This window comes from Manganibacter manganicus, from assembly GCF_002075885.1.
In the GTDB taxonomy this organism is placed as follows: domain Bacteria; phylum Pseudomonadota; class Alphaproteobacteria; order Rhizobiales; family Rhizobiaceae; genus Mesorhizobium; species Mesorhizobium manganicum.
Genome location: NZ_MDET01000058.1, coordinates 112,490 through 163,324, shown reverse-complemented (window position 1 = coordinate 163,324; position 50,835 = coordinate 112,490). Strand labels below are relative to the sequence as shown.

At 62.1% G+C, this 50,835-nt stretch carries 44 protein-coding genes and 1 tRNA gene (1 of these 45 running past the window's edge); 29 read left to right on the top strand and 16 right to left on the bottom strand.

Features of this window, described 5'->3' with window-relative positions:
* The 16 genes from BFN67_RS22150 to BFN67_RS22075 all read left to right on the top strand — a co-directional run.
* A protein-coding gene (locus BFN67_RS22150) for an IS5 family transposase (protein WP_139789220.1) occupies positions 1 to 707 on the top strand; the annotation gives its coding sequence in 2 pieces (ribosomal slippage) (positions 1 to 286 and positions 286 to 707; 708 coding nt annotated over the 2 pieces). This gene is flagged as partial in the annotation.
* Positions 708 to 710: 3 nt separating this feature from the next.
* Positions 711 to 1,895, top strand: coding sequence for a baseplate megatron protein TIM-barrel domain-containing protein (locus BFN67_RS22145; protein WP_080921620.1), 1,185 nt, complete (start codon positions 711 to 713; stop codon positions 1,893 to 1,895).
* 18 nt (positions 1,896 to 1,913) lie between these two features.
* Positions 1,914 to 2,738 (top strand): GTA baseplate fiber-binding domain-containing protein, encoded by an 825-nt coding sequence (locus BFN67_RS22140; RefSeq protein ID WP_080921619.1) that lies wholly within the window; start codon positions 1,914 to 1,916, stop codon positions 2,736 to 2,738.
* Between the two features lie 29 nt (positions 2,739 to 2,767).
* Positions 2,768 to 2,974, top strand: a complete 207-nt coding sequence (locus BFN67_RS22135) for a hypothetical protein (protein WP_080921618.1) — start codon at positions 2,768 to 2,770, stop codon at positions 2,972 to 2,974.
* Positions 2,975 to 3,093: 119 nt separating this feature from the next.
* The gene (locus BFN67_RS22130) at positions 3,094 to 3,345 is read left to right on the top strand and encodes a hypothetical protein (RefSeq protein WP_080921617.1); all 252 of its coding nucleotides are present in this window, start codon (positions 3,094 to 3,096) and stop codon (positions 3,343 to 3,345) included.
* Positions 3,346 to 3,420: 75 nt separating this feature from the next.
* The gene (locus BFN67_RS22125) at positions 3,421 to 4,089 is read left to right on the top strand and encodes a response regulator transcription factor (protein WP_080921616.1); all 669 of its coding nucleotides are present in this window, start codon (positions 3,421 to 3,423) and stop codon (positions 4,087 to 4,089) included.
* 43 nt (positions 4,090 to 4,132) lie between these two features.
* The gene (locus BFN67_RS22120) at positions 4,133 to 5,536 is read left to right on the top strand and encodes a sensor histidine kinase (protein WP_139789294.1); all 1,404 of its coding nucleotides are present in this window, start codon (positions 4,133 to 4,135) and stop codon (positions 5,534 to 5,536) included.
* A gap of 100 nt (positions 5,537 to 5,636) precedes the next feature.
* Positions 5,637 to 6,074: a hypothetical protein gene (locus BFN67_RS22115; protein ID WP_080921615.1), complete on the top strand. Its 438-nt coding sequence runs from the start codon at positions 5,637 to 5,639 to the stop codon at positions 6,072 to 6,074.
* A gap of 95 nt (positions 6,075 to 6,169) precedes the next feature.
* Positions 6,170 to 7,306: a c-type cytochrome biogenesis protein CcmI gene (gene ccmI / locus BFN67_RS22110; RefSeq protein WP_080921614.1), complete on the top strand. Its 1,137-nt coding sequence runs from the start codon at positions 6,170 to 6,172 to the stop codon at positions 7,304 to 7,306.
* Positions 7,303 to 7,746 carry a cytochrome c maturation protein CcmE gene (gene ccmE / locus BFN67_RS22105; RefSeq protein WP_080921613.1) on the top strand — a complete coding sequence of 148 codons (444 nt, stop codon included), beginning with the start codon at positions 7,303 to 7,305 and terminating at the stop codon, positions 7,744 to 7,746. The genes ccmI and ccmE overlap by 4 nt, the downstream gene beginning before the upstream one ends.
* A gap of 5 nt (positions 7,747 to 7,751) precedes the next feature.
* Positions 7,752 to 9,740, top strand: coding sequence for a heme lyase CcmF/NrfE family subunit (locus tag BFN67_RS22100; protein WP_080921612.1), 1,989 nt, complete (start codon positions 7,752 to 7,754; stop codon positions 9,738 to 9,740).
* Positions 9,737 to 10,207: a cytochrome c-type biogenesis protein gene (locus BFN67_RS22095; protein ID WP_139789292.1), complete on the top strand. Its 471-nt coding sequence runs from the start codon at positions 9,737 to 9,739 to the stop codon at positions 10,205 to 10,207. The genes BFN67_RS22100 and BFN67_RS22095 overlap by 4 nt, the downstream gene beginning before the upstream one ends.
* A gap of 186 nt (positions 10,208 to 10,393) precedes the next feature.
* Entirely contained in the window at positions 10,394 to 11,920 is a 1,527-nt protein-coding gene (locus BFN67_RS22090) for a Do family serine endopeptidase (RefSeq protein WP_080921610.1), read from the top strand.
* Between the two features lie 204 nt (positions 11,921 to 12,124).
* A complete protein-coding gene (locus tag BFN67_RS22085) occupies positions 12,125 to 12,796 on the top strand; it encodes a response regulator transcription factor (RefSeq protein WP_080921609.1) in 672 nt (223 codons plus the stop codon).
* 5 nt (positions 12,797 to 12,801) lie between these two features.
* The gene (locus BFN67_RS22080; protein WP_080921608.1) at positions 12,802 to 14,271 is read left to right on the top strand and encodes a sensor histidine kinase; all 1,470 of its coding nucleotides are present in this window, start codon (positions 12,802 to 12,804) and stop codon (positions 14,269 to 14,271) included.
* Complete coding sequence (locus BFN67_RS22075; RefSeq protein WP_080921607.1) at positions 14,271 to 17,237, top strand: bifunctional [glutamine synthetase] adenylyltransferase/[glutamine synthetase]-adenylyl-L-tyrosine phosphorylase; 2,967 nt, start codon at positions 14,271 to 14,273, stop codon at positions 17,235 to 17,237. Before BFN67_RS22080 ends, BFN67_RS22075 begins: the two co-directional genes overlap by 1 nt.
* 100 nt (positions 17,238 to 17,337) lie before the next feature.
* Here BFN67_RS22075 and BFN67_RS22070 read toward each other — a convergent pair whose 3' ends face one another.
* Both BFN67_RS22070 and pepN read right to left on the bottom strand, forming a co-directional pair.
* Complete coding sequence (locus BFN67_RS22070) at positions 17,338 to 19,656, bottom strand: PAS domain-containing sensor histidine kinase (protein WP_080921606.1); 2,319 nt, start codon at positions 19,654 to 19,656, stop codon at positions 17,338 to 17,340.
* A gap of 204 nt (positions 19,657 to 19,860) precedes the next feature.
* On the bottom strand, positions 19,861 to 22,506 hold the full coding sequence (pepN, locus tag BFN67_RS22065; RefSeq protein WP_080921605.1) for an aminopeptidase N: 2,646 nt from the start codon (positions 22,504 to 22,506) through the stop codon (positions 19,861 to 19,863).
* Positions 22,507 to 22,665: 159 nt separating this feature from the next.
* Here pepN and BFN67_RS22060 point away from each other — a divergent pair, with 159 nt between their 5' ends.
* Together BFN67_RS22060 and BFN67_RS22055 are read left to right on the top strand one after the other, a co-directional pair.
* Positions 22,666 to 24,972 carry a xanthine dehydrogenase family protein molybdopterin-binding subunit gene (locus BFN67_RS22060; RefSeq protein WP_080921604.1) on the top strand — a complete coding sequence of 769 codons (2,307 nt, stop codon included), beginning with the start codon at positions 22,666 to 22,668 and terminating at the stop codon, positions 24,970 to 24,972.
* On the top strand, positions 24,969 to 25,919 hold the full coding sequence (locus BFN67_RS22055; RefSeq protein WP_425349816.1) for a DMT family transporter: 951 nt from the start codon (positions 24,969 to 24,971) through the stop codon (positions 25,917 to 25,919). Before BFN67_RS22060 ends, BFN67_RS22055 begins: the two co-directional genes overlap by 4 nt.
* Here BFN67_RS22055 and BFN67_RS22050 read toward each other — a convergent pair.
* The 3 genes from BFN67_RS22050 to BFN67_RS22040 all read right to left on the bottom strand — a co-directional run bounded on the left by BFN67_RS22050 (position 25,916) and on the right by BFN67_RS22040 (position 28,275).
* Entirely contained in the window at positions 25,916 to 26,719 is an 804-nt protein-coding gene (locus BFN67_RS22050) for a helix-turn-helix domain-containing protein (RefSeq protein WP_080921602.1), read from the bottom strand. The two genes, BFN67_RS22055 and BFN67_RS22050, sit on opposite strands and share 4 nt — an antisense overlap.
* 100 nt (positions 26,720 to 26,819) lie before the next feature.
* Positions 26,820 to 27,674, bottom strand: a complete 855-nt coding sequence (locus tag BFN67_RS22045) for a uracil-DNA glycosylase (RefSeq protein ID WP_080921601.1) — start codon at positions 27,672 to 27,674, stop codon at positions 26,820 to 26,822.
* Positions 27,675 to 27,711: 37 nt separating this feature from the next.
* Positions 27,712 to 28,275 carry a hypothetical protein gene (locus tag BFN67_RS22040; protein WP_080921640.1) on the bottom strand — a complete coding sequence of 188 codons (564 nt, stop codon included), beginning with the start codon at positions 28,273 to 28,275 and terminating at the stop codon, positions 27,712 to 27,714.
* 283 nt (positions 28,276 to 28,558) lie between these two features.
* Between BFN67_RS22040 and BFN67_RS22035 the strand changes: the two genes are divergently transcribed.
* Both BFN67_RS22035 and BFN67_RS22030 read left to right on the top strand, forming a co-directional pair.
* On the top strand, positions 28,559 to 30,238 hold the full coding sequence (locus BFN67_RS22035; protein ID WP_080921600.1) for an electron transfer flavoprotein-ubiquinone oxidoreductase: 1,680 nt from the start codon (positions 28,559 to 28,561) through the stop codon (positions 30,236 to 30,238).
* A gap of 275 nt (positions 30,239 to 30,513) precedes the next feature.
* Positions 30,514 to 31,116, top strand: coding sequence for a DUF922 domain-containing protein (locus BFN67_RS22030; protein ID WP_080921599.1), 603 nt, complete (start codon positions 30,514 to 30,516; stop codon positions 31,114 to 31,116).
* A gap of 9 nt (positions 31,117 to 31,125) precedes the next feature.
* Here BFN67_RS22030 and BFN67_RS22025 read toward each other — a convergent pair whose 3' ends face one another.
* Complete coding sequence (locus BFN67_RS22025; RefSeq protein WP_080921598.1) at positions 31,126 to 32,139, bottom strand: endonuclease/exonuclease/phosphatase family protein; 1,014 nt, start codon at positions 32,137 to 32,139, stop codon at positions 31,126 to 31,128.
* A gap of 31 nt (positions 32,140 to 32,170) precedes the next feature.
* On the opposite strand from BFN67_RS22025, the gene BFN67_RS22020 reads away from it, so the two are divergent.
* Entirely contained in the window at positions 32,171 to 32,827 is a 657-nt protein-coding gene (locus BFN67_RS22020; RefSeq protein ID WP_080921597.1) for a DUF922 domain-containing Zn-dependent protease, read from the top strand.
* A 29-nt stretch (positions 32,828 to 32,856) separates the two neighbouring features.
* Here BFN67_RS22020 and BFN67_RS22015 read toward each other — a convergent pair whose 3' ends face one another.
* From BFN67_RS22015 to BFN67_RS24415, 3 genes are all read right to left on the bottom strand, one after another.
* Entirely contained in the window at positions 32,857 to 34,317 is a 1,461-nt protein-coding gene (locus BFN67_RS22015) for an AMP nucleosidase (RefSeq protein WP_425349817.1), read from the bottom strand.
* Between the two features lie 84 nt (positions 34,318 to 34,401).
* Positions 34,402 to 34,590, bottom strand: coding sequence for a hypothetical protein (locus BFN67_RS22010; RefSeq protein ID WP_080921595.1), 189 nt, complete (start codon positions 34,588 to 34,590; stop codon positions 34,402 to 34,404).
* A gap of 16 nt (positions 34,591 to 34,606) precedes the next feature.
* Positions 34,607 to 34,765, bottom strand: a complete 159-nt coding sequence (locus BFN67_RS24415) for a hypothetical protein (RefSeq protein WP_158083551.1) — start codon at positions 34,763 to 34,765, stop codon at positions 34,607 to 34,609.
* A gap of 174 nt (positions 34,766 to 34,939) precedes the next feature.
* Here BFN67_RS24415 and BFN67_RS22005 point away from each other — a divergent pair, with 174 nt between their 5' ends.
* The 3 genes from BFN67_RS22005 (at position 34,940) to BFN67_RS21995 (ending at position 37,753) form a co-directional block, all read left to right on the top strand.
* Entirely contained in the window at positions 34,940 to 35,644 is a 705-nt protein-coding gene (locus tag BFN67_RS22005; RefSeq protein WP_080921594.1) for a glutathione S-transferase family protein, read from the top strand.
* A gap of 345 nt (positions 35,645 to 35,989) precedes the next feature.
* Complete coding sequence (locus tag BFN67_RS22000) at positions 35,990 to 36,256, top strand: SEL1-like repeat protein (RefSeq protein ID WP_080921593.1); 267 nt, start codon at positions 35,990 to 35,992, stop codon at positions 36,254 to 36,256.
* Between the two features lie 372 nt (positions 36,257 to 36,628).
* A complete protein-coding gene (locus tag BFN67_RS21995; protein WP_080921592.1) occupies positions 36,629 to 37,753 on the top strand; it encodes an ABC transporter substrate-binding protein in 1,125 nt (374 codons plus the stop codon).
* Between the two features lie 169 nt (positions 37,754 to 37,922).
* On the opposite strand, the gene BFN67_RS21990 is transcribed toward BFN67_RS21995, so the two are convergent.
* Genes BFN67_RS21990 through BFN67_RS21980 form a run of 3 tightly spaced genes read right to left on the bottom strand, consistent with a single transcriptional unit; the run spans position 37,923 to position 42,191 of the window.
* On the bottom strand, positions 37,923 to 38,576 hold the full coding sequence (locus BFN67_RS21990; protein ID WP_139789291.1) for an alpha/beta fold hydrolase: 654 nt from the start codon (positions 38,574 to 38,576) through the stop codon (positions 37,923 to 37,925).
* 50 nt (positions 38,577 to 38,626) lie between these two features.
* Positions 38,627 to 40,573 carry an acetyl/propionyl/methylcrotonyl-CoA carboxylase subunit alpha gene (locus tag BFN67_RS21985; RefSeq protein ID WP_080921590.1) on the bottom strand — a complete coding sequence of 649 codons (1,947 nt, stop codon included), beginning with the start codon at positions 40,571 to 40,573 and terminating at the stop codon, positions 38,627 to 38,629.
* A 10-nt stretch (positions 40,574 to 40,583) separates the two neighbouring features.
* Positions 40,584 to 42,191 carry a carboxyl transferase domain-containing protein gene (locus BFN67_RS21980; protein ID WP_080921589.1) on the bottom strand — a complete coding sequence of 536 codons (1,608 nt, stop codon included), beginning with the start codon at positions 42,189 to 42,191 and terminating at the stop codon, positions 40,584 to 40,586.
* Positions 42,192 to 42,303: 112 nt separating this feature from the next.
* On the opposite strand from BFN67_RS21980, the gene BFN67_RS21975 reads away from it, so the two are divergent.
* Together BFN67_RS21975 and BFN67_RS21970 are read left to right on the top strand one after the other, a co-directional pair.
* Entirely contained in the window at positions 42,304 to 42,558 is a 255-nt protein-coding gene (locus BFN67_RS21975) for a type II toxin-antitoxin system HicA family toxin (RefSeq protein ID WP_080921588.1), read from the top strand.
* On the top strand, positions 42,555 to 42,923 hold the full coding sequence (locus BFN67_RS21970) for a type II toxin-antitoxin system HicB family antitoxin (RefSeq protein ID WP_080921587.1): 369 nt from the start codon (positions 42,555 to 42,557) through the stop codon (positions 42,921 to 42,923). Before BFN67_RS21975 ends, BFN67_RS21970 begins: the two co-directional genes overlap by 4 nt.
* Here the strand turns inward: BFN67_RS21970 and BFN67_RS21965 are convergent.
* The 4 genes from BFN67_RS21965 to BFN67_RS21950 form a co-directional block, all read right to left on the bottom strand.
* Positions 42,920 to 44,083, bottom strand: coding sequence for an isovaleryl-CoA dehydrogenase (locus BFN67_RS21965; RefSeq protein ID WP_080921586.1), 1,164 nt, complete (start codon positions 44,081 to 44,083; stop codon positions 42,920 to 42,922). The genes BFN67_RS21970 and BFN67_RS21965 overlap by 4 nt on opposite strands.
* Positions 44,052 to 45,419 carry a glucoamylase family protein gene (locus BFN67_RS21960; RefSeq protein ID WP_245295370.1) on the bottom strand — a complete coding sequence of 456 codons (1,368 nt, stop codon included), beginning with the start codon at positions 45,417 to 45,419 and terminating at the stop codon, positions 44,052 to 44,054. Before BFN67_RS21960 ends, BFN67_RS21965 begins: the two co-directional genes overlap by 32 nt.
* A 9-nt stretch (positions 45,420 to 45,428) precedes the next feature.
* The gene (locus BFN67_RS21955; protein WP_080921584.1) at positions 45,429 to 46,541 is read right to left on the bottom strand and encodes a pyridoxal phosphate-dependent aminotransferase; all 1,113 of its coding nucleotides are present in this window, start codon (positions 46,539 to 46,541) and stop codon (positions 45,429 to 45,431) included.
* Positions 46,542 to 46,698: 157 nt separating this feature from the next.
* Positions 46,699 to 47,847, bottom strand: a complete 1,149-nt coding sequence (locus tag BFN67_RS21950; RefSeq protein WP_080921583.1) for a porin — start codon at positions 47,845 to 47,847, stop codon at positions 46,699 to 46,701.
* A 480-nt stretch (positions 47,848 to 48,327) separates the two neighbouring features.
* Between BFN67_RS21950 and BFN67_RS21945 the strand changes: the two genes are divergently transcribed.
* The 3 genes from BFN67_RS21945 to BFN67_RS21935 form a co-directional block, all read left to right on the top strand.
* Positions 48,328 to 48,418 (top strand) — tRNA-Ser (locus BFN67_RS21945).
* A gap of 333 nt (positions 48,419 to 48,751) precedes the next feature.
* Positions 48,752 to 49,870 (top strand): porin, encoded by a 1,119-nt coding sequence (locus BFN67_RS21940; protein ID WP_080921582.1) that lies wholly within the window; start codon positions 48,752 to 48,754, stop codon positions 49,868 to 49,870.
* Between the two features lie 234 nt (positions 49,871 to 50,104).
* On the top strand, positions 50,105 to 50,835 hold the 5' portion of the coding sequence (locus tag BFN67_RS21935) for a tyrosine-type recombinase/integrase (protein ID WP_192856898.1). Its footprint extends 310 nt past the window's final position; the window shows 731 of its 1,041 coding nt (coding positions 1–731); its start codon is at positions 50,105 to 50,107; its stop codon lies off the right edge, out of view.

The following is a 50,835-nucleotide window of genomic DNA, read 5'->3' as shown; positions in this document are numbered from 1 at the left end:
CCATTCTTCCCGCTGTCGCACGGGGTGCCGAGGGTTGACGACCGGCGGGTGGTGAGCGGCATCGTCTACGTGATCCGCAACGGGCTGCAGTGGAAGGATGCGCCGGCTGGCTACGGCCCGCACAAGACGCTCTACAACCGTTTCATCCGCTGGAGTCTGATGGGCGTGTTCGACCGTATCTTCGCAGGGCTTGCCGGAGAAGGACCGAAACCCGAGCGCATCATGATCGACGCGACGCATCTGAAGGCTCATCGCACGGCGGCGAGCCTGCTCAAAAGGGGGATGTTCCCCGTCGTATCGGGCGAACCAAGGGTGGGCTGAACTCCAAGCTCCACACCGTCTGCGACGGTGAAGGCCGGCCGATCATCCTGCTTTTGTCGGAAGGCCAGATGAGCGACCACAAGGGCGCCCGCATGGTGCTCGACGCCTTGCCGAGCGCTTCACACCTGATCGCCGATCGCGGCTACGACAGCGCCTGGTTCCGGACCGAACTCGAAGCACGCGGCATCAAACCCTGCATTCCGTCGAGCCGCAGCCGCAAGGTCCCATACGCCTACGACAAGGCACTCTATCGCCAGCGCCACAAGGTTGAGAACCTGTTCGCCAAGCTCAAGGACTGGCGCCGCATCGCAACCCGATACGACCGGTGCGCACACACCTTCTTCTCGGCAATCTGCATCGCAGCAGCCGTCATCTTCTGGATATAATCAATGAGTCCTGAGCCTAGCCCGACGGCATGGGTGCCGGCCGGCAAGCCTATCTGGTTCACCGAATTCGGCTGCCCGGCGGTGGACAAGGGGCCGAACCAGCCGAATGTCTTTCCCGATCCGAAGTCTGTGGAAAGCGCCTTGCCGTATTTCTCGCATGGCGGGCGTTCCGACATCGCGCAGCGCCGCTACATCGAGGCGCATCTGGATCATTGGCAGTCCGGAAGCTCCGGTAATCCGGCCTCGCCCGTCTATGGCGGGCCGATGGTCGACCCGGATCGGCTTTATCTCTGGGCCTGGGATGCGCGACCGTTTCCGGCTTTTCCCATGCGCAGCGATCTTTGGTCCGATAGCGCCAACTGGAGCCATGGCCATTGGCTGAACGGCCGGCTGGCCAATCCCGATCTCGGTTCGCTCATCAACGCCATATTGGCCGATCACGGCCAGCCGCCGGCACGCGTGGAAGCGGTCGAGGGCACGGTTTGCGGCTATGCGGTCTCCGACCCGACCTCGGCGCGCGCCGCGCTTGAGCCGCTGATGGATATTTTCGATCTGATCGTCAGCGAGGAGGGTGGCGAACTGGTCTTCCGGCATGGCCGCACAAGGCGTGCGCCGGCGCTGGAGGTTACGGAACTCGTTCTCGGCGACAGCGGGCCGATGGTCGAAAGCGTGCGTGCGCCCGACCATGATCTGCCGGCCGAGGCGCTGCTCGGCTTCACCGATCCCTTCCGCGACTATCAGGCGGGAACGGCGCGACGATACCGATTGGGCGCAAAGGGCAGCCGCCAGAAAAACCTCTCTTTCCCCGGCGTGCTTGAAAAGGGCCAGGCGTCAGCACTTCTGGAGGATTGGCTCGACCGCATCTGGGTTCGGCGCGAGACGCTCACCTTCTCGGTGCCGCAGCCGAACGCCGACATCGCGCCCGGCGCGATTGTCCGCCTGCCTTCCTCCGGCAGTCCGTCCGATTTTCTGGTGACGGAGATCGAGGACGGCCTGGCACGAAAGGTCTCGGCCCGGCAGGCCGGCGTTTGCCTGCCCGCACCCTGGCGGGATGTTTCCCGACCGGTCATGCCGGTGCCGGCAATCGTCACCGGGCAGCCTCATGCCCTGTTCCTCGACCTGCCGATGGGCATCGGTGAAGGCGAGGCGCAACAGCAGTTTCGCGTCGCCGCCTGGCAGAAGCCATAGCGCAGCCAATCGCTCTATGTGTCGCCGCAGGATACCGGCTTTGCCCCGCGCGGGGTGGTCGCCAGACCGGCGCGGCTCGGCCGGCTGATCGAGCCGCTGCCGCCGGGTTCCATGGGACGGGTCGACCGGTCGAGCACGATCGGCGTCGAACTGTTCGATGCTGAAGTGGTCAGCGTCGCCATGGCGCAATTGCTGAATGGCGCCAATGCGGCGGCGATCCGTTCGGCTTCGGGCGCATGGGAGATCGTCCAGTTCCAGACCGCCGAGGAAGTGACGCCGCAGGCATGGCGTCTTTCCGGCCTCGTCCGCGGGCAACTGGGCACGGACGATGCCATGCTGGCAGGCGCACTAACTGGCGCGGACTTCGTTGTGCTGGACGATGCGGTCGTGCCGGCGGGATTGCAGGCCAGCGAAATCGGGCTCCTGCTCAATTGGCGCATCGGCCCGTCAGCTTCCGACCTGTCCGACGACAATTTCCTGACCGTGGCGGAAACCGGCGGCCTACGTGCCTTGCTGCCGTTTTCGCCGGTCCATCTCAAGGCGCGATGGATGGGCGCCGATCTTGCGTTTTCATGGATCAGGCGCAGCCGTATCGGCGGAGACAGTTGGCAGGGCAGCGAAATCCCGCTCGGCGAGGCCGTCGAACAATACCGGCTGGAGATCGCCGCGCCTGGCGGTCCCGTGCTGCGAACCGAAATGGTCGACGCACCGCGCTGGCTCTATCCGCAGGCCGCGATCCTGAACGACTTCGCGGCTTTGCCACCTGAAATCGAGATCACCGTGCGCCAGTTCAGCACAGCCGTCGGCTGGGGTCTGCCGGCGCACCGCAGCTTCACGTTTTAAAACTCAACCAAGCAGAAGGAGAAGCAAGAATGACGGCAGTAAAACCCTGGTATCTTTCCAGAACCATCTGGGCCTCGATCGTTACCATCATCACCGGAGCCGCTGGTCTCACCGGCATTCCGCTCGACGGATTCGACGGCTCGGCCTTTACCGACACGATGTTGCAGGCCGTCAGCGCCGTTTCCGGACTGATCGCGGTCTTTGGTCGGTTGTCGGCCAAGCATAGGATCGGCTAGGCTTCCCGCCGAGCGGATTGGACATTCAGTCCCGATCCATGAGTTGATCTTCGGGAGGGAGCAAGCTGATGAAGCCGACATTCATATCGTGTTCAGCACGGATGCGGTAGGAAGGCAGCATGAAACGGCCTGGTCCCCTCATTCGTTCGGCTATTTTGGCCTTGTGCGCGCTTGGTTTTGCCACGCCGCCGACCTTGGCTGCGAGTTGCTATGCCATTGGCCAGCAGGTGGCCGCGCAGAAGGGCGGCACGCTGGCCAAGGCCTCGCAAGGCAGTCGCGGCGGGCAGCAGGTCTGCGTCATTGTCGTTCTGGTTCCGGGTAAGGACGGGCAGCGTCCGCGCCGTACGGAGATCGTGGTGCCGCAGGGCTGATGCCGCCGCTGTTTCCAGCATTTCGGGAATCGGCTTATATCGGCCTTCCTTTCAGCTACCGGGTATAGGGGTTGCATGCGCATACTGGTCGTTGAAGATGACAAGGATCTGAACAGGCAGATTTCCGATGCGCTGGCCGATGCCGGCTATGTGGTGGATCGTGCCTTCGACGGCGAGGAAGGGCATTTTCTCGGCGACACCGAGCCTTACGACGCCGTTGTCCTCGATATCGGCTTGCCGCAGATGGACGGCATTTCAGTGGTCGAGCGGTGGCGGCGCGACGGCCGCAAGATGCCGGTCCTGATATTGACGGCGCGCGACCGCTGGAGCGACAAGGTGTCCGGCATCGACGCCGGCGCCGACGATTACGTCACCAAGCCGTTTCACATCGAGGAAGTGCTGGCGAGGGTAAGGGCGCTCATACGCCGCGCTGCCGGCCATGCGTCTTCCGAACTGATGTGTGGGCCGCTGCGGCTCGACACAAAGGCCTCCAAGGCCGATGTCGACGGCGTGCCACTCAAGCTGACGTCACATGAGTTCCGGCTGCTTGCCTATCTGATGCACCATATGGGCGAGGTGGTTTCGCGTACTGAGTTGGTCGAACATCTCTACGATCAGGATTTCGACCGCGATTCCAACACGATCGAGGTCTTTGTCGGCCGCCTGCGCAAGAAGATGGGTGTCGATATGATCGAAACGGTGCGCGGCATGGGATACCGCATGCGTGAACCAGAGCAGGGCTGAACCGCAACGCGTGCGCAGCGAATCTGATAAATCGCGGCGCGCTTTGACGCGACCGGGACGAAAATCCGCCTGGTGGCGCTTCTGGCCGCGTTCGCTGACATTTCGGGTGATTGCCTTCTCGACGATCTGGGCCGTGTTGGCGCTGGTCGTGATCTTCACCCTTATCAACACGCTTTACCGCCAGGCGAGCGAGCGCGGCTTCGACAGCCTGCTTTCGGCGCATTTGTTCAATCTTATCGGTTCTGTCGGCATCTCCGAAACCGGACGTCTGACGGGTTCGCCGGACCTCGGGGATCTACGCTTTTCCGAGCCGAATTCGGGTTGGTACTGGTCGGTCGAGCCGGCTTCGCCCGGTGTCAGCGGAGAACTCCACTCCCCTTCGATGATACAGCCGATCCCATCGCCCACCGCGGCGGAAGTGCCATTCAATTCAGAGTTCCAGCGCAGCTATATCACTGAAGGAATCGACGGCGAGGAGGTCGAGGTGTTCGAGAGCGAATTCGTTCTCGATGCCAAGAACCATGCCGCGCGCTTTCGCGTGATGGGCAACGAAACCGAATTGGAAAGTGAGATCAGCAGGTTCCAGGGGCGCCTGCTGACCTATCTGTCGCTATTCGGCGTCGGCATGATTGCCATTAACGCCATTGCCATCCTTGTCGGCCTGCAACCGCTGCGGCGGGTGCGCAATGCGCTGGCGATGATTCGCGAAGGCACCGCGCATCGGCTGGACGGGCGCTTTCCTGCCGAGATCGAGCCGCTGGCCAATGAAACCAATGCCTTGATCGAAAATAATAAACGCATTGTCGAACGCTCACGCACGCAGGTGGGCAACCTCGCACATTCCTTGAAGACACCGCTTGCCGTGCTCCTCAATGAGGGCCGCGCGCTGGGCGGCGCCAAGGGAAAGCTGATCGCCGATCAAGCGGTATCGATGCAGGGCCAGGTCGAGCATTATCTGCAACGCGCGCGTGTCGCCGCGCAACGTGACAGCGTCGTTTACCGCACCGCGGTCAAGCCGTTGGCGCAGCGCATGGCGCGCGTCATGCAAAAGCTCAATCCGAATATCCGTTTTTCGCTTTCCCTGCCCGCGCAGGAGGTGCTGTTTGCCGGCGAGCGCGCGGATCTGGAGGAAATGCTCGGCAATCTTCTGGAAAATGCGGTGAAATGGGCGAAGGCGTCGGTGTCCCTGTCGGTCCGGCAGATCGAAGGCGATGAGGCCGACATGTGGGTCGAGTTCGCTATAGAAGACGATGGTCCAGGTATTCCCGAGGACAAGGCGCGCGAGGCGATGAAGCGGGGCAGGCGCCTCGACGAGACGAAACCCGGCACCGGATTGGGGCTTGCCATTGTGACAGATCTTGTCAACGAATATGGAGGAAGCTTGGCGCTGGAACGGTCCGCTTCGGGCGGATTGCGGGCGGTCGTGCGGTTGCGAAGCATTGCATGATGCGGCGAAGGGATGGAAGCAGGTCAAACTTCGACCAAATATCAGCCCTATGCGCCCCGCATCGCATGGAAGATGTTGAAGGACGGGGAACGATATTCGCATGAAATTTCATCTGACACTTCTCGCCGGCGCTTTGGCGCTTTCCGGTTGCGGCACGACAGGCGGGGCTAATCGCGAAACAGGTGGAGTTTTGGCAAGTCTTGGCGTCGGCGGCGGCGATACGGTTGGGGCCTCGATCATTTCGGCCATGCATGGCGGACTGGTCGGCGGATCGGTCGGTGCCGGCCTGACCGGCGCCGAGAAGCGGACGGCCCTGGAAGCCGAATACAAGGCGCTTGAATATACGCCGAGCGGCAAGGTCGTGGCCTGGACGGGGAAACAGAACCGTCGCGGAGAGGTGGTCGCGGCCCAGCCCTATCAGGTCGGCTCGCAGAATTGCCGGCAATATAAGCAGACTGTCTTTACCGGCAGCGCCAGCGCGATCGCGCGCGGCACGGCATGCCGCAACCCTGACGGAAGCTGGACGCCGCTGACCTGACCCCCGGCTGGATCAGCGCCGATCTCTCCCGACTCGTCAAAGCGTCGCACCGTCGCGATGTTGGCATAGCTTGGCGCTGCGTTTATTGAAGGCGCATGGTGTTCTGGGTCATAGCCGCTCTTCTGACGCTGGGCGCGAGCCTGGCGGTCCTGTTGCCGTTGACGCGCCGTCCAAAAACCGCGCCGGCGGGTGCGGAGCATGACCTCGAAGTCTATCGCGACCAGCTTGCCGAACTCGACAAGGATACGGAACGCGGGCTGATCCCGCCCTCGGATGCCCAGGAAGCGCGCGCCGAGGTCGCCCGCCGCATCATCCGCGTCGCGAGTGCGGAAAAACAGGCGAACAAGGCTGAAGCGAGCGCGCCGAGAGACGTGCGGCTCATTGCTGCGGCGGCCGTGCTTGCCGTGCCGCTGATAAGCTGGGGCCTCTATGGCGCGTTGGGCTCACCCGATCTTCCGTCGCAGCCTCTGGCCGACCGCCTGACCAAGAACCCGGCCGACAGTTCCGTCGATGAACTCATTGCGCGCGCCGAGTCCCATCTGGCCGAAAATCCGAATGACGGCCGTGGGTGGGATGTGCTGGCGCCGGTCTATCTGCGCATGCAACGCTTTTCCGATTCGGCCACCGCCTATCGCAATGCCATCCGCCTCGAGGGCTCCACCGCCGGCAGGCAGGCCGGATTGGGCGAGGCGCTTGCCAACCAGCAGGGCGGCATGATCTCGGCCGAGGCTCAAAGCGCGTTCCAGGCGGCCTTGAAGCTCGACCCGAAAAACGCCAAAGCGCAGTTTTTCCTGGCTGTCGGGCTGGCGCAGGAGGGCCGCAAGCAGGACGCCGTTGCGGCATTGCGCAAGATGCTCGCCGACCTGCCGCAAAACTCGTCCTGGCGTAACGCGGTCGAACAGGCGCTGGCCGAGTCCGGCGACAAGGTGGCCGATGCGGACCGCCCGGCAGGGCCCGACCAGAATCAAATTGACGCAGCCGCTTCGATGTCGCCGCAGGATCGTCAGGCGATGATCGAGACGATGGTGGCGAGCCTCGACGATCGGCTCAGGCATAATCCGGACGACGCCGAAGGCTGGCAGAAGCTCATCCGCTCCTATGCGGTGCTCGACAGGAAAGCCGAGGCGCTCGATGCGCTCGATCGTGCCGTCGCCGCCTTTGGCAAGGATAGCGAAGAGGCGAAGAAACTCGTCGCCTTTGCCGCTTCCGTCGGGATTGCGAGGAAACAATGACCCGCAAGCAGAAACGATTGTCGGTTATCCTCGGCGGCCTGCTGTTTCTCGCCGCGGCCACCGGCCTGACCTTCTACGCGATCGGCCAGAAGGCATCCTATTTTTATATGCCGGTCGATCTCGAAACCGCGCATCTGCAACCGGGGCAGCGCATCCGCCTCGGCGGCATCGTCGAGAAGGGCAGCATCGTGCGCGACAAAGGTGCTACGGTAACCTTTGCCGTGACTGACCACGAAAAATCCGTCAAGGTGACTTACACTGGTATCCTGCCCGACCTTTTTCGCGAGGATCAGGGCGTGATTACCGAGGGCACGCTCGGGCCGAACGGCGTCTTTGTCGCCGATAGCGTTCTTGCCAAGCATGACGAGCGCTACATGCCCAAGGACGTGGCCGACCGCCTCAAGGCCAAGGGGCTTTGGCAGGAAGATCAGGGTGGATAGACGGCATGGTTGAGATCGGACATTTCGCGCTCGTTCTGGCCTTCGTACTGGCCTTGGTTCAGATGAGCCTGCCCATGATCGGCGCGCGCATCAGGAACGAGCGGATGATGGCCGTGGCCGCACCCGTCGCGCTCACCGGCTTCGCGATGACCGCACTATCCTTCGTCGCGCTGGCGAGCGCCTATGCGCGTTCCGATTTCTCGGTGCTCAGCGTGTGGGAGAACTCGCATTCCTTGCAGCCGCTGCTTTACAAGATTACCGGCACCTGGGGCAATCACGAAGGCTCGATGCTGCTCTGGGTGTTGATCCTCACCTTTTTCGGCGCGCTCGTCGCGCTGTTCGGCAACAATCTGCCGCCGACGCTGAAAGCCAATGTGCTGGCCGTTCAAGGCTGGATCGGCGCGGCGTTCTTCCTGTTCATCCTCACCACGTCCAACCCGTTCACGCGTATCTCGCCGGCACCCATCGAGGGCCGCGACCTCAACCCGATCCTTCAGGATATCGGCCTCGCCGTGCATCCGCCGCTGCTTTATCTCGGTTATGTCGGCTTTTCGATCTGCTTCGCCTTTTCCGTCGCCGCGCTGATCGAGGGGCGCATCGATGCCTCATGGGCGCGCTGGGTGCGCCCGTGGACGCTGCTTGCATGGATGTTCCTGACCGGCGGCATCGCCATGGGCTCCTACTGGGCCTATTACGAGCTTGGCTGGGGCGGCTTCTGGTTCTGGGACCCGGTCGAAAACGCTTCCTTCATGCCGTGGCTGGCGGGCACCGCGCTGCTCCATTCGGCCATCGTCATGGAAAAGCGCTCGGCACTGAAGATCTGGACGCTGCTTCTGTCGATCCTGACCTTCTCGCTGTCGCTGCTCGGCACCTTCCTGGTGCGCTCCGGCGTGCTGACCTCGGTGCATGCTTTCGCCACCGACCCGACGCGCGGTGTCTTCATCCTGGCGATCCTGACATTCTTCATCGGCGGTTCGCTGGCGCTGTTCGCGCTGCGCGCTTCCACCTTGTCGGCGGGCGGCCTGTTCCAGCCGATCTCGCGCGAAGGCGCGCTGGTCCTCAACAATCTGTTCCTGACCACGGCGACGGCAACCGTTCTGGTCGGCACCCTCTATCCGCTGGCGCTCGAAGCCATTTCCGGCGACAAGATTTCGGTCGGTCCGCCCTTCTTCAACCTGACATTCGCGCCGCTGATGGTGCCGCTGCTTCTGCTGGTGCCATTCGGCCCGCTGCTTGCATGGAAACGCGGCGACGTCCTTGCCGCCGGCCAGCGCCTGATGACGGCCTTCGCCATCGCGCTGGTGGCGGCGCTGGTGACGGGCCTGTTCATCGATGGCGGTTCGGTGCTGGCGGCGATTGGCTCTGGCATCGCCTTCTGGCTGATCTGCGGCGCGCTGACCGATCTTGCGGTCAAGTCGGGGGCGGGCAGTGCGGCACCCGACGTCATGGTCCGGCGTTTCCTCGGCCTGCCGCGCTCGGTGTTCGGCACCGCCCTGGCGCATATGGGGCTGGGCGTCACCGTGTTGGGCATGGTCGGCACGCTCAATTTCGGCGCGGAGCGGATTCTCACCATGCATTCCGGCCAGAGCGTCGAAATTGCCGGCCGCACGCTGACTTTCGACGGGTTGGTTCCTGGCCGGGGGCCGAATTACACCGAATTGCGCGGTCATTTCAGCCTTGCCGACGCCAAGGGGCGCGAAATTGGCGAGCTTTGGTCGGCCAAGCGCCTTTATCAAGCTCGGCAGACGACCACCACCGAAGCCGGCATCATGACGGTGGGGTTCAGCCAGCTTTACGTCTCGATGGGCGATGAGGCCAAGGACGGATCGGTGGTCGTGCGTGCCTGGTGGAAACCGCTGGTGACGCTGATCTGGCTCGGCGGCCTGGTGATGATGGCAGGGGCGGCGATGTCACTGCTGGATCGGAGATTGCGCGTCGGCGCACCGGCTCGCCGCAAGCGTGCGGCGACCGCCAAGGCAGCGGGACAGGCGTGATGTCGCGTCTGTCGCTGGGGCTTGCCGCCTTCCTGCTGACGCTGCTTTTTGCCGGCGTGGCCCAGGCCGTTCAGCCCGATGAGATGCTGAAGGATCCGGCACTTGAAGCCCGCGCCCGCGAACTCTCCGGGCAGGTGCGCTGCATGGTGTGCCAGAACCAGTCGATCGACGAATCCGATGCCGATCTGGCGCGGGATTTGCGCATTCTGGTGCGCCAGCGGTTGAAAGCCGGCGATACCGACGAGCAGGTTCTCGATTATCTCGTCTCGCGCTATGGCGAATTCGTGCTTTTGAAGCCGCGCTTCGATCTTCAGAACGCCTTGCTGTGGGGAACGCCTGTTCTGCTGTTGCTTGCCGGCGGCGTGTTCATGCTGTGGTCGGCGCGCGGCAAGCGCCGCTCGCCGCTGCCGCAGCCCCTGTCGTCGGAGGAGCAGGCCGCGCTCGATACGGCTCTGAAGCGCGAGTGACGTTTCCGTCCGCGCATAATTTCCAAAGCGAGCATCGGAACAATGCGGAAAACCGGAGCAAGCTTTTCGCCCGATCCTCGAACATTAACAAAGTTTCATGTGCCGGAAATGAGCCGGTAATGTGGGCTGCCATATCCCTCTGACAGAGGATGCAGTTGCAGCATCCCGGATCAAGAGGATTCCCCCATGAAAACTGCTCCACATTTCCTGTCCCGTACCCGCAAAAGCCTGATGGCCGCTGCTGCATCGCTCGCGATTGCCGGCGCCATCGGTTTCGGTATCACCACCACCGGCACGATGCCCGTCCTGGCGGATGCCGTTCATGTCCAGGCGCCGCAAGTTCCTTCCTTTGCCGATCTTGTCGAACAGGTTTCCCCCGCCGTCGTCAGTGTTCGCGTCAAATCGGATGTCCAGCCGGCGGATGACAATAGCTTCCAGATGTTCCAGGGGCCGGATGGCCTGCCGGACAATCCGCAACTGCGGCGCTTCTTCAAGCAGTTTCGTGAGTTTGGCCCACAAAACGACCATCGCCAGCATAAGCGCCGCGATGGCAAATTGCGGCCGGTGGCCCAGGGCTCGGGCTTCTTCATCTCCGAAGATGGCTATCTGGTCACCAACAACCATGTCGTCAAGGAAGGCTCTGCCTATACGGTCGTCCTTAATGACGGCAAGGAACTCGATGCCAAGCTGGTCGGCACCGATCCCCGCACCGATCTTGCCGTGCTCAAGGTCGAGGGTGAAGGCCGCAAGTTCACCTATGTCCAGTTCGCCGACGATGCCAAGGTTCGCGTCGGCGACTGGGTGGTTGCCGTGGGCAATCCGTTCGGTCTCGGCGGTACGGTCACCGCGGGTATCGTCTCGGCCCGCGGACGTGATATCGGCGCCGGCCCTTACGACGACTTCATCCAGATCGATGCTCCGGTGAACCGCGGCAATTCGGGTGGCCCGACCTTCAATCTCAGTGGCCAGGTCGTCGGTATCAATACCGCCATCTTCTCACCGTCCGGCGGCAGCGTCGGCATCGCCTTCGATATCCCGGCTTCGACCGCCAAGGGCGTGGTCGAAGATCTCATCAAGAACGGCTCGGTGTCGCGCGGTTGGCTGGGTGTCGAGATACAGCCCGTGACCAAGGACATCGCCGAATCTCTGGGCCTGCCGGATGCCAAGGGTGCGCTGGTCGCCAGCACGCAGGATGACAGCCCGGCCAAGGCGGCCGGTATCGTGCCCGGCGATGTCATTACCCAGGTGGCTGGCAAGGACGTTCCTTCCACCAAGGAACTGGCCCGCATGATTGCCGCCTATTCACCAGGTAAGTCGGTCGATGTCACGATCTGGCATGACGGCGAGTCGAAGCAGGTTTCCGTCGATCTCGGAAAGATGCCCAGTCAGGCCAAGCTCGCCTCGAACGATCAGCAGTCTGCGCCGCAATCCGAGACGTCCGGTTCGTTGGCCGATCTCGGCCTGACGGTCACCCAATCGGATGACGGCCATGGCCTTGTCGTGGCCGATGTCGATCCCGACAGTGCCGCGGCCGATCGCGGCATCCGGGCCGGTGACGTCATTACCGCCGTCAATTCGGAAGAAGTTAATGGCACGGCAGATGTCAAGCAGGCCATGGAAGACGCAGCCAAGGCCGGACGCAAGTCGGTGCTCGTGCAGATCACCCGCAATGACAGCAACCGCTTCGTGGCGCTCCCCATCGACAAGGGCTGAGCGCGCGATCCGCTCCCCGTGGCCGGTCTGGACGTTTCCATAGCGGTCACGGGGAAAACGGGGCCTGGTCATGTCAGTCAGTCGTCGCAGCCGGCCCCGGCGGCAGCGGACGTGCAGTCCGCTGCCGTTTGGTCTTGCCTCCGCAGTTCGAGGTGATCGAAGATGTCTTCCATCCAATCAGGCGAAATTGCGTATAATCGCTTCATGAAGATTCTTATCATAGAAGACGACCGCGAGACCGCCGAGTATCTGCAGAAGGCTTTTGCCGAGGCTGGCCATACCGTGCATATCGCTGGTGACGGTGAAACCGGCTTTGCCCTGGCCGATGCCGGCGAGTACGACGTGATGGTCGTCGATCGCATGATGCCGCGCCGCGACGGGCTTTCCGTGATCGCTGAATTGCGTTCGCGCGGAAACACCACGCCCGCGCTGATCCTTTCCGCACTTGGCCAGGTGGACGATCGCGTCACGGGCTTGCGCGCCGGCGGTGATGACTATTTGACCAAGCCCTACGCCTTTTCAGAGCTTCTGGCGCGTGTCGAGGTGCTTGACCGGCGCGCGGGCGCCAAGGAAAGCGAGACGGTCTACCATGTCGGCGACCTGGAACTTGACCGGCTGTCGCATTCGGTCAGGCGCGCCACGGTCGAGATCATTCTCCAGCCGCGTGAATTTCGCCTGCTCGAATATCTGATGCGCCATGCCGGGCAGGTGGTGACGCGCACGATGTTGCTCGAAAATGTCTGGGACTATCATTTCGACCCTCAGACCAATGTCATCGACGTTCATGTATCGCGCTTGCGCGGCAAGATCGAAAAGGGCTTCGACAAGCCGATCCTGCACACCGTTCGCGGTGCGGGATATATGTTGAAGGCCTGATCGGCATGGCGCTGTCGCTGCCCGCCATCATGAAGACGACGGCGGCGCGGCTTTCCGCGCTGTATCTGCTTCTGTTCGCCCTGTGCGCGATGCTCCTGGTCTTTTACATGACCTCGTTGTCCGTGCGCATGCTGATGACGCAGACGCAGGAAACCATCAACGATGAAGTTCTTGGCCTCGCCCATGCCTATCAGCGTGGCGGCTTGCCGATGCTGGTGCGGGTGGTCGAGCAGCGCTCGCATCAGCCGGGCGCCAATCTCTACCTGATTGCCGGCGTCAATGGCGAGATCCTGACCGGCAACGTCCAGAGCCTCGAACCGGGCGTGCTCGAGACCGACGGTTGGACAAAGCGCCCGTTCACCTATCGCCGCTTCGGCGAAGGCGAATTGGAGCGTTTGCGCAGCGAGGGAACCGGACCGGGCCAGGCGGAGCAGGAAAATGCCGTCCAGGATGACGATAAGCGCCACAACGCGATCGCCGTGGTGCTGCGCCTGCCCAACAGGATGATCATGCTGGTCGGGCGCGACCTTGGCGAGCCGGAACGCTTTCGCGACATCGTGCGGCGCGCGCTGGTTCTGGCGCTCGGCATGATGGCGATCGGCGGGCTTTTGATCTGGTTTCTGGTCGGCCGCGCCGCCTTGCGGCGGATCGACAACGTCTCGCAGGCGAGCCGGCGCATCATGGGCGGCGATCTTTCCGGCCGGCTGCCGGTAACCGGCGCGGGCGACGAGTTCGACCGGTTGGCTGAAAACCTCAACGCCATGCTGGCGCGGATCGCCACTCTCAACGAGGGCTTGAAGCAGGTTTCCGACAATATCGCCCACGATCTCAAGACTCCGCTGACGCGGTTGAGAAACCGGGCGGAGGCGACGCTCGCGGGCAAGCATAAGGTCGCGGATTACCGCGAGGCGCTGGAGGCGACGATCGGTGAATCGGATCAGCTTATCAAGACCTTCAACGCCATCCTGATGATCTCGCGGATGGAAGCCGGTCATTCATCCGAAAGCATGGTGTTGGTCGATCTGGCGGCGACGGTGCACGATGTCGTCGAGCTTTACGAACCCGCAGCGGAGGAGGCGGGGGTGACGCTGGAAGCGTCGGCCGACGAGAGCCTTTCGGTGAACGGAAACCGCGAACTGATTGGCCAGGCGCTGACCAACATCGTTGATAACGCCATCAAATATTCCACTGATTCGACGCAGAATCCGAGCGTGCGGGTCGTTCTGGAAAAGACCGCCGGTGAGATCCGGCTGACGGTTTCCGATAATGGCCATGGCATACCCGACGAGGCCGATCGCGCACGCGCCACCGAACGTTTCGTGCGGCTGGAGAAAAGCCGCTCTCAGCCGGGATCGGGCCTTGGTCTCAGTCTAGCCAAGGCGATCATGAAATTTCACAACGGACGGCTTGATCTTTTGCCGGGTGATCCCGGATTATCCGTTGTCATGAGCTTTCCCGAACGGCAGGACGATTGATGGCGACCAGCAAGGCCGCAAACCGAACCGGGACGGATTTTCAGTTGCGGCCCGTGCTTGCGCTGAAACCGCTCGACTTTGAAGCGGCACATGAAGAACTTGACGAAATCGCATTGGCTGCCACCGAGGCGGACCTGTCGCGGCTGGTGCGATTTCTAAAGAAAAAGGGGACGATTCAGGACTTTCTGGCCGCCGTTTTCGATCTCTCGCCCTTTCTGCGCGATCTTGCGCGCCGCTGCCCGCAATTCCTGGACAGACTGTTCGAGCAGACGGTTGCGCAGCGGCTCGATGCCGTGACAGCCCGGATCGGGCGATTGGCTGATGCCCAAGATGTGACGGAATCCGGATTGATGAAGGATTTGCGTCACCTCAAGGCCGAGGCGCATTTCCTGATCGCGCTTGCCGATCTGGCCGGAGAAGCCGAGGCACCCGAAACGGTGAAGCGGCTTAGCGTGCTGGCGGATGCCTGTGTCGGCTGTGCCGTCGATTTCCTGCTGCGCGACGCCCATCGCCAAGGCAAGCTCAAGCTGCCCGATGCGCAAAACCCGGCTGAAGGTTCGGGCTGGATCGTGCTTGGCATGGGCAAGCTTGGCGCCCACGAACTCAATTTCTCCTCCGATATCGATCTGATCGTGTTCTTCGAGCCGTCGGCGCCGGCCATCCTGGATCGGCTCGACGCCACTGACCTGTTTTCGCGCCTCACGCGCCGGCTGGTGCGCATCCTGCAAGACCGTACGGAGAATGGTTATGTATTCCGTACCGACCTTCGCCTGCGTCCCGACCCTGGATCGACGCCGCTGGCAATCCCGGTCGAAGCGGCGCTGACCTATTATGAAGGGCGCGGCCAGAACTGGGAGCGTGCCGCCATGATCAAGGCCCGCCCGGTTGCCGGTGATCTCGCCGCCGGCGAAGCCTTCCTCAAGGAACTCACCCCCTATATCTGGCGCAAATATATGGATTATGCGGCGATTGCCGATGTCCACTCCATCAAGCGCCAGATCCATACCCACAAGGGGCACGGAGAAATCGCGGTCAAGGGCCACAATGTCAAGCTCGGTCGGGGCGGCATCCGCGAGATCGAGTTCTTCGTGCAGACGCAGCAACTGATCGCCGGCGGTCGGTTCCCTGAACTGCGCGGGCGCGGCACGGTGCCGATGCTGGGACGATTGGCCGAGCGCGGCTGGATCACCGCCGAAGCGCGCGACGCGCTTGTGCGCGATTACTGGTTCTTGCGCCGTGTCGAGCACGCCATCCAGATGGTCGCCGACGAGCAGACCCACACTCTGCCGGATCACGACGAGGAACTGGAGCGCATTGCGCTTATGCTGGCCTTTGATGATGCCGATGCCTTTTCCACGGCGTTCCGTGAGACGCTGGGTGATGTCGAGCGGCATTATGCGGCCCTGTTCGAAACCGCGCCGCAGCTTTCTGCGGGCGTCGGCAATCTGGTCTTCACCGGTGACGTGGACGACCCCGACACGCTGCATACCCTCAATGAACTCGGCTTCCAGAGGCCGAGCGATATCTGCCGGGTCATTCGCGGCTGGCATTTCGGGCGCTACCGCGTCACCCGCTCGGCCGAGGCGCGGGAACGCCTGACGGAACTGACGCCTGCGCTGCTCAAGGCGTTCGGCGAAACCCGGCGCGCCGACGAGGCGCTGATGCGCTTCGATGAATTGCTGGCCGGCCTGCCGGCTGGCATCCAGCTTTTTTCGCTGTTGCAGTCGAAACCGGCTCTGCTGCGCCTGTTGGCGACGATCATGGGTGCGGCGCCTCGGCTTGCCGCCGCCATCACCCGCCAGCCGCACGTTTTCGACGGTCTGCTCGATCCGGCCCTGCTCAGCGAACTTCCCGATCGCGCCTATCTTTCGGCGCGGCTTGCCGCCTTTCTGGGCAGCGACCGGTCTTACGAAGAAATTCTCGATCGCCTGCGCATCTTTGCCCTCGAACAGAAATTCCTGATCGGCGTGCGGCTTTTGGCCGGCTCCATCGATCCGGCAAGGGCGGGCAGGGCGTTCTCGCATCTGGCGGATCTGACCATCGGCGCCGCCTTGCAGGCTGTTGTGGAAGAGTTCGCAATGCGTCATGGCCGTGTTTCGGGCGGCCGCCTGGCGTTGCTCGGCATGGGAAAGCTCGGCAGCCGTGAACTGACGGCGGGCTCGGACGTCGATCTCATCCTGCTTTACGACCATGATGCCGAAGCGGAAGAATCGGACGGCGAAAAGCCGCTTGCTCCCTCGCATTATTTTGCTCGCCTGACTCAACGCCTGATCGCTGCCGTGTCGGCCCCGACCGCCGAGGGCATTCTTTACGAGCTTGACCTGCGCTTGCGCCCCTCCGGCAACAAGGGGCCGGTCGCCACGCATATCGACGCCTTCCGTAAATATCAGCGCAGCGAAGCCTGGACCTGGGAGCAGATGGCGCTGACGCGCGCCCGCGCGATTGCCGGCGACGACGCCTTGTGCACAGAGGTCGAGTCCGAGATTTCAGCGCTTCTCGCCCTGCCGCACGACAGGAAGAAAGTGCTGCGCGATGCCGCCGAAATGCGCGCGCTGATCGAAGAGGAAAAGCCGCCGCGCGATTTGTGGGACATCAAGCTCGTTCCCGGCGGGCTGATCGATCTGGAATTCATCGCCCAGACGGCCGTTCTGATCGGCGCCATCGAGGGCGAGGTCCGCAGCACCAACACTGCCGAGATCATCGCTCGGCTGACGCCGGATTTCGCGCCGGCGCAGATGCGGCAGGACCTTAGTGACGCGGCAGCCCTTTACATGGCACTCACCCAGATGATCCGGCTATGCCTGGTGAGTGGCTTCGACCGCAACGACGTGCCGCCCGGCCTTGCCGACCTTCTGCTGGCCGCGACCGATCTGCCGGATTTTTCCGTGCTCGAAGCGCATCTCAATGAAACCGCCATCACGGTGCGCAGGCATTTTGACACGCTGATTCGTGGCAAGCGGAAGTAGTTCGAGCCTGATTCCGAAAAATTGCAGACTTTTCGGATAAGATCATGCGTCAAAACAAGAGCTTAGAGCAGCCCGCGATTCAACTGGACGTCATTCTGCTCTAAGCGGCGGCCTTGAGCGGTGTGCGTCCCTTGCGGACAGGGATGCGCACGGAAACGATCGTGCCGGTGCCTTCCGTCGAGCGGATTTTCAGCGCGCCGCCATGCAGTTCGGCCAGTGAGCGCGAAATCGCGAGGCCCAGACCCGATCCGGCATGGTTCTTGGAAAACTGGTTCTGCACCTGCTCGAACGGCCGCCCGAGCTTGGCCAATGCCGGTTTGGGGATGCCGCAGCCATTGTCTTCGATACTCAGGATCAGCGCGCCCGAGGCTTTGCGCGCCCTGACCGAGATGCGCCCGCCCTGACCGGTGAATTTCACCGCGTTGGACAAAAGATTGATGGCGATCTGCTTGATCGCCCGGCGGTCGGCGAACAACGTCATGGAATCGGCGATGCGGGTTTCCACGGTGATCGCCTTCTGCGCCGCCTGTAGCGAGACGACGCGCACCGTCTCGCGGATAAGCGGGCAAAGATCGATCTCCTCGCGCTCCATCGAGAACTGGCCGGCTTCGATCTTCGACATGTCGAGAATATCATTGATGACGCCGAGCAGGTATTTGCCGCTGGAATTGATGTCGCCGGAATATTCCTCATAGCGGCTTGAGCCGAGGGGGCCGAACAGCTTCTGCTGCATCAGTTCCGAAAAGCCGATGATGGCGTTGAGCGGCGTACGCAATTCATGCGACATGTTGGCCAGAAATTCGGATTTGGCCTGGTTGGCAGCCTCGGCGCGGTCCTTCTCGCGCATGTATTTACGGTTCAGGTCGACCAGTTCGCGCGTGCGCTCCTCCTCGGCGCGTCGCGCCAGGCTGAGGTCGTGAATCGTCGCCATCAGGCGACGTTCGCTATCGACCAGTTTTTCCTGATGCTGCTTGATCTGTGTGATGTCGGAGCCGACCGACACGGTGCCGCCGTCGCGGGTACGCAATTCGTTGACCTGCAGCCAGCGGCCGTCCCGCAATTGCCGCTCGAAGGTCACACCGCCTCCCGCGCCGTTTGAATTCACCAGCCGCCGCTCCGAGGCGAAGGCCAGCATGCGCTCCTCGAGCGTGGTGCGCGGGGTGCCGGGCATCACATCGCGATCCGACAGGCCGTTGTCCTGCTGATATTTGGTGTTGCACATGATGAGGCGCTGCGCCGAGTCCCACAGCACGAAGGATTCGGTGATGTTCTCGATGGCCGTCCGCAATCTGAGGTCCGCCGCTTCCGAACGCTGCGCCAGATGGCGCTGTTCGGTGATATCGACGGCGATGCCGATAAGCTGGATCTCCGCCGCATCGGGGTCCATCACCTCGGCGCGCACACGCATCCACACCCATTGGCCGTCGGCATGCCGCATGCGAAAGATCTGATCGACCTGATCGATCTCGCGCGCCATGATGCGGTTGGCGATCTCGAAGAGATTGCCGTCCTCGGGATGGATGATCTCATCGACCTCACCGAAGGAAAGCATGGTTTCGCACGGTTCGTAGCCGAGCATCTCATACATCGAGTGGGACCAGTACATCTTGCCGCGCACCATGTCCCAGTCCCACAGGCCGCAGCGGCCGCGCACCAGCGCCATGTCCACCCGCTGATGGCCTTCCATATAGAGCCGGTCCGCCGCCTGCGCGCGCGCCACCTGGCTGAAATAGGCGTAGAGCACGATGATGAGCACGCCGGCGGTCAGCACGAAAAGCGTAACATTGAGCGAAACGGTTTTGCGCCATTCGGCAAAGACGTCATCCTGCGGCACCAGTGCGGCCGCAGCCCCCTTCCTGTCGTCACGAAGATGAACCGCAGCATACCAGTCCCGACCGCCGATGCTGACGGTCATCACTCCGGCCTTGTCGCCGAACAGGAACAGCGGTTGGCCGCCGGTGATGATCTCGTCCAACGCCCGTCCGTGCCAGCGTGACGAGCGTGGCTTTACCGCGCCGATCCTGAGCGCGCTGTCGGTCAGGGCCAGAACATAGGCCGGGCCAAGCGCACCACGGGCGTCGATCGTCTCGATCAGGTCGTAAGCGGTCGGGTCGCCTGCCTGAACGCCGGCACGCACCAGTTCGCCGGCCGAAAGGGCCAGCAACGCCTTGGCGTTGCGTTCGATCTCGTCATGCCAGTTGAGCAGCGAAAGCAAGCGAAGCGTGGCAACCACGACGAGAAAGACGACGATCAGGGCCGGAATCATGCGGCGCAGAAGGGGCTCGGCCGCCACAAGCTTCTGATAGGCAGGTTTGGCGATAAGGCGCGTGTTTCCCGTCGGGCCGCACCGGCGTCGCGCCGCCTTGTGCCGCTCAAAAACGATCCCACCGGGCGCGCCCCACGCGTCCGCCTTAGCCATGAAATGGCTCCCCGATTTGTCACATGATGATTCGGCTACACCGCACTTCCGAATCATCCATAAAGAATCAAAGGTGATTCGCCTTGTCCAGAGGCGCGGGCAAAAAAGATTGAAAATCGGCTAAAGCATGATCCGGAAAAGTGGTCCCCGGTTTTCCGACAAGATCATGCTTGAAGGGAGCATGATCCGGAAAAGTGGTCCCGGTTATGCGAGCGTGCGTTCGACGATATCGCGCAAATCGGTCGAAAGATTGCCGGCATTGGCGATGGATACCAGAGCCTCGCGCGCTTTCATCTGCCGGCCGGGCTCCAGCGAGCGCCACGAGCGCAGCGCGGTGGCAAGCCGCGCCGCCAATTGCGGGTTGTTCCTGTCCGTCCGGGTCACAATGTCGGCAAACAGGCGATAGCCCTCGCCATCTGCGCGGTTGAAGCCGGTCTGGTTGGCATTGGCGAATGTGCCGATCAATGCGCGCAGCCGGTTTGGATTGGTCATCGAAAAGGCCGGATGGGCGATCAGCGCGCGCACGGTGTCGACCGACTGGCTGCCGGGCGTGGTGGCCTGGATCTGGAACCATTTGTCCATGGCCAGCGGCGCCGCGCGAAAGCGCGCCTCGAAAGCCGCAAGTGCTTCGCTAGCTTCCGGTGAGGCTGTGTGACGGTGAACCAGTGTCGCGAGGGCCGCCGCCCGGTCCGTCATGTTCGTGGCCGCGTCGAAATGGCTGGAAGCCAGCGCCGCGCCTTCCGGTTGAGTGGCAAGGTAGTCAAGCAGCACATTGCGCAATGCCCGCTGCCCGGCGCTTGCCGCATCGGGGCTGAACGGACCATTGTCGGCGAACGACGCGTAAAGATCACCGAACAAAGCCTTGTTCGCATTGGCGATTGCGCCGACGAGCGCCTCACGTCCGGCGAAAATGGCATCGGGATCGATTGCTTTGCCGATCTCGCGGGCAATGTCGGCCTCGCCGGGCAGGGACAGCGCCAGCGCGCGGTAGGCCGGCTCCAGGCTTTCGTCTGCCGCGATCGCGCCGGCGAGCGCCAGAAGCCTGGTCGAAAACTGCACCTTCTTGCCGCCCAATGTTTGTCGGAATGCCGCCACCAGGGCATCCGTCAAAAGCCCGTTGAAAGCCTGCCAACGTGAAAAGGCGTCGCTGTCTTTGGCGGCAAGAAAAAAGCGGTCGTCCGCCTTTTGTTGCAGCGACAGCGTTATGGGGGCGGAAAAGCCGCGGTTGAGCGACAGGACCGGCCGTTCCGCCATGCCCGAAAAGCGAATGGTGTGCCGACGCTTGCGCACATGAATGACGCCGTTTTCGACGGCGGCGCCCTCGATCGCCCCGGGCACGATGTCCCTGCCGTCTTTGCCGACCAACCCGAAGGCGAGCGGAATGTGCGTCAGGCGCTTGCGGTTTTCCGAAGGCGTCGGCGGCACCGATTGCTCGATGTCGAGCACGAACTCTTTGGCCGCCGGATGATAGGCGGTTCGCGCGGTAATCGACGGCGTACCAGCCTGATGATACCAGAGCGCGAACTGCGCGAGGTCGCGGCCCGAGGCATCCTCGAAAACCTTGAGGAAATCCTCGATCGTCACCGCCTGGCCGTCATGGCGTTCGAAATAGAGATCCATGCCGGCGCGGAACGCCTCGGCCCCAAGGATGGTACGGATCATGCGCACCACTTCCGAACCTTTTTCGTAGACGGTCGCCGTGTAGAAATTGTTGATCTCGCGATAGCGGCGCGGCCTGACCGGATGCGCCAGCGGCCCCTGGTCTTCGGGGAACTGCTGCGCGCGCAACGTGCGCACTTCGGCGATGCGCTTGACGGCACGCGAGCGCTGGTCGGCGGAGAATTCATGGTCGCGGTAAACGGTCAGCCCTTCCTTCAGGCAGAGCTGGAACCAGTCGCGGCAAGTGATTCTGTTGCCTGTCCAATTGTGGAAATATTCATGCGCGATTACCGCCTCGATATTGGCGAAATCGGCATCGGTGGCGGTTTCCTGGTCGGCCAGCACATATTTGTCGTTGAAGATGTTGAGGCCCTTGTTCTCCATCGCGCCCATGTTGAAATCCGACACGGCGACGATGTTGAACACATCGAGATCATATTCGCGGCCGAATGTCACCTCGTCCCACTTCATCGAGCGCTTGAGCGCGTCCATTGCATAGGCGGCGCGCGCCTCCTTGCCATGTTCGACATAGATGCCGAGAGCGACCGAGCGGCCGGACATGGTGACGAACTCGTCGGTGATCTTGCCGAGGTCGCCGGCGACCAGCGCGAACAAATAGGACGGTTTGGGGAACGGGTCGTGCCATACGGCATAATGGCGACCACCGCCGAGATCGCCACTTTCGACCGGATTGCCGTTGGAAAGCAGGACGGGCGCGTACTCGCGTGCGGCTTCGATGCGCACCGTGAAGACGCAGAGATTGTCGGGACGGTCGAGGAAGTAGGTGATGCGGCGGAAGCCCTCGGCCTCGCATTGCGTGCAATAGACGCCGCTGGAGCGGTAAAGCCCCATCAGTGCGGTGTTGTCGTCAGGCGACAGCACCGTTTCGAGCAGCAGCTCGAACCGCCTTGCCGCTGGAAGTTTGGCAAGTGTCAACTGGTCAGGCGTCGCGTCATAGGCATTGGATGAAAGTTCTTCGCCGTCGATCGCGATGCGCTTGAGGGCCAGCCCGTCTCCGTCGAGCACCAGCGGCACCGACGAGTCGGCATCGGGCACCCGCTCGACAGTCAGGGTGGCGATGACCTGGGTTGCGTTCGGGTCCAGCCGAAAGGTCAGGTCGGCCTCAAGGATGTGGTAGGCGCTCGGGCGGTATTCTTCCAGCTTGAAGACATGGCCGGTATCGGTGCGCATCGCTATTCCCCTCATCGGCCGGTGGGCCAACTTGTCCGGCGGTGTAATCCGCTGGCTCAAAAATCTTGAAGCGTGGGCTCTTTACACGAACTCCACCCTCGACAAAACTGAAACACGCTCTATCTGCGGGCACCTCTTCCCAATCTCCACGAGGCCGACATGACCGTCGTTACACCGAAATTCGGAATGGGAGCATCTGTGCTTCGGCTTGAGGACGCGGCCTTTATCCAGGGGCGGGGCCGCTATACCGACGATATCCAGCCCGACGGCGTGCTGCATGGGTATGTGCTGCGCTCGCCGGTCGCCAAGGGCAAATTCTCCATTGCATCCACGGAGGCGGCGAAGGCCGCGCCCGGCGTTCATCTGGTGCTGACGGGAGCGGATGTCGCTCATCTCGCGGATTTGAAATCGGGTGTGATGCAGAAACAGCCTGACGGCACCATCGCGCCGACGCGCGATATCCCGATCCTGTGCCGCGACCGCGTGCAATATGTCGGCGACGCCGTTGCCTTCGTCGTGGCCGACAGCCGTGAGTTGGCGCAGGACGCCGCCGAACTGATCGAGGTCGATTACGATGCCGAGGACGCCGCCTCCGGCACAGCTCATGCGCTCGATCCGGAAACGCCGCTGGTTTGGCCTGAACTCGGCTCCAACCGGGCCTTCACCTATCACGTCGGCGACAAGGCGAAGACCGACGCCGCTTTCGCCAAAGCCGATCACATTACGCATATCGAGTTCGTCAACAATCGCCTCGTCCCCAACTATATGGAGGCGCGCGCGGCGATCGGCGAATGGAAGGCGGATGAAGACCGCTTCGTGCTGACGACAGGCTCGCAGGGCGTCCATTCGATGCAGAAGATCGTTGCCGGCGTCTTCGGCGCCGACAAGAAGCGGATTCGTGTCGTGACCCCCGATGTCGGCGGTGGATTCGGCCCGAAAACCTTCGTCTATCGCGAATATCCCCTGGTGCTGGAGGCCGCAAAACGCCTCGGCCGGCCGGTGAAATGGACCGGCGACCGCACCGAGCATTTCCTGACCGACGCACAAGGGCGCGACAATGCCGTAAAGGCCGAGATGGCGCTCACGAAGGACGGGCGCTTCCTTGGTCTCAGGGTGGACCTGTTCGCCAATATTGGCGCCTACATCTCGCAATACGGCCCCTTCATTCCCTTTGTCGGCGTCTCGATGTCGACCGGCGTCTATGACATTCAGGCGCTCGATGTCGGCGTGACCGGCGTTTACACCAACACCTGCCCGGTGGATGCTTATCGCGGCGCCGGGCGGCCGGAGGCGGCATTCCTGCTGGAAAAGCTGGTCGATGCCTGCGCGCGTGAACTCGGCCTTGCCCCGCATGAGATCCGCCGCCGCAATTTCATCCGCCCGGACCAGATGCCCTACCGCACGCAGACAGGCCGACTCTATGACACAGGCGAATTTGCCGGGCACATGGACGTTTCCATGCAGCGGGCGGAATGGGAGGCGTTTCCCGAACGTCTGGAGGAGGCAAAGGCGCGTGGAAAAATTCGCGGCATCGGCATGGCGACCTATGTCGAGGCCTGCGCCTTCGCGGGTTCGGAGCCGGCCTTTGTCGAACTCAATGGCGACGGTTCGGTGACGCTGAAGATCGGCACGCAGACCAACGGCCAGGGTCACGCCACGGCCTATGCGCAATTCGTCGCCGAAAAGCTCAATCTGCCGATGGAGCGTATTCATGTCCGGCAGGGCGATACCGACGAGTTGAAAGCCGGTGGCGGAACCGGCGGTTCGCGCTCGATCCCGCTTGGCGGCGTTTCGGCAGCCCGTGCGGGTGAGGATCTTGCCGAAAAGATCAAGCGCATCGCCGCCGACGAACTGGAGGCTGCGGCAGGCGATATCGAACTGGTCGATGGCAATGCCCGCATCGTCGGCACCGACCGCAGCATCGACTATTCGGCAATCGCCAAGGCGGCGAAACTGCCGGACGACCTCAAGGGTTTTGGCGAATTCGTGCAGAACGAGGCGACCTATCCCAATGGCACGCATATCTGCGAAGTGGAGATCGACCCCGACACAGGCGCGACCTATGTCGTGCGCTATACGGTGGTGGACGATTTCGGTGCGACGGTGAACCCGGTCCTGCTTGCCGGCCAGATCCATGGCGGAGTCATGCAGGGCATCGGCCAGGCGCTGCGCGAGGAAACCGTCTATGGCGACGACGGGCAATTGCTGTCGGCAAGTTTCATGGATTACGCCATGCCGCGCGCCGACGATGTGCCGTTTTTCCATTTCGAGACGCGCAATGTGCCTTCGACCACGAATGCGCTCGGCATCAAGGGTGCGGGCGAGGCGGGCACGATCGGCGCGACTCCTGCGGCGCTCAACGCCGTGACCGACGCGCTCTACCGCGCCTGTGGCGTAACACATATCGACATGCCGACGACGCCTGCGCGGGTATGGGCGGCCATCCAGAACGCGGCCGCAAAGTGACAGTCGCGCCGGCCGTTCCCGCAGCGGGCGGCGCCCTGACCGCCATCGCTCTCAAGATCGTGTCGGTCGCGGTCTTCGTCACCATGTCGTCGCTGATCAAGGCGGTTGGAACCGTCCCGGCCGGCCAGATCGTTTTCTTCCGCTCCTTCTTCGCCATTTTTCCGATCCTGTTTTTTCTTGGTCTCAGGCACGAACTGCGCACGGCTTTTTCAACGTCGCGACCGTTCGGCAATATCGCGCGTGGCGTGGTCGGCGTGACCTCGATGGGGCTGACTTTTTTTGCCCTGACACGCCTTCCGCTGCCGGACGCGATCACTCTCAACTATGCGCAGCCGCTGCTGGTGGTGGTGTTCAGTTCGCTGTTTCTCGGCGAGGCGATCCGCATCTATCGCTGGAGCGCGGTTGTCGTCGGCCTGATCGGCGTGGTCATCATTTCATGGCCGGAACTCACTTTGTTTTCGTCCGGCTCCATTGCCGACCAGGAGACATTCGGCGTCATCGCAGCACTTGCCGGGGCCTGCTTCTCTGCTGTGGCGGCAATTCTCGTCCGCAATCTCGTCCACACCGAAAGGACGGCCACCATCGTCTTGTGGTTCTCGATGACGGCCAGCGTCATGGCGTTGCTGACGATCCCCTTCGGCTGGCAGTCTTTGACGACAACACAGGCCCTGCTTCTGGTCGGCGCCGGGTTTTGCGGCGGCTTCGGGCAGATATTGATGACTTCGGCCTATCGCCATGCCGAAATCTCGACGGTCGCGCCGTTCGAATACACCTCGATGATCCTCGCCATCATTGTCGGCTATTTCGTCTTTGGCGACGTACCCACGCCCTATATGCTGACAGGCGGCGTCATCGTGGTTTCGGCCGGCCTGTTCATCATCCTGCGCGAGCGCCAGCTTGGCATCGAGCGGCGGGCGGCCCGCAAGGTGGTGTCGCCGCAAGGCTAAACCGAACGGTTCCTTCCCAACTCGGCGAGGATCGCGGCTGTTTCCGGGTCGGCCGGAAAGAAGGATTCGATTGCCAGTTCCGAAAGCGTGATATCGAGCGGCGTGCCGAATACGGTAATCGTGCTGATGAAGGAAAGTATCCGATCGCCGAGCCGCAGCTTCAATGGATGGGCGATGGCGTTCGGCTCGGCCAGTAGCGGTTTTCCGTTGGCGCCCGAAGGGTAGGCGCGCAATTCCTGTTCGAGTTCGGCAAGTTCGGCATCGCCCGTGGCGTCGATCAGGGCCTTCAGGCGATGCAGCAGATGCGCGCGCCATTCCGCCAGATTGACGATGTTGGGCGCGACGCCGTTGGGATGCAGGCTGAGCCTGAGCACATTGACCGGTGGCGCCAGCAATGCCTGGTCGGTAACGCCTGCCAGCATCGGAGCCAGTGCTGCATTGGCTTCGATAAGGTTCCAGTGCCGGTCAACGGCCAGTGCGGGGAAAGGCTCGTGGCCTTTCAGCACCATGCGTACCGCATCCATCGCCGGTGCCAGCGTCGGATCGCCGACCGGCCGCTCGCCGAAATGCGGCGCATAGCCGGCGGCAAGCAGCAGGTGGTTGCGCTCGCGAAGCGGCATGTCGAGATTTTCGGCCAGATGCAGCACCATGTCGCGCGAGGGCACCGAGCGCCCGCTTTCCACGAAGCTCAAATGCCGCTGCGAAATCTCGGCTTCGAGTGCCAGGTCAAGCTGGCTCATGCGGCGGCGGGCGCGCCAGTCACGGATCAAGGCTCCGGCAGAAGTCTGGATTGTCATCATGCATGCGAAGCTACACGTTGCGCCGCTGCATTCCTATTACCTTGCAGGTCATCAAGCGGCGAAAACCGTTGAATCAATCTCGACGCCTGTTGGCGCAACCTTATGAAAGTTCGCGCAGTTTCGCCTTCACTTCGAGAAAGTCGCGCCACGCCAGCTTCTTGTGGGCGGGGGTGCGCAGCAAATAGGCGGGATGCAGGGCCGGCATCGCCGGAATGGCTGTGCCGGAAGCAGTTGTGTAGGTGCGCCAGTTGCCGCGCATGCGCAATATGCCTTCGGTGGTTTTCAGCAGCGTCTTGGCCGAGGGACCGCCGAGGTTGACCAGCACCCTGGGATTGACCAGTTCGATCTGCCGCTCGATGAACGGACGGCAGATTTCCGTCTCGTGCGGCGTCGGCGTGCGGTTGCCCGGCGGCCGCCAGGGGATCACGTTGGCGATATAGGCTGAGCCGCGGTCGAGGCCGATAGCCGCCAGCATCCGGTCGAGCAACTGGCCGGAGCGGCCGACAAAGGGCAGGCCTTCCAGATCCTCGTCGCGCCCCGGTGCTTCGCCGACCAGCATTACCGAAGCTAGCGGATTGCCATCGGCAAAGACCAGATTCTTGGCGGTGAATTTGAGGTTGCAGCCGTCGAATTTCGCCATCATGTCGCGTAATTCATCAAGGCTTGCCGCCTGCGATGCCAGCGAGCGGGCAAGTGCGGCCTGCGCCTCGTCAGGGACGGCGGCGGTGGCCGGGGCCGGCTTCGGGGGCGGCGACTGGCGCGGCCGTTCGGGGGCGGCAGGTTGAACTTTCTCTTGCGGCTCCGCCTTCTGCTGGGCCGCTCCCATGTCCGGCTTCACCGCCACCGCGAAACGGTCGACCGGCTCGTCTTTCAAGGGCGTGTCGACCCCGGCCTCGGCATAGAAGCCGAGCAGGGCGCGCAGGGCCTGCGGATCGTCGGGAGCGGTTACGGTCATGCCCGCACATTTGAACGTGCGCCGTCATTTTGCAAGTTCAAGAGGAAGGAATGCGGGGATCCTGCACGAGATAAAAGGTCAGCCTCGGCGTGTAATCGGTAATCAGGAAGCCGAAACTGGCGGTCTTGCGCGGATCGACCTTCCCGTCGCGGAACAGCAATCGGTCATAAGGCTCGAAATCCCGGCTGAAACGGGCAAAGCGACTGGATTTGATGACCTCCGGGCTCTCGCTGCGCTGGTCGAACGACAGACCGTCGGTAAATGTGCTCGGTCGGTTCGGCACCTCTTGCAACTCGAATTCAAACTCGACCCATGGGAGCCCGCTATTATTGAGCGCATCGATACGCATATAGAGAATGCCGTTGACGAAATTGCCGCTGCCGTCATACAGCGCAATCGGTTGTCTGGCACGGATGGTCATCGTCACCGGCGTTGCTGAAAAAAATTCCTCCGTAATCACGATCGGATCGGTGCGCGTCCCCTTGCCGGAAACGCTGGTGATGCGGTATCCGCCCATCTCATCCGAGAAGACATATGGGCCGCTCGGCCACAGCTTCGCCTCATTGCCCACTGTGCCGGTCGGCAGGAAGACAGCGGACATGGCCACGGCGGCTGCGAGGCGGATGACCGGGCGAGCCGCGGGAAAGCGCATCGCTGAGCGATCATGTGACCATGCCGCGCGCATCGCGCGAGTATGTCGCAAAAACCGCACCGCGAACACATGAAAAGCGGGGGCGCAACGGGTGCTCGCTTCCGCTTCGCCTCAGTCGAGGCTCAATCGTATTGCGGTATTTGTCACAGTTGCACCGGTTTCGCGTCGCGAATTGATGCGCTATGGAGCGCAGAAGCCAGTTATAGCTGCTGCCAGCGGAGGAATGTGCCTGATGAGCGATATCGAGCGCGAAAGCATGGAGTTCGACGTGGTCATCGTCGGCGCGGGGCCGGCTGGCCTTGCCGCTGCGATCCGTCTGAAACAGGTCAGCCCCGAGCTTTCCGTCGTCGTGCTGGAAAAGGGCGGTGAGGTCGGCGCGCATATCCTGTCGGGCGCGGTCGTCGATCCCGTCGGCATCGACCGCCTGCTGCCCGGCTGGCGCGAGGAGAGCGATCATCCGTTCAAGACGCCGGTCACGGCCGACCATTTCCTTGTGCTCGGCGCGGCCGGTTCATTGCGCCTGCCCAATTTCATGATGCCGCCGCTGATGAACAATCACGGCAATTATATCGTCTCGCTCGGCAATGTCTGCCGCTGGCTGGCCGCCAAGGCCGAAGCTCTCGGCGTCGAAATTTATCCCGGTTTTGCCGCCGTCGATCTCGTTTTCAATGATGACGGCGCCGTCACCGGCGTCATTACCGGCGATATGGGCGTCGAGAAGGACGGCACCCACGGCCCCAACTACGCGCCCGGCATGGCGCTGATGGGTAAATATGTGCTGATCGGAGAGGGCGCGCGCGGCTCGCTCGCCAAGCAGCTTATCGCCCGCTACAACCTTTCCGAAGGCCGCGAACCGGGCAAGTTCGGCATCGGCCTGAAAGAGCTTTGGCAGGTCAAGCCGGAAAACCACAAGCCCGGCCTTGTCCAGCATTCCTTCGGCTGGCCGCTCGACATGAAGACGGGCGGCGGCTCGTTCCTCTATCATCTGGAGGACAATCTGGTTGCGGTCGGCTTCGTCGTCCATCTCAACTACAAGAATCCATGGCTTTCGCCGTTCGAGGAATTTCAGCGTTTCAAGACACATCCGGCGATCCGAGGCGCCTTCGAAGGCGCGACGCGGCTGGGCTATGGCGCGCGCGCCATCACCGAAGGCGGTTGGCAGTCGGTGCCGAAGCTTGTCTTCCCCGGCGGTGCGCTGATGGGCTGCGCGGCCGGCATGGTCAACGTGCCGCGCATCAAGGGGTCGCACAACGCGGTTCTGTCCGGAATGCAGGCGGCCGAGCATGTGGCCGCGGCCATTGCCGAGGGCCGTGCCAATGACGAATTGACCGCCTATGAGGCCAACTGGCGCGATTCCGACATCGGCAAGGATTTGAAGAAGGTCCGCAACGTCAAGCCGCTATGGTCGCGCTTCGGCACGATCGCGGGCGTCGCGGTCGGCGGGTTGGACATGTGGTGCAACACGCTGTTCGGGGTCTCGCCCTTCGGCACGATGAAGCACGGGAAGACGGATGCCGCCTCATTGGACCCAGCCTCGAAGCACGCCAGGATCGCCTATCCGAAGGCGGATGGCGTTTTGACCTTCGACCGGCTGTCCTCGGTATTCCTGTCCAATACCAACCACGAGGAAAACGAGCCCGTTCACCTGATCGTCGGCGATATGGAGCTTCAGAAAAGTTCCGAGCACGACGTCTTTGCCGGCCCCTCGACCCGTTACTGCCCGGCTGGTGTCTACGAATGGGTGGACAAGGATGGCAATGCGGCCGCCGATCCTTCGGCCAAGGATGTCCGTTTCGTCATCAACGCGCAGAACTGCGTGCACTGCAAGACATGCGACATCAAGGATCCGAACCAGAACATCAACTGGGTGCCGCCACAAGGCGGCGAAGGCCCGGTTTACCAGAACATGTAGTCTGGCGCTGGCGGGCCGGGCCGTGTCGGGCCGCCGACAGGAAAGAGCCGGCGAAGGCCCGGTTTATCAGAACATGTAGTCTGGCGCTGGCGGGCCGGGCCGTATCGGGCCGCCGACAGGAAAGAGCCGGCGAAGGCCCGGTTTACCAGAACATGTAGTCTGGCGCTGGCGAGCCGGGCCGTGTCGGGCCGCCGACAGTGCGCGGCGGGTGCAAACTCGTCGTTGAAAGCCGGCACCGCTTATGCTTGTCTCCTGTGGTTCATAAGGAGACGCTCATGCGCCCGGCTGTTGAAGTCTGCTTGCTGATGGCCGGTTTATGCGCCGCCTTCGTCTCGCCGGCTGCGGCCGGCATGAAGCTCGATTTCAAGACCAAGACCTACCCAATTTCCGGCAGGACCGGCACCGAACTCGTCGAGGCGATGAACCGCGAGGGGCCAAAGCGCGGCTTCATGGCGCACGCCATCGCTCAAACCTCCTATACGGTCGATTGGGAACTGAAGGTCACGGAAGATGGCGGCATATGCCGTCTTGCCGACGCGACCGGAACGCTCAATCTGACCTACACATTTCCGTCCGTCGCCTCGGACCTGTCACCGTCGCTGAACCGTCGCTGGAAGCGTTTCTATGCCGGGGTGCGCGCGCATGAGCGCGAGCATGGCCGCATGGCCAAGGCGATGGTGCGGGCAACGGAAAAATCGATCATTGGTCTGACGCGGGAAAATGATCGCTTTTGCATCAAAACGCGTCATGCCGCCAAGCGCCGGATCCGCGACGTTTACAATCAGTATGAAGCCAGACAGGTGGCTTTCGACAAACGCGAGCACAGCGATGGCGGCCGCGTCGAGCGGTTGGTCGAGGCCTTGATGGGCAAGCACTGACCGGCACTTTCAATTTAACGCGGCGAGGGTGGTTGTTTCATCGTCCTGCTTATCGGCTTCATTGGCGATCGAGAATTCGACCAGCACGGGAAGATGATCCGATCCGGTGTCTTCCATGCGTTTCGCGGCATGGATGCGAATATCGCCCTTGGAAAACACCTGGTCGATGGGCAGGCCGGCAAACCGCAGCAAATCCGGCATTTTCCGGTGGAGCCATGTCGGTCCGACCGAAGGCATCAGCGTCAGCCCGCCGGCCTTGGCGACACGACGTACGGCGGCGCTCCATGGAACGGCGTTGCAATCGCCGGCCATGATCGCTGTCTGGCCCAGTGCGGCGAGCGGAACGCCGAGATTGCCGATCTGCCAATCCTGCTCGAACGGCCACGGCCAGGCGAGATGAAGTGCCGCGACATCCGCGGCAGCACCACCGAAATCTACCTTGGCGACGGCCATGGCGCCGCGGTCGTAGCAGCGCGGTTCGGTGCCTTCCGCGAAAGGCCGGCGCGACATGATGCCGACGCCGAACACCAGATTGGGGAACGGGCAGAAGATGCGGTAGGGATAGGCAGCGGCAAGCAGATCGAGCTTGCCCTTCCACATGGTCGAGATTTCATCGAGCGTGATGACGTCGGGTTTTGAGCGGCCGATCAGCGAAAGAACCTTTTCCGGCGTCGGGTTGTCGTAGCGCAGGTTCATTTGAAGGAGGCGATAAACCGGCTCCTCCCTGGGCGCCGCCTCGAATCCCGCTTTCGCTGGCCATATGCCGAAAGAGCCGAGCGCCCCGGTCGATGAGAGTGAAAACAGTGCCAGACCAAGAGCGGGCAGCGCCACTATAAGCAGGCGCCACCGCATTGCCAGAAGTGCAAGCGCCAACAGCGCCGCCAGCACGGCAAAATGGTTGCGGAAATGGCTGAGCGAATCGAATGCCGGGTGGCCGGCACCGAAGAACCCGGCCGCCAGCAGCAGCGATAGCCCGGCCAGGGCCAGGATCAGCAGTTGCGTAAGAAGGCGGTGTCGGGCCATAGAGTGCTTCGGCTCTTGCGAAACTGGCGAAATGTCTCAGGCATATAGTCTGCACGAAAATGCGGCAATCCCGGATAAAGATATAAGGACCGCGATCAAGGCGGGCGGATGGCCGCTGGCGGCGGCCCTGCTATGCTTGCTCGCGACGGCATTCCCGGCGCTGGCCGAGGTGCGCGAACGGGTCGAACCCTATGCCATTTCCGGCCGCACCGGCCTGGAGCTTTATCTGTCGATCGGTGAGCATGGGCCGAAGGCCGGCGGTGGGCGCGCCATCGCCCACACCAACTTCAAGCTGACATGGCGGCGCAATTATCAGCGCCAGGGCAATGGCTGCACGCTGGTAGCCGCACGCCCGAAGCTCGTCATCACCTATACGCTGCCAAAGCCTTCCGCGCCGCTGCCAGCCGAAACGCAAAGGCGCTGGGACATCTTTGTCGAGGGTATCCGCAAGCATGAAGAGGTGCATGGCGCGGCGATCAAGGACATGGTCGAGCGCATCGAGCAAACCACCGTCGGTTTTTCGGTGCCGGATGATCCCGATTGCCGCAAGATCCGCAAGGCGATTCAAAAGCCGTTGTCGGAAGCCTCGCAGGCACAGCGCAAGCATAGCCGGGATTTCGACCGCGTCGAGATGGGCAAGGGCGGCAATATCCAGCAACTGATTCTCGGCCTGATCGGCAAGCCCTGAAACCTTGCGGATGAACCTTGTTGAACTGCTTACTGGAAGGCCGTTTCGGTAAAGCTTCTGAGCTTGCGCGAATGCAGGCTTTCCATCGGCATTTCAGCGAGCTTTTCCATGGTTCTGATGCCGATGGTCAGGTGCTGGGCCACCTGGCGCTTGTAGAATTCGGTCGCCATGCCGGGCAGTTTCAATTCGCCGTGCAGCGGCTTGTCGGAAACGCAAAGCAGCGTGCCGTAGGGCACGCGGAAACGGAACCCGTTGGCGGCGATGGTCGCCGATTCCATGTCGAGCGCGATTGCCCGGCTTTGTGAAAGCCGCTGCACCGGGCCGCGCTGGTCGCGCAATTCCCAGTTGCGGTTGTCGATAGTCGCCACAGTGCCCGTGCGCATGATGCGTTTCAGATCGTAGCCGGACAGCCCCGTCACTTCCGCGACCGCCTCCTGCAAGGCCACCTGGATCTCGGCCAGCGGCGGGATCGGCACCCACACCGGCAAATCGTCATCCAGCACATGGTCCTCGCGCACATAGGCGTGCGCCAGCACGTAGTCGCCGAGCGCCTGCGTGTTGCGCAGGCCGGCGCAATGGCCAAGCATCACCCAGGCATGGGGCCGCAGCACCGCGATATGGTCGGTGATCGTCTTGGCGTTGGACGGGCCGATGCCGATATTGACCATGGTGATGCCGCCATGGCCCGGCTTTTTCAGATGATAGGCCGGCATCTGCGGCAGGCGCACGCCCGCCAGACCATCGGCGGAACGGTCTTCGCCGGCCTTGGTCACGAAGTTTCCCGGCTCGACGAATTCCTCATAGCCGCCGCCGCCTTCCGCCATCAAGGCGCGTGCCCGCGCCACGAATTCGTCGATATAGAACTGGTAGTTGGTGAACAGCACGAAATTCTGGAAATGCACCGGCTCGGTCGCCGTGTAATGCGTCATGCGGTGCAGGGAATAGTCGATGCGTTGCGCGGTGAACGGCGCCAGCGGCCTCGGCCCGCCCGGTCCGACCTCGAATGTGCCGTTGGCGATCTGGTCGTCTGTGCCATCGAGGTCCGGCACGTCGAACAGGTCGCGGATCGGCCGCTTGATGCGCTCGGCAGCGGTGCCATCGACATGGCTGCCCTCATAGAAGGCGAAATGCAAGGGGATCGGCGTCTGCGATTCCGAAACTTCGACCGGAACACCATGATTGCGCATGATGAGCTGAAGTTGCTCGATGAGATAGCTTTCGAACATGTCCGGCCGGGTGATCGTGGTCGAAAACTTGCCCGGTGTCGGCATATGGCCATAGGCCTGCCGGGAATCGACCAGCGTGAATGAATTCGTCACCACGCTGACTTCCGGATAAAAAGCCCGGTAGCGCCGGTTCAGATTGCCGCCGGCGGCAAGGGCCGCGAAGGAATCGCGCAGGAAACGCGTGTTGCGCTCATAAAGGAATTGCAGGGCCTGAACGGCCTCGCTTGCATCGGTGAAGACCTGCCGCTTGTACGGCTCCGGCATCAGCACGGATTCGATGGCCTGGGGATAGATTCGCTCTTTCATGGCCCATTATAGAGAGAAGGCCGGGCCGATGTGAATGGCCTCTCATCCGCGCTGGAGACTGACCAGCAGAACAAAGCCGATGCCCTTCTTTGCCGGCGTCGGCGCATCGATGGTCGGGCTGGTGCCGGCTTTCAACACGGTCGGGATGGCAGTTACCGGCGCTGCAAGAAGCAGCGCCGCGAGCGCCATGCGTGGCAGGAAGCGCAGGATTGTGGAGATATTGGCGGTCATGTTGCGGTCTTTCGGTTCAATGGCGGACGAGTTCGGGGCAGGGGATCTGGCAGAAGGCCGAATGGGCTGTCGGGCCCCTCCGATTGACCCGGCCGGCCTCGGCAACCAGCATGGCAAAGCCCATGCCGAACAGCATCGCGATCAGGCAGACGATGGTGAAGCGGCGGGCAAGCATGCGGACATCTCCTTGGTTGCCTGCCACAATGATCGATGCGTGCTGAACCGCCTCTGAGACCGGCGTTCATCCAAGGTTCAAATTTATTGACGGGTTTCAACCGGCCGCGCGCTTGCGCAGAGATGCGATCGACCTATGTCCAAGGAACGTTGAACAAGCTCTGGAGCAAAGCAGATGGCCTCTCAAACCGCACCGATCGAACTCCATTACTGGCCCACGCCCAACGGCCACAAGATTTCGATCATGCTGGAAGAGCTTGGTGTTCCCTACGAGGTCAAATACGTCAATATCGGACGCGGCGAGCAGTTCGAGCCGGCCTTCCTGAAGATATCGCCGAACAACCGCATGCCGGCCATCGTCGATCCCGAGGGACCGGATGGCAAATCCATATCCGTCTTCGAATCCGGCGCCATCCTGCAATATCTCGGCCGCAAGTTCGGCAAATTCTACCCCACCGACGAGCGCGCGCGCGTTCAGGCCGAGGAATGGCTGTTCTGGCAAATGGGCGGCCTCGGCCCGATGGCCGGCCAGGCGCACCATTTCCGCCAATACGCACCCGAACAGGTGCCTTATGCGATCGACCGCTACACCAATGAGGTCAACCGGCTCTATGGCGTACTGAACAAGCGGCTGGCCGAGCGGGATTATCTGGCCGGCGACTATTCGATTGCCGACATGGCGGCATTCCCGTGGACCCGCTCCTATGAAAACCAGGGGCAGAAGCTGGAAGACTTCCCGCATATGAAGCGCTGGTTCGATGCCATGGCCGCTCGCCCGGCCGTCCAACGTGGCCTTGCCGTCGGGCAGGAGCGGCGCAGCAACCTCGCCGACGACAAGGATGCCCAGAAGATCCTGTTTGGTCAGAAGGCGCGGGGCTGAAGGCGCGAATTGAAGCACCACGTCTCGCCGGTGGCCTCGACGCTCTGGCGGGGCGCTGGCGCGGCGGTTACGAAAACCTTGCTTACATGAAGCGTTCGCGTGGTTAGCGAAGTCTTGAATTTCGCAACGGGAATTTTCGTCAAATTTGAGCGGAAACCGCGCGTGCCCGCGTTTTCTATCCTTAACGGAATCTCACGTTTACCTCTTGTTTTGACTTTGTTTTCTTCCAGTTAAGCACGCCATTTAACGCCGGATTCAAAGCTCGGCGGCATTCTGCGAACCATCGAAAGGGCAGCCACGGCGAACGACGAAACGGCGGCTCTGAGGCGCAGACAGGGGATGAAAATGGCACGTTTCGAGATTCTCGATGCTGGTTTCGGTTCGATGGGCGCCACCGCCCAGGCCGACATTCTGTTCGAACTGGGTATGATGTATGCGACCGGTCGCGATTGCGAGACCGACGTGGTTGCCGCCCACAAATGGTTCAATATCGCCGCGATCAAGGGCTCGCTGCACGCCGCGGAATTGCGTTCCGAGCTTTCGGCAACCATGTCGAAGCCGCAGATCGCCAGAGCGCTGCGCGAAGCGCGCGAATGGATGACGATGCACTGAGCTTCAGGAAGCGAACAGGATACGCCCGCGGCAAACGGGCGGTCCCAAGGCAAAGACGGCCGACAGGGCCGCGCAGATGACAGGGAAGACGTACGGGGTTCCGTGGCGCGGGGGCGCTTGGGGCAACCCCGCCAGCAAAAGCCGCGACCGGCCATGAATAAGGCCGGCGCGGCTTTTGTGTTTACGGGTGAAGCGATGGCGGGACGAGAGCGAACGGACGCGTCTATCGTTTTGTTTTGCCGTGCTTTCTGCGGTTGTGGGCAGGACAAGGCGTGGTTGAAAAGCCTCTGGACAGAAACCCGGAACAGTGAAATTGTCGCCTCCATTCAACGAGCGCAGCGTCTCAGCCGCGCCACAAAAGGGAGGTTTGGAATGAAGAAAACCGGATTGCTTGCCGCTGTCTTGTTCAGCCTCGCCGCAGGCGTCTCCGCCGCGCAGGCGGACGACATCACCTTCGCGGTAGCAGGCCCGATGACGGGGCAACTCGCCAATATCGGCGATCAGTTCAAGCATGGCGCGCAGGCCGCGGCCGACGCCATCAATGCGGCGGGCGGCGTGAATGGCCGCCAGATCAAGCTCGATTTCGAGGACGATCAGTGCGATCCCAAGCAAGCCGTGTCGATCGCCAATCGCATCGTCGCCAATGGCGTGAAATTCATCGACGGCCATGCCTGCTCGGGTTCCAGTATCCCGGCCTCCGCCGTTTATGCCGAAGCCGGCGCGCTGATGATGAGCCCGGCTTCGTCCAATCCGGCGATGACCGACGATGCGGCGGCCAAGGGCTGGAACACGATCATGCGCCTCTACACGCGCGACGACGCGCAGGGCGCCTTCATCGGACCATGGATCGCCAAGAAATATGCCGGCAAGAATGTCGTCATCCTGGATGACAAGAGCGCCTATGGCCAGGGCGTCGCCGATGCCGTCAGAACGACGATGAACGAAAACGGTCTCAAGGAGGTCATGCGTGAAAGCATCAATGCCGGCGAGAAGGATTATTCGGCGCTCGTCACCAAGCTGAAGGATCTCAAGGCCGATGTCGTCTATTTCGGCGGCTATCACCCGGAGGCCGGGCTGATCATGCGCCAGGCCGCCGAGCAGGGCTTCAAGTTCCAACTCATCATGCCCGATTCCATTGCCTCGCCCGAGTTCTGGCAGGTCGCGGGGCCGGCCGGCGAGGGCACCATGTTTGTGTTCCCGTCCGACCCGCAGGCGCGGCCGGAAGCCAAGGAGGCGGTTGAAAAGATCAAGGCCGGCGGCTTCACGCCGGAAGGTTTTACCCTGTTTTCCTATGCTACCATCCAGGCCTTCGCTCAGGGCATCGAGCGGGCCGGCAGCGACGATCCGCAAAAGGTGGCCGCCGCGCTCAAGGACGGAAAGCCGATCCAGACCGTCGTCGGCGATGTCGTCTTCGACGAAAAGGGCGACCTGAAAAACGCCAGCTACGACATCAACCAGTGGCACGACGGCAAATATGCGCCGATTCCGCTGGATTGAGGTTTGACTTTATCGGAAAGGAAATGGCCGGGCGTGTCCCGGCTGTTTTCATTTGAATTGGATGCGTCACACCAATGTCGCGAGTATGATTGACGATACGGCAGAGACGTAGAAGACGCTCTCATCCTCGCTGATGGGCTGTCATTGCTGGATTACTGTTGCTGGTTGCTCAAACCTGAGCCAGCAATATTTCGGTTAGAGCCTCGGGATTCAATCGCGCTACATTGTGCCCGCAATCGAGAGAAAACGTCGACCATTCCGGGTCCTGGTTTAAGCGTTGATAAAGATCGAGGAATGGACTTCCTTCCCATCCATGCGCGCCGACGAAGATCTTGCGCCGCACCTCACGCCAGCGCCCGCTGAGTTTGATCGATTGGAGAAACGTCCCCATCGGATGCGGTCGGCAACGCGGGTCGAGACTGGGAGGGGGCGCGCAGTTTAGTCCGTCAACCTTTGCACCTGCGACGAACATGTCCCGGAAGCGAGGCGTCGTCAGCGACCAGACGGAGTCATCGGAATCAGGCACATAGGCATCTACATAGACCAATGCCCGGATCCGCGAGGGCTCTATGTCGGCCGCGCCACTCACGATCATTCCGCCGTAGGATTGTCCAACAATGACCAGGTCGTCGCGATGCGACCTGACAATGTCAACGACCTCACTTATGTGAGTTTCAAGATTGGCCGTAGGGGCAGGCGTGTCGCCGAGTCCGGAGAGAGTGATCGGTAACGCCTTGTGCCCGTGCGCTGCAAGTATGTCCGCTACCCTTTGGTAGACCCAGCCGCCCTGCCAGCCCCCAGGTATCAGAATAAAGGTGGCCATATCATTCATCCCTGACTTCGACACTTAAAAGGAGGAGCAGCGGGCAACTGCTAATCGGCGTTCTCTTCCACAAATTTCACCAGCACGGTGCCGTCGCCCACCTGTCCGCCTTCCGACACGATCTCGGCCACCACGCCGTCATGCGGCGCGACAATGGTGTGCTCCATCTTCATCGCTTCGAGGATCAGAAGCGGCTGGCCCTTGGCCACCGTCTCGCCCTTGGCGGCCCTGACCAGCTTTACCAGCCCCGGCATCGGCGCGCGCAGGCTGCCCGTTCCGCCGGCCTCACCGGCTTTCGCCAGTGGATCAAAGAGGGCGAAAGTATAGGCGGCCGCGCCCTGGAACATCGTGACATGCCCCGGCCAGAGCGCCGGCCGCCCGGAGGCTGGCCAAACCCGGCGCAAGCCGCCATCCGCCGTTTCGAGATCGACATGGATGCTGCCGTTTTCGACGCCGACCCGTGCCGAAATCTCCCGTTCGCCGAATTTCAGCGCAAGCCGTCTCGGCGTGGAATGAAAATGCGCGTAGCCGGCCAGCGCCGACCACGGATCACCGGATACCGGCCGGTTGTCCAGCCCCGAAGCCGCAAGCGCGGCGGCGGCAACGATGCCGTCGGACAATGGCGGGACGGTGGTGAGATCATCCTGCCTGCGCCCGATAAGCCCGGTATCGACATCGCCGGCAGTGAAAGCGGGATCGGCGGCAAGGGCGGCAAGGAAAGCGGTATTGACGGTCGACCCGGCAATTTCCGTGTTGTCGAGAGCATGGCGCAACGCGGATAGCGCCGACGCGCGATCCGCCCCATGCGTCACCAGCTTGGCGATCATCGGATCGTACCACGGCGAAATCGCATCGCCCTGGCGAACGCCGGTCTCGACGCGCAGCTCCGGCCCGGTTTGCGGGAATTTCAGATGATATAGCGTGCCCGTCGCGGGCAAAAAGCCCCGTGCGGCATCCTCCGCATAGAGCCGCGCCTCGAAGGCGTGACCGTTGAGCGAAATCTTCTCCTGTGTCAGCGGCAGCCGCTCACCGGCCGCCACGCGCAACTGCCATTCCACAAGGTCCAGCCCCGTCACCATCTCCGTCACCGGATGCTCGACCTGTAGCCGCGTGTTCATTTCCATGAACCAGAAGCGGTCGGGTCTCAGGCCCTGCGATGCATCGACGATGAATTCGATGGTTCCGGCGCCGGAATAGGCGATGGCCTTGGCCGCCGTCACCGCCGCTTGCGTCATCGCCGCGCGCATGTCCGCCGTCATGCCGGGGGCGGGGGCTTCCTCGATCACCTTCTGGTGGCGGCGTTGCGCCGAACAGTCGCGCTCATAGAGGTGAACGGCATTGCCGAAATTGTCGCCGAACACCTGCACCTCGATATGGCGCGGCTTGTCGACATATTTTTCCACCAGCACGCGGTCGTCGCCGAAGGCGGCCTTCGCCTCGCGCCGCGCGGCTGAAAGCGCCTCGGCGAATTCGTCGGGGTCGGCGACGCGGCGCATGCCCTTGCCGCCGCCGCCGGCGCGCGCCTTGATCAGCACCGGATAGCCGATCTCACGCGCCTTGGAGGCGAGCACGACGATCTCCTGCGCTTCGCCATGATAGCCGGGAACCACCGGCACGCCGGCTTTTTCCATCAGCCGCTTGGCGGCGTCCTTGAGCCCCATGGCGCGGATCGAAGTGGCCGATGGGCCGATGAAGGTCAGCCCGGCAGAGACAACGCGGTCAACGAAATCGGGGTTTTCCGAAAGGAAGCCATAGCCCGGATGGATCGCCTCGGCCCCGCTCGTCAGCGCGGCGGCAATGATGCGCTCCGGGTCGAGGTAGCTTTCCGCAACAGGTGGCGCGCCGATGCGCACCGCCTCGTCGGCCATTTCGACATGCAGTGCCCGCGCATCGGCATCGGAATAGACGGCGACCGTGGCGATGCCCATGCGCCTTGCGGTGCGGATGACGCGGCAGGCGATCTCGCCGCGATTGGCGATCAGGATCTTCTTGAACATGGCCACGTCCTTACATCCTGAACACGCCGAATTTCGTTTCCGGGATCGGCTGGTTGAGCGCCGCAGAAAGCGACAGCGCCAGCACGTTGCGGCTTTTTGCCGGGTCAATGATGCCGTCGTCCCACAGCCGTGCCGAGGAATAGAGCGGGTGGCCCTCGCGCTCGTATTTTTCCAGGATCGGGCGCTTGAATTCGGCCTCTTCCTCGCTCGACCACGCACCGCCCTTGCGCTCGATGCCTTCGCGCCTGACCTGCGCCAGCACCATGGCCGCCTGTTCGCCGCCCATCACCGATATGCGCGCATTCGGCCACATCCACAAAAAGCGTGGCGAATAGGCCCGTCCGCACATGCCGTAATTGCCGGCGCCGAAGGAACCGCCGATGATCATCGTCACCTTCGGCACCTGCGCCGTGGCCACCGCCGTCACCAGCTTGGCGCCGTCCTTGGCGATGCCGCGGGCCTCATACTTGCGGCCAACCATGAAGCCGGTGATGTTTTGCAGGAAGACCAGCGGGATTTTCCGCTGGCAGGCGAGTTCGATGAAATGCGCTCCCTTCAAGGCGCTTTCTGAGAAAAGCACGCCATTATTGGCGAGGATGCCGACCGGCATGCCGTGCAAATGCGCGAATCCCGTCACCAGAGTCGTGCCGTAATTGGCCTTGAACTCGTCGAACTCCGAGCCATCGACCAGACGCGCGATCACCTCGCGCACGTCATAGGGCTGGCGAAGGTCCGTCGGCACGATGCCGTAAAGTTCATGCGGATCGTGAAGCGGCGGGCAGGGTTCGCGAAGATCGAGCGCGATCTCCTTCTTTCGATTCAGGTTTTTGACAATCCGCCGCGTGATGGCCAGAGCGTGTTCGTCGTCCACGGCCAGATGGTCGGCGACGCCGGATTCGCGCGTGTGCAGGTCCGCCCCGCCCAGTTCTTCCGCGCTCACCGTCTCGCCGGTGGCCGCTTTCACCAAAGGCGGGCCGCCGAGAAAGATGGTCGCCTGTCCGGCGACCATGATCGATTCGTCGGCCATCGCCGGCACATAGGCGCCGCCCGCCGTGCAGGAGCCCATGACGCAGGCGATCTGCGGAATGCCGGCGGCGCTCATATTGGCCTGATTGTAGAAGATGCGGCCGAAATGCTCGCGGTCGGGAAAAACCTCGTCCTGGTTGGGCAGGTTGGCGCCGCCCGAATCCACCAGATAGATGCAGGGCAGGTTGTTCTGGAGCGCGATTTCCTGCGCCCGCAAATGCTTCTTCACGGTGATCGGATAATAGGTGCCGCCTTTGACGGTGGCGTCGTTGACGATCATCATCACCTCGCGGCCCTCGACCTTGCCGATGCCGGCAATCATGCCGGCCGAAGCGATATTGTCGCCATACATGCCATGAGCGGCGAACTGGCCGATTTCGAGGAAGGGCGAGCCGGCATCGAGCAATTGCGCCAGACGGTCGCGCGGCAACAGCTTTCCGCGCTTGACATGGCGCGCCCGCGCCTCATCCGATCCGCCGCGCTGGACGTCCGCCGCCTTGGCGGCCATGTCGTCCACCAGCGCCCGCATCTTTTCGGCATTGGCGCGGAATGTTTCGGAGGAGGGAGAGATTTGCGAGGAGAGGACGGCCATTGACATACCTATGATGATATCATAAATTGATATCGTATCGAAGATTAGCTGCGCACGACGTGCGGCCTTCACGAAAGCCGGCTTTTTGTCGGCCGTTCATTGGGAGGTTCGCATGAACGCCAAGCATCGCAGGGTTCTGGTAACAATTTTTACCGATCCGGTCAGCGGCTCGATCAAATGGCGCGAAATCGAGGCAATGCTGGTCGCGATGGGTGCCGGGATATCCGAGGGCAGTGGTTCGCGGATACTGGTCGTAATGGGTAAGAACCGAGCTGTTTTTCATCGGCCACATCCGAAACCCGATACTGACAAGGGAGCAGTGAAGGCCGTAAGGCGCTTCCTGATTAATGCGGGAATAAGACCATGAGACCTTACAAGGGCTATGTCGCTGAAATCTGGTATGAAGAAGACGACACCGCATTCCACGGCATCGTTCAGGGTATTCGTGACACCGTTCATTTCGAAGGCAATTCTTCCGAGGAATTTACGCAGGCCTTCCACGACAGCGTTGACGATTACCTTGCCTTCTGCAAGGAGCAGGGTGTAGAGCCGCAAAAGCCATATTCGGGCAAACTGGCCCTGCGCACGACCCCGGAAATTCATGCACTTTTGAGCAAGGCGGCTGCCCATGACGGCAAGTCCGTCAATCAATGGGTTTCCGATACGTTGGCCGAAGTCGCCCGTAAGCGGGTCGATGAAGGATCGACGAAGGTACGCACCCGTACGCATTAGCTATCCTCCGCCATCATCTCGCGGCCGATCAGCCAGCGCCTGATCTCGCTGGTTCCGGCGCCGATCTCGTAGAGCTTGGCGTCGCGCAGCAGCCGCCCGGTCGGGTAATCGTTGATATAGCCGTTGCCGCCAAGAAGCTGGAGGGCGTCGAGCGCCATCTGCGTGGCCTTTTCGGCGGCGAACAGGATGCAGCCGGCGGCGTCCTTGCGCGTCGTCTCGCCACGGTCGCAGGCCGCCGCCACTGCATAGACATAGGCGCGCGCGGCGTTCATCGTGGTGTACATGTCGGCCAGCTTGCCCTGCACGAGCTGGAAGTCGCCGATGGCCTGCCCGAACTGGCGCCTGGTCTGCACATAGGGCACGGCGACGTCCAGGCAGGCGAACATGATGCCGAGCGGCCCGCCGGCCAGCACCGTGCGTTCGTAGTCGAGGCCCGACATCAGCACTTCGACGCCCCGGTTCTCCTCGCCCAGCACGTTCTCGAACGGCACCTCGACGTCCTCGAACACCAGTTCGCCGGTGTTGGAGCCGCGCATGCCGAGCTTGTCCAGCTTTTGCGCCACCGAGAACCCCTTCATGCCGCGCTCGATGAGCAGGGCGGTGATGCCGCGTGAGCCCATCGTCGGCTCGGTCTTGGCGTAGACCACCAGCGTGCTGGCGTCCGGCCCGTTGGTGATCCACATCTTGTTGCCGCAAAGCACGTAGCGGTCGTTCTTCTTGTCGGCGCGCAGCCGCATAGACACCACGTCCGAGCCTGAACCGGGTTCCGACATGGCAAGCGAGCCGACATGCTCGCCCGAACAGAGCGCAGGCAGGTATTTCTCTTTCTGCGCCTTGGTGCCCCAGCGGTTGATCTGGTTGACGCAAAGGTTGGAATGCGCGCCATAGGAAAGGCCGACCGAGGCCGAGGCACGGCTGATTTCCTCCATGGCGACGACATGGGCGAGATAGCCCATTCCGGAGCCGCCGAAATCCGGGTTGGCGGTGATGCCGAGCAGGCCGAGCGCGCCGAGTTCGGCCCAAAGATGCGCGGGAAATTCGTTGGAGCTGTCAATCTCGGCGGCCAGCGGCGCGATCTTTTCCTGCGAAAAGCGCCGCGCCATCTCGCGCAGCGCCCCGATCTCTTCGTCAAGCCCGAAGTCGAGCGTGTTCGTGTACATGCCGTTCCTCCTGCTTGATTGTTGCGCCAGCCTCGTGATTTGTCACCTTGGCAGGTGGCTCTGTCGGCATATGCGGTGTCGAAAAGCCGAGCCGCATGAGGCCGCGTCGCACTTCCGGCGCGCGCATGAACAGGTTCCACAGCAGGCCCGTGCGATAATTCTCGATCATTGCCACGATCGGCCCCTGGTTGACCGCCAGATAGCTGCGCGCGAACCAGTTGCGGCTTTCGCTGAACGCATCGACGAAGCCGAACCGGCCCCAGATGCGGCGGCGCGGCCGTTTGAGGAAGCCGCGCAGCGCCTGCATCGCCTCCGCCGGCGCATAAGGAAAACTGGAAAGTGCTGCACTCGGCGTAATCACACCAAGGTCGTGGTCGGGGGCATGCGCGCCGTAGCGGCGCGGGCCGTGGCTTGAGGTCAGGCCCCAGCAATCGGCCCCGTAGCCCGCATAGCCGTGTGGATTAAGCACGCAATGCCGCTGGTTGATGAGGGTATGGCGAACATTCTGCTGCCAGTAATCGGCGTGGCGATCCTTGAGGCCGCGTGGATCGAGCCCGCAGAAGGAGTAGTGCGCGAAGAACAGCGGCCCGCCGAAATTCATGCCGAGCGGCAGGGCGATGCCGTGATAATCGCGGCCGTTACGGAAACCTTCGCTGCCGGCAAAACCGCTGTGGAAGACTTGCGGGTCGACAGGGTGCCGGGCTGAGCCTGCCGCCAGCACGAAGGCCAGCAGGCATTCGTTCCAGCCGCCGATCGGATGCCCCATCGCCCAGCCATGTTTCGGGCTCCAGTGCCAGTAAAGATGGTTCCCGCCGCGCGTGAACCACGCCCAATCGGCCTCGGCCAGCAGGCGGTCGATGCGTTGGCGAAGCCGTGTCCGGGGTTCGTCCGCCCCGGCAAAATATTCGCGCGCGCAGATCAGGCCCTGAAACAGCAGCGTCGTCTCGACTATATCGGCTCCGTCGTCCCTGTAGCGGAACGGCACCGTCTCGCCGGTGCGGCCATTGACGAAATGCGCAAACATGCCGCGATAGCGCGGCGTGCATTCGAGCAGGTCGAGCATGGCGTGCAGCCGCGAAAGCGCCGCATCCGGCTCCACCCAATGGCGCTCCGTGGCAATCACGATCGCCATGACGCCGAATCCCGTGCCGCCGATGGCGGCGAGATCGTTGTTCGGATCGGCGGTGGTTTTCTGGCGGTCGCGCGCCAGCCCGCTGACCGGATGCGCCCCCTCCCAGAAGAAGCGCGCCGTCTGCCGCTGCACGATGTCCAGCAGGGCATCGTCGGCCATCCCGGAAGCGTCGGGCGGCAGGTTGGATGCCGGGTGGAGGGCCAATGGCCTTGCTCACCCGCCGCGCGCGGCGGCCAGCGCCTTCGGCAGTTCCTCGGCCAATATGTCGAGTTCGTGGTCGAGGCCGACGCTGATGCGGATGCAGCGGTCCAGCACCGGCGCCATCGGCTTGCGCACGAACACGTCGCGGGCAATCAGCCCTTCCAGCACTTTCAACGCGAAAGCGCCGTCATGCCCGCAATCGACGGTGACGAAATTGGTCGCCGAAGGCAGCGGCTTCAGCCCGTTCTGCGTCGCGATGGCGGAAATCCGCATGCGCCCGGCCGCAACTCTCTCCACCACCGACCGCAGCCAGGCCTGATCGGCCAGCGCCTCGATCCCGGCGATCTGCGCCATGCGGCTGACGCCGTAATGATTGCGGATCTTCTCGAAATCGCGGATCGCACGCCGGTCCGCCACGGCAAAGCCGCAGCGAATGCCGGCAAGCCCGTAGGCCTTGGAAAAGGTGCGGGTGCGAATGACGTTCGGCCGCGCCACATCGATGGCAGGCAAGGCCGAAGCGGGGCCGAGTTCGCCATAGGCCTCGTCGAGCACCAGCATGGTGGTTGGCGGCAGCGCCTCGATGAAGTCCTGCACTTCGCCTGCTTCCCACCAGCTCCCCATCGGATTGTCCGGGTTGGAAAGATAGACCAGCGGCGCCTTTTCGCGCCGCACGGCTTCCAGCAGGCCGTCAAGATCCTCCCTGTCGTCGCGATAGGGCACCGTGAGCAGCCGCCCGCCGACGCCGGCTATATGGAAATTGAAGGTCGGATAGGCGCCAAGCGACGTCACCACCGCGTCGCCCGGCGCGACATACATGCGCGCCACCAGTGCCAGAACGCCGTCGATGCCTTCGCCGATGACGATGTTTTCGGGCGATACGCCAAGATGCGCCGCCGCCGCTTCTTTCAAGTCGTGATTGTCGGGGTCGCAATACATCCACATGTCGCCCGCCACCTTCGCCATGCGCTCCACCACGCGCGGCGAGGGGCCGAAGCTTGATTCATTGGCGCCGAGCCGCGCGCGAAAAGGCTTGCCGCGCGAACGCTCCTGCGCTTCCGGCCCGACAAAGGGCACCATTTCGGGAAGCGCGCCGACCAACGGCGTCAGGGAAGGGCGGGTCTGCATGGGTCGTGAAGCCTTTGAGCGCGAAGTCCCCGATTTGCTATCGCGCCTGCGTGGCGCGCGCAAGCGCCGCGGGACGAAGCAGGCGTTTCAATACCCCCAAAACAAAAAACCCGGCGGTTGCCCGCCGGGTTTCCTGAAAGAACGGAATGAACCGGTCTTAGAAGTTGCGCTGGAAGCGGATGACGCCACCGATGGAGTCTTCGTCTTCCAGGCCGGTCCAGGAGCCATACTTGGCCTGGTTGTCGAAGCTCTGGTTGACGTAGTCAACTTCGGCCGTGACCTTGAAGCCGGGAACGACTTCGTAGGCAACGTTCGCCGCCACACCGAGGGTCTCGGAGTCGTCATACGAGACCTGCAGGTTCAAAGCAGTCTTCTCGTTGACCTGGTAGCTGCCGCCACCCCAGACAGCCCAATTGCCGCCCCAGGGCTTGTAGAAGTTGCGGTCGATCTCGTCGTCGGTGCCGTAGCCGCCCATGATGAACAGGGTGAGCTGCTGGGTAGCGTTGACGTCCAAACGAACCTTGCCGGCCCATTCTTCGTAGTTGCTGTTGTAGGCAACCACGCCGGAGATGCCACCCCAACCCTGGGTGTACTTGGCGCCGAGCACGACATGCGGCATGTAGCTGTCGATGACGTCGTCAGCGAGAACATAAGTATCACCCGGACGGCGGACCAGCGAATAGCCGTCGTCATTGCCCTGCTCGAACGACACCAAGGCCGAGAAGCCGTTGCCGGCATCGAAGGTGTAGCTGATCAGGTTGGTGCGGAAGCCGCCGTAAGGCACCAGCGTATCGTTGATGACGTTGCCGGCATAACCGGTGAACGTGTCGTAAGCCGATTCATCGAGACCGATGCGCAGGCCGCCGAGCTGCATCCATGCGAAGTGCACGTCAACGCCGTTGCCGCCACGACCTTCCCAGCGGTCCTGACCGTCCGTGTAGTTGAAACGGGTCTCGGTGAAGGTCTTCAACGTGCCGAGCTCGGTTTCCGAAGCGGTGTAGGTGTGCAGCGCGAAGCGGGCCTGCTTGTGCCAGGTGTCGTTGTCGCTGCCATCCATACGGTCAGCAGTGCGGTCGCCGGTGAACGAACCGATCTCACCGAAGCCGGCGTCGTAACGCAGATAACCGCCGATGCGCAGGCAGGTCTCGGTGCCGGGGATGTAGAAGTAGCCAGCGCCGTACACGTCGCAGATCTTGACGTATTCAGCGGGTTCCGGTTCGGCGTAGACGACAGCGTCGGCGGCGCGCGCACCGGAGACTGCGAGCAGAGCCGCAGCGGAGCCAAGCAGAAGGCTCTTGATGTTCATTTTCTGACCTCCAGTCAAAAGTTTAAAAACGGGTCTGGGTATTTTTGCTGAAGGACAGCGTTCCCTGCCCCATCCCCACTACTGAAAAAGCTGCGCACCGCGCCCCTTCTTCGAATCCGACATTACCCATCGGTCGGCGCCGTTCAACCGCGATCATGCCGACGAAAGCGCCCGGCGGCTGCTATGCGCAAGCCATGTTGCACAAATGACACGATTTGCCGCCTGATGATAAGCAATCCTTAACCATCGCGGCCGGGAAACCCTTGGGAATCGATCGAAGGCCGGCGAATCCGGAAGGCGGCATGCAGAATCACGCGGCTCGCGATTGAAACGGCCGGCCGCTTCCTGCTCGCCAGGCCGGCAAAACCGGCCTCTATCCCTTATAATATAAGGAGACGGGGCTTCCGGGAGCTTTTTTCGGCGATTCCATCCGGTGCTTATTGATTGTGCCCCGCCTTTTCTTTATCCAGCCGGTGCGCCGGAGAGGTGGCCGAGTGGTCGAAGGCGCTCCCCTGCTAAGGGAGTAGGCCTCAAAAGGGCCTCGTGGGTTCGAATCCCATCCTCTCCGCCATCCTGCTTCGTGCTTCGGGTGGCAGGCGATAATATCCGTACGAAACATTGAGGGCGCGGTTGGGCCTTGGAAATATGCTGCATGCACCCTCATGGTGAGGCGCGTAGTGAAGCGAAGCGCAACGAAGCCTCGAACCACGAGGGCGATCCCGGTTGTGCGTCGTTCGAGACGGCGGCTTGTGCCGCCTCCTCACGATGAGGGAGGAGGATGCACAGACCGCAGGACCAATGCCGGAATCTCTCCTGTCGAAAAGCGCATTGAAAATAAGGACATAATAAATTCTCCGGTAAGTCATGGCGCCCTTGCCGTTCGATTCTGACTGGAGGTCAGAAAATGAACATCAAGAGCCTTCTGCTTGGCTCCGCTGCGGCTCTGCTCGCAGTCTCCGGTGCGCGCGCCGCCGACGCTGTCGTCTACGCCGAACCGGAACCCGCTGAATACGTCAAGATCTGCGACGTCTACGGCGCTGGCTACTTCTATATCCCCGGCACCGAGACCTGCCTGCGCATCGGCGGTTACGTCCGCTATGACGCTGCCTATGGCGATCAGGGCTCTTTCACGGGTGACCGCACGACCGACCGCCTCAATGGCAAGTCACAGGACACCTGGCACAAGAATGCCCGCTTCACGCTGAACACCTGGACGGCTGAAGAGACCGAACTCGGCACGTTGAGGACCTTCACCGAGACCCGCATGAACTTCGCCGGCTCGAACTACAATGGCGCTAAAAATAATATCGACATCCATTTCGCATGGTTGCAGCTCGGTGGCCTGCGCATCGGTCTCGATGAGTCGTCCTATGACACGTTCACCGGTTATGCCGGCAACGTCATCAACGATACGCTGGTGCCTTACGGCGGCTTCAAGACCAACCTGATCAGCTACACCTTCGACGCCGGTAACGGCTTCTCGGCCATGGTCGCGTTGGAACAGGGCAACGACGACCAGTATTCGGCGTTCGTGGTTGACGATAACATCATCGACAGCGCCATGCCGCATGTCGTTCTCGGCGCCAAGTACACCCAGGGCTGGGGTGGCGTCTCCGGTGTGGTTGCCTACAACAGCAACTACGAAGAATGGGCCGGCAAGGTTCGTTTAGACGTCAAGGCTACCGACCAGCTCTCGCTGTGGATCATGGGCGGCTACGGTACCGACGACAATATCGACCGCAACTTCTACAAGCCTTGGGGCGGCAACTGGGCTGTCTGGGGTGGCGGCACCTACCAGGTCAACGAGAAGACTGCTTTGAACCTGCAGGTCTCGTATGATGATAGCTCCAGCCTCGGTGTGGCGGCGAACGTTGCCTACACCGTTGTTCCGGGCTTCACGGTCACGGCCGAAGTTGACTACGTCAACCAGAGCCTCGCCAATCAGGCCAAGTATGGCTCCTGGACCGGCGCGACCGACAAGGACGCGATCGGCGGTATCATCCGCTTCCAGCGCAGCTTCTAAGGTCTGAAGCCGTGTAACTGAAAAAGAACCCGGACGCTCTGGTGTCCGGGTTCGTCTGTTTCGTGATTGGGCTTGGGACGAAAAAGATGGGGGTGAATCTGTAGCTGAACGGGATTTGTGGGACCATTCGTGGGATTTGCCGCAAGGCGAATGAATGAAAACCGCAAGCTCAACTCTTGAAAGGACTCCTTCGTGCAGATAGGGAACTCCTATCCAATCGGGGGTTTGGACATAATGGCGAACGACGCGTTTCAAGAGCGGGGGCTCTCTGAACAATTTTCGGCTTATTCTTCTGAACGTGCGAAGATAAAATATCATCTGAACGCCGTTCGAGAAGTAAAGTCGTACAGGATCGGCGAACTCTTTTCGGCATACAGAGACATTTTATGGGATGACGGACGCCACAAATACAATGTGAGCTCCTTTATCGGCGAGATCGACGAGATCTTCCTTGGCGAGCGTTTCAGTACGTTCGATCAAGCCACCCTCGATAACCTTATCGGAACCTTGCGCCAACGCGGCAACAGCAACGCGACCATCAATCGGAAGATGGCCGCACTCAGCAAATTGCTGCGCAAGGCATACAAGATGGGGGATATCCACAGCCTGCCCGAATTCCGCCGCCAGAAGGAGCGGGCCGGGCGAATCCGCTTCCTCGAACGGGATGAGGAGGCGCGGCTCTTTGCCGCTATCCGCAGCCGCAGCGAGGATGCCTGGCGGCTCTCCATCTTTTTGGTCGATAGCGGCTGCCGCCTCGGCGAGGCGCTGGGGCTGATCTGGAACGACATTCAGGAGCATCGCGTCTCCTTCTGGCTCACCAAGTCCGGGCGCAGCCGCACCATTCCCCTGACCGATCGGGCGAGGGAGGCGTTGATCTTGTCCGATGAGGGCGGCCGGCGGCCAAAAGGGCCGTTCGCCATGCTCAACCAGCCGCAATTCCGCGCCATCTGGAACGAGGCCAAGGC

Bases quoted from the DNA above. Each gene is read 5' to 3' on its own strand.
- BFN67_RS21990 (WP_139789291.1), bottom strand. From the start codon at position 38,576: ATGGCCACCTTTATTCTGATACCTGGGGGCTGGCAGGGCGGCTGGGTC.
- BFN67_RS21955 (WP_080921584.1), bottom strand. From the start codon at position 46,541: ATGCAGACCCGCCCTTCCCTGACGCCGTTGGTCGGCGCGCTTCCCGAA.
- BFN67_RS22010 (WP_080921595.1), bottom strand. From the start codon at position 34,590: ATGACCGCCAATATCTCCACAATCCTGCGCTTCCTGCCACGCATGGCG.
- BFN67_RS22080 (WP_080921608.1), top strand. From the start codon at position 12,802: ATGGCGCTGTCGCTGCCCGCCATCATGAAGACGACGGCGGCGCGGCTT.
- BFN67_RS22115 (WP_080921615.1), top strand. From the start codon at position 5,637: ATGAAATTTCATCTGACACTTCTCGCCGGCGCTTTGGCGCTTTCCGGT.
- BFN67_RS21965 (WP_080921586.1), bottom strand. From the start codon at position 44,083: ATGTACACGAACACGCTCGACTTCGGGCTTGACGAAGAGATCGGGGCG.
- pepN (WP_080921605.1), bottom strand. From the start codon at position 22,506: ATGCGCACCGATACCGGCCATGTCTTCAAGCTGGAAGAATACCGCCCG.
- BFN67_RS22000 (WP_080921593.1), top strand. From the start codon at position 35,990: ATGGCACGTTTCGAGATTCTCGATGCTGGTTTCGGTTCGATGGGCGCC.
- BFN67_RS22070 (WP_080921606.1), bottom strand. From the start codon at position 19,656: ATGGCTAAGGCGGACGCGTGGGGCGCGCCCGGTGGGATCGTTTTTGAG.
- BFN67_RS22025 (WP_080921598.1), bottom strand. From the start codon at position 32,139: ATGGCCCGACACCGCCTTCTTACGCAACTGCTGATCCTGGCCCTGGCC.
- BFN67_RS22135 (WP_080921618.1), top strand. From the start codon at position 2,768: ATGACGGCAGTAAAACCCTGGTATCTTTCCAGAACCATCTGGGCCTCG.
- BFN67_RS22045 (WP_080921601.1), bottom strand. From the start codon at position 27,674: ATGACCGTAACCGCTCCCGACGATCCGCAGGCCCTGCGCGCCCTGCTC.
- BFN67_RS22040 (WP_080921640.1), bottom strand. From the start codon at position 28,275: ATGTCCGCTGTCTTCCTGCCGACCGGCACAGTGGGCAATGAGGCGAAG.
- BFN67_RS22015 (WP_425349817.1), bottom strand. From the start codon at position 34,317: ATGCCGGAGCCGTACAAGCGGCAGGTCTTCACCGATGCAAGCGAGGCC.
- BFN67_RS22085 (WP_080921609.1), top strand. From the start codon at position 12,125: ATGAAGATTCTTATCATAGAAGACGACCGCGAGACCGCCGAGTATCTG.
- BFN67_RS21985 (WP_080921590.1), bottom strand. From the start codon at position 40,573: ATGTTCAAGAAGATCCTGATCGCCAATCGCGGCGAGATCGCCTGCCGC.
- BFN67_RS22035 (WP_080921600.1), top strand. From the start codon at position 28,559: ATGAGCGATATCGAGCGCGAAAGCATGGAGTTCGACGTGGTCATCGTC.
- ccmE (WP_080921613.1), top strand. From the start codon at position 7,303: ATGACCCGCAAGCAGAAACGATTGTCGGTTATCCTCGGCGGCCTGCTG.
- BFN67_RS22090 (WP_080921610.1), top strand. From the start codon at position 10,394: ATGAAAACTGCTCCACATTTCCTGTCCCGTACCCGCAAAAGCCTGATG.
- BFN67_RS22050 (WP_080921602.1), bottom strand. From the start codon at position 26,719: ATGATGACAATCCAGACTTCTGCCGGAGCCTTGATCCGTGACTGGCGC.
- BFN67_RS22060 (WP_080921604.1), top strand. From the start codon at position 22,666: ATGACCGTCGTTACACCGAAATTCGGAATGGGAGCATCTGTGCTTCGG.
- BFN67_RS22030 (WP_080921599.1), top strand. From the start codon at position 30,514: ATGCGCCCGGCTGTTGAAGTCTGCTTGCTGATGGCCGGTTTATGCGCC.
- BFN67_RS21995 (WP_080921592.1), top strand. From the start codon at position 36,629: ATGAAGAAAACCGGATTGCTTGCCGCTGTCTTGTTCAGCCTCGCCGCA.
- BFN67_RS21940 (WP_080921582.1), top strand. From the start codon at position 48,752: ATGAACATCAAGAGCCTTCTGCTTGGCTCCGCTGCGGCTCTGCTCGCA.
- BFN67_RS22005 (WP_080921594.1), top strand. From the start codon at position 34,940: ATGGCCTCTCAAACCGCACCGATCGAACTCCATTACTGGCCCACGCCC.
- BFN67_RS21950 (WP_080921583.1), bottom strand. From the start codon at position 47,847: ATGAACATCAAGAGCCTTCTGCTTGGCTCCGCTGCGGCTCTGCTCGCA.
- BFN67_RS22125 (WP_080921616.1), top strand. From the start codon at position 3,421: ATGCGCATACTGGTCGTTGAAGATGACAAGGATCTGAACAGGCAGATT.
- BFN67_RS24415 (WP_158083551.1), bottom strand. From the start codon at position 34,765: ATGCTTGCCCGCCGCTTCACCATCGTCTGCCTGATCGCGATGCTGTTC.
- BFN67_RS22145 (WP_080921620.1), top strand. From the start codon at position 711: ATGAGTCCTGAGCCTAGCCCGACGGCATGGGTGCCGGCCGGCAAGCCT.
- BFN67_RS21970 (WP_080921587.1), top strand. From the start codon at position 42,555: ATGAGACCTTACAAGGGCTATGTCGCTGAAATCTGGTATGAAGAAGAC.
- BFN67_RS21975 (WP_080921588.1), top strand. From the start codon at position 42,304: ATGAACGCCAAGCATCGCAGGGTTCTGGTAACAATTTTTACCGATCCG.
- BFN67_RS22100 (WP_080921612.1), top strand. From the start codon at position 7,752: ATGGTTGAGATCGGACATTTCGCGCTCGTTCTGGCCTTCGTACTGGCC.
- BFN67_RS22130 (WP_080921617.1), top strand. From the start codon at position 3,094: ATGAAACGGCCTGGTCCCCTCATTCGTTCGGCTATTTTGGCCTTGTGC.
- BFN67_RS22075 (WP_080921607.1), top strand. From the start codon at position 14,271: ATGGCGACCAGCAAGGCCGCAAACCGAACCGGGACGGATTTTCAGTTG.
- ccmI (WP_080921614.1), top strand. From the start codon at position 6,170: ATGGTGTTCTGGGTCATAGCCGCTCTTCTGACGCTGGGCGCGAGCCTG.
- BFN67_RS22020 (WP_080921597.1), top strand. From the start codon at position 32,171: ATGTCTCAGGCATATAGTCTGCACGAAAATGCGGCAATCCCGGATAAA.
- BFN67_RS21980 (WP_080921589.1), bottom strand. From the start codon at position 42,191: ATGGCCGTCCTCTCCTCGCAAATCTCTCCCTCCTCCGAAACATTCCGC.